Annotated in this window: 47 protein-coding genes and 2 pseudogenes; all 49 read left to right on the forward strand. The window is 67.8% G+C overall.

Annotated elements, in window-relative coordinates; genetic code table 11:
• Positions 1-108: 108 nt before the first annotated feature.
• The 49 genes and pseudogenes from SA87_RS09525 (at position 109) to SA87_RS09770 (ending at position 57,544) form a co-directional block, all read left to right on the forward strand.
• On the forward strand, positions 109-2,466 hold the full coding sequence (locus SA87_RS09525; RefSeq protein WP_082910526.1) for an SbcC/MukB-like Walker B domain-containing protein: 2,358 nt from the start codon (positions 109-111) through the stop codon (positions 2,464-2,466).
• Positions 2,459-3,886 (forward strand): Wadjet anti-phage system protein JetD domain-containing protein, encoded by a 1,428-nt coding sequence (locus SA87_RS09530; protein WP_169816953.1) that lies wholly within the window; start codon positions 2,459-2,461, stop codon positions 3,884-3,886. The genes SA87_RS09525 and SA87_RS09530 overlap by 8 nt, the downstream gene beginning before the upstream one ends.
• A gap of 224 nt (positions 3,887-4,110) precedes the next feature.
• Positions 4,111-4,842: a hypothetical protein gene (locus SA87_RS09535; protein WP_156516531.1), complete on the forward strand. Its 732-nt coding sequence runs from the start codon at positions 4,111-4,113 to the stop codon at positions 4,840-4,842.
• A 264-nt stretch (positions 4,843-5,106) separates the two neighbouring features.
• The gene (cysK, locus tag SA87_RS09545; protein ID WP_066202393.1) at positions 5,107-6,057 is read left to right on the forward strand and encodes a cysteine synthase A; all 951 of its coding nucleotides are present in this window, start codon (positions 5,107-5,109) and stop codon (positions 6,055-6,057) included.
• 137 nt (positions 6,058-6,194) lie between these two features.
• Positions 6,195-7,592, forward strand: coding sequence for an MFS transporter (locus SA87_RS09550; RefSeq protein ID WP_066202395.1), 1,398 nt, complete (start codon positions 6,195-6,197; stop codon positions 7,590-7,592).
• Positions 7,593-7,677: 85 nt separating this feature from the next.
• Positions 7,678-8,136 (forward strand): ribosome maturation factor RimP, encoded by a 459-nt coding sequence (locus SA87_RS09555; RefSeq protein ID WP_245637707.1) that lies wholly within the window; start codon positions 7,678-7,680, stop codon positions 8,134-8,136.
• Between the two features lie 72 nt (positions 8,137-8,208).
• A pseudogene (gene nusA / locus SA87_RS09560) lies at positions 8,209-9,279 on the forward strand (transcription termination factor NusA); the annotation flags it as partial.
• 264 nt (positions 9,280-9,543) lie between these two features.
• Complete coding sequence (gene rnpM / locus SA87_RS09565) at positions 9,544-9,822, forward strand: RNase P modulator RnpM (protein ID WP_066202399.1); 279 nt, start codon at positions 9,544-9,546, stop codon at positions 9,820-9,822.
• On the forward strand, positions 9,812-10,144 hold the full coding sequence (locus tag SA87_RS09570) for a L7Ae/L30e/S12e/Gadd45 family ribosomal protein (protein WP_066202401.1): 333 nt from the start codon (positions 9,812-9,814) through the stop codon (positions 10,142-10,144). The genes rnpM and SA87_RS09570 overlap by 11 nt, the downstream gene beginning before the upstream one ends.
• A gap of 13 nt (positions 10,145-10,157) precedes the next feature.
• Positions 10,158-12,953, forward strand: a complete 2,796-nt coding sequence (gene infB / locus SA87_RS09575) for a translation initiation factor IF-2 (protein ID WP_066202403.1) — start codon at positions 10,158-10,160, stop codon at positions 12,951-12,953.
• 24 nt (positions 12,954-12,977) lie between these two features.
• Positions 12,978-13,448 (forward strand): 30S ribosome-binding factor RbfA, encoded by a 471-nt coding sequence (gene rbfA / locus SA87_RS09580; RefSeq protein ID WP_066202405.1) that lies wholly within the window; start codon positions 12,978-12,980, stop codon positions 13,446-13,448.
• On the forward strand, positions 13,445-14,446 hold the full coding sequence (locus SA87_RS09585) for a DHH family phosphoesterase (RefSeq protein WP_066441292.1): 1,002 nt from the start codon (positions 13,445-13,447) through the stop codon (positions 14,444-14,446). Before rbfA ends, SA87_RS09585 begins: the two co-directional genes overlap by 4 nt.
• A 155-nt stretch (positions 14,447-14,601) precedes the next feature.
• Positions 14,602-15,534: a tRNA pseudouridine(55) synthase TruB gene (gene truB, locus SA87_RS09590; protein WP_156423484.1), complete on the forward strand. Its 933-nt coding sequence runs from the start codon at positions 14,602-14,604 to the stop codon at positions 15,532-15,534.
• Positions 15,535-15,568: 34 nt separating this feature from the next.
• Positions 15,569-16,528: a bifunctional riboflavin kinase/FAD synthetase gene (locus SA87_RS09595; protein ID WP_066202407.1), complete on the forward strand. Its 960-nt coding sequence runs from the start codon at positions 15,569-15,571 to the stop codon at positions 16,526-16,528.
• 100 nt (positions 16,529-16,628) lie between these two features.
• Positions 16,629-16,898, forward strand: a complete 270-nt coding sequence (rpsO, locus tag SA87_RS09600) for a 30S ribosomal protein S15 (RefSeq protein ID WP_066202409.1) — start codon at positions 16,629-16,631, stop codon at positions 16,896-16,898.
• Positions 16,899-16,973: 75 nt separating this feature from the next.
• Positions 16,974-19,187, forward strand: a complete 2,214-nt coding sequence (locus SA87_RS09605; protein WP_066202410.1) for a polyribonucleotide nucleotidyltransferase — start codon at positions 16,974-16,976, stop codon at positions 19,185-19,187.
• A gap of 104 nt (positions 19,188-19,291) precedes the next feature.
• The gene (locus SA87_RS09610; RefSeq protein ID WP_272999808.1) at positions 19,292-20,713 is read left to right on the forward strand and encodes a M16 family metallopeptidase; all 1,422 of its coding nucleotides are present in this window, start codon (positions 19,292-19,294) and stop codon (positions 20,711-20,713) included.
• A gap of 255 nt (positions 20,714-20,968) precedes the next feature.
• On the forward strand, positions 20,969-21,466 hold the full coding sequence (dut, locus tag SA87_RS09615; protein ID WP_082718091.1) for a dUTP diphosphatase: 498 nt from the start codon (positions 20,969-20,971) through the stop codon (positions 21,464-21,466).
• Between the two features lie 131 nt (positions 21,467-21,597).
• Positions 21,598-21,852, forward strand: coding sequence for a YlmC/YmxH family sporulation protein (locus tag SA87_RS09620; RefSeq protein WP_066202594.1), 255 nt, complete (start codon positions 21,598-21,600; stop codon positions 21,850-21,852).
• A gap of 180 nt (positions 21,853-22,032) precedes the next feature.
• Positions 22,033-22,911 carry a dipicolinate synthase subunit DpsA gene (gene dpsA / locus SA87_RS09625; protein ID WP_066202595.1) on the forward strand — a complete coding sequence of 293 codons (879 nt, stop codon included), beginning with the start codon at positions 22,033-22,035 and terminating at the stop codon, positions 22,909-22,911.
• A gap of 14 nt (positions 22,912-22,925) precedes the next feature.
• Entirely contained in the window at positions 22,926-23,591 is a 666-nt protein-coding gene (locus tag SA87_RS09630; protein WP_066202413.1) for a dipicolinate synthase subunit B, read from the forward strand.
• A 145-nt stretch (positions 23,592-23,736) separates the two neighbouring features.
• Complete coding sequence (locus tag SA87_RS09635) at positions 23,737-24,798, forward strand: aspartate-semialdehyde dehydrogenase (RefSeq protein WP_066202415.1); 1,062 nt, start codon at positions 23,737-23,739, stop codon at positions 24,796-24,798.
• An 89-nt stretch (positions 24,799-24,887) separates the two neighbouring features.
• On the forward strand, positions 24,888-26,294 hold the full coding sequence (dapG, locus tag SA87_RS09640) for an aspartate kinase (protein WP_066202418.1): 1,407 nt from the start codon (positions 24,888-24,890) through the stop codon (positions 26,292-26,294).
• Entirely contained in the window at positions 26,251-27,144 is an 894-nt protein-coding gene (gene dapA, locus SA87_RS09645) for a 4-hydroxy-tetrahydrodipicolinate synthase (RefSeq protein WP_066202420.1), read from the forward strand. Before dapG ends, dapA begins: the two co-directional genes overlap by 44 nt.
• Before the next feature lie 290 nt (positions 27,145-27,434).
• Positions 27,435-29,108, forward strand: a complete 1,674-nt coding sequence (locus SA87_RS09650) for a ribonuclease J (RefSeq protein WP_066202422.1) — start codon at positions 27,435-27,437, stop codon at positions 29,106-29,108.
• 213 nt (positions 29,109-29,321) lie between these two features.
• On the forward strand, positions 29,322-30,191 hold the full coding sequence (locus SA87_RS09655; protein ID WP_082910534.1) for a ClpP family protease: 870 nt from the start codon (positions 29,322-29,324) through the stop codon (positions 30,189-30,191).
• Positions 30,192-30,214: 23 nt separating this feature from the next.
• Positions 30,215-30,454 (forward strand): YlzJ-like family protein, encoded by a 240-nt coding sequence (locus SA87_RS09660; protein ID WP_066202424.1) that lies wholly within the window; start codon positions 30,215-30,217, stop codon positions 30,452-30,454.
• A 74-nt stretch (positions 30,455-30,528) separates the two neighbouring features.
• A complete protein-coding gene (locus SA87_RS14270; RefSeq protein ID WP_066202430.1) occupies positions 30,529-32,991 on the forward strand; it encodes an FtsK/SpoIIIE family DNA translocase in 2,463 nt (820 codons plus the stop codon).
• 142 nt (positions 32,992-33,133) lie between these two features.
• A pseudogene (locus SA87_RS09670) lies at positions 33,134-33,571 on the forward strand (BMP family lipoprotein); the annotation flags it as partial.
• A gap of 4 nt (positions 33,572-33,575) precedes the next feature.
• Positions 33,576-35,243, forward strand: coding sequence for an ABC transporter ATP-binding protein (locus tag SA87_RS09675; RefSeq protein ID WP_066202434.1), 1,668 nt, complete (start codon positions 33,576-33,578; stop codon positions 35,241-35,243).
• Positions 35,240-36,346 carry an ABC transporter permease gene (locus tag SA87_RS09680; RefSeq protein WP_066202435.1) on the forward strand — a complete coding sequence of 369 codons (1,107 nt, stop codon included), beginning with the start codon at positions 35,240-35,242 and terminating at the stop codon, positions 36,344-36,346. Before SA87_RS09675 ends, SA87_RS09680 begins: the two co-directional genes overlap by 4 nt.
• Positions 36,343-37,296: an ABC transporter permease gene (locus SA87_RS09685; RefSeq protein WP_066202437.1), complete on the forward strand. Its 954-nt coding sequence runs from the start codon at positions 36,343-36,345 to the stop codon at positions 37,294-37,296. The genes SA87_RS09680 and SA87_RS09685 overlap by 4 nt, the downstream gene beginning before the upstream one ends.
• On the forward strand, positions 37,293-38,018 hold the full coding sequence (locus SA87_RS09690; RefSeq protein ID WP_066202439.1) for an SDR family NAD(P)-dependent oxidoreductase: 726 nt from the start codon (positions 37,293-37,295) through the stop codon (positions 38,016-38,018). The genes SA87_RS09685 and SA87_RS09690 overlap by 4 nt, the downstream gene beginning before the upstream one ends.
• A gap of 138 nt (positions 38,019-38,156) precedes the next feature.
• Positions 38,157-38,405, forward strand: coding sequence for a DUF3243 domain-containing protein (locus tag SA87_RS09695; RefSeq protein WP_066202441.1), 249 nt, complete (start codon positions 38,157-38,159; stop codon positions 38,403-38,405).
• A 143-nt stretch (positions 38,406-38,548) separates the two neighbouring features.
• Complete coding sequence (locus SA87_RS09700) at positions 38,549-39,322, forward strand: DUF3388 domain-containing protein (protein WP_066202597.1); 774 nt, start codon at positions 38,549-38,551, stop codon at positions 39,320-39,322.
• A gap of 69 nt (positions 39,323-39,391) precedes the next feature.
• On the forward strand, positions 39,392-40,393 hold the full coding sequence (locus SA87_RS09705; RefSeq protein ID WP_066202445.1) for a helix-turn-helix domain-containing protein: 1,002 nt from the start codon (positions 39,392-39,394) through the stop codon (positions 40,391-40,393).
• 208 nt (positions 40,394-40,601) lie between these two features.
• Positions 40,602-41,966 (forward strand): 30S ribosomal protein S12 methylthiotransferase RimO, encoded by a 1,365-nt coding sequence (rimO, locus tag SA87_RS09710; protein WP_066202447.1) that lies wholly within the window; start codon positions 40,602-40,604, stop codon positions 41,964-41,966.
• Positions 41,963-42,523, forward strand: coding sequence for a CDP-diacylglycerol--glycerol-3-phosphate 3-phosphatidyltransferase (pgsA, locus tag SA87_RS13570; RefSeq protein WP_211258071.1), 561 nt, complete (start codon positions 41,963-41,965; stop codon positions 42,521-42,523). The genes rimO and pgsA overlap by 4 nt, the downstream gene beginning before the upstream one ends.
• A gap of 2 nt (positions 42,524-42,525) precedes the next feature.
• Positions 42,526-43,863, forward strand: a complete 1,338-nt coding sequence (locus tag SA87_RS09720; protein WP_066441813.1) for a competence/damage-inducible protein A — start codon at positions 42,526-42,528, stop codon at positions 43,861-43,863.
• On the forward strand, positions 43,860-45,443 hold the full coding sequence (locus tag SA87_RS09725) for a DEAD/DEAH box helicase (RefSeq protein WP_066202451.1): 1,584 nt from the start codon (positions 43,860-43,862) through the stop codon (positions 45,441-45,443). The genes SA87_RS09720 and SA87_RS09725 overlap by 4 nt, the downstream gene beginning before the upstream one ends.
• 241 nt (positions 45,444-45,684) lie before the next feature.
• A complete protein-coding gene (recA, locus tag SA87_RS09730; RefSeq protein WP_066202602.1) occupies positions 45,685-46,734 on the forward strand; it encodes a recombinase RecA in 1,050 nt (349 codons plus the stop codon).
• A 126-nt stretch (positions 46,735-46,860) separates the two neighbouring features.
• The gene (locus tag SA87_RS09735) at positions 46,861-47,559 is read left to right on the forward strand and encodes a regulatory protein RecX (protein WP_066202453.1); all 699 of its coding nucleotides are present in this window, start codon (positions 46,861-46,863) and stop codon (positions 47,557-47,559) included.
• 241 nt (positions 47,560-47,800) lie between these two features.
• Positions 47,801-49,342 carry a ribonuclease Y gene (gene rny, locus SA87_RS09740; RefSeq protein ID WP_066202456.1) on the forward strand — a complete coding sequence of 514 codons (1,542 nt, stop codon included), beginning with the start codon at positions 47,801-47,803 and terminating at the stop codon, positions 49,340-49,342.
• A gap of 40 nt (positions 49,343-49,382) precedes the next feature.
• A complete protein-coding gene (locus tag SA87_RS09745; RefSeq protein WP_082718342.1) occupies positions 49,383-50,285 on the forward strand; it encodes a TIGR00282 family metallophosphoesterase in 903 nt (300 codons plus the stop codon).
• Between the two features lie 202 nt (positions 50,286-50,487).
• The gene (locus SA87_RS09750) at positions 50,488-50,748 is read left to right on the forward strand and encodes a stage V sporulation protein S (RefSeq protein WP_066202459.1); all 261 of its coding nucleotides are present in this window, start codon (positions 50,488-50,490) and stop codon (positions 50,746-50,748) included.
• A 141-nt stretch (positions 50,749-50,889) separates the two neighbouring features.
• Positions 50,890-51,963 carry a dipeptidase gene (locus tag SA87_RS09755; protein ID WP_066202460.1) on the forward strand — a complete coding sequence of 358 codons (1,074 nt, stop codon included), beginning with the start codon at positions 50,890-50,892 and terminating at the stop codon, positions 51,961-51,963.
• Positions 51,964-52,157: 194 nt separating this feature from the next.
• The gene (locus SA87_RS09760; protein WP_066202462.1) at positions 52,158-53,918 is read left to right on the forward strand and encodes a 2-oxoacid:acceptor oxidoreductase subunit alpha; all 1,761 of its coding nucleotides are present in this window, start codon (positions 52,158-52,160) and stop codon (positions 53,916-53,918) included.
• A gap of 1 nt (position 53,919) precedes the next feature.
• Positions 53,920-54,795 (forward strand): 2-oxoacid:ferredoxin oxidoreductase subunit beta, encoded by an 876-nt coding sequence (locus SA87_RS09765; RefSeq protein ID WP_245637708.1) that lies wholly within the window; start codon positions 53,920-53,922, stop codon positions 54,793-54,795.
• Between the two features lie 295 nt (positions 54,796-55,090).
• Entirely contained in the window at positions 55,091-57,544 is a 2,454-nt protein-coding gene (locus tag SA87_RS09770) for a Lon protease family protein (protein ID WP_066202464.1), read from the forward strand.
• Positions 57,545-57,671 lie beyond the last annotated feature (127 nt).

Below are 57,671 nucleotides of genomic sequence, written 5' to 3' on the forward strand. Positions count from 1 at the left end.
GAGCCATCCGGTATCCCTCCTGGTGAAGTGGTTTCTTCTCCGTCTCACATTCTACCAAAGAGGGCCGGATGGCTCATTTTATGTTACCTGGACCATCCGTTTTTACACATGATACCGGACACGACTGACGATCTTGCTGCCGTCCTCACGGATTTCGCCGAATGGCCCGGGGCGGGAGGATGGGTGTGGAGCGACGCGGATCGGGAGCGGACCCGGCGCTTCATCGAAGGGGTCGGTGCCCTGAGGCATCGGATCGCCGCCGGGACGCCTCTTGATGCCGCATCTCAGTCTGCTTTTCTGGAAGCGGGGACGGCGCTCGCCGACTGGCAGCGCCGGCTCGTCGAAGAACGCACGCGATTGGGCGATCGACTCCGGCAGCTGGATGAAGAGATCAAGCGGACCCGGGAGGAACTCGACCGCCTCCACCGGCGGCAGGTCACCTACCCGATCGAGGTGGAGCGGCTGAAGGCCCTGCTCGAAGAGCGTCTGGCGGGGCGTTCTCCGGTCATCATCTTCTGCGAACGGATGGAAGTGCGCGATGAGGAATGGCGGAACGCCATCGAAGGGTATTTGAATACCCGGCGTTTCGATCTCCTCGTCGCGCCGGAAGTCTTCGGCGAAGCGCTCCGCCTTTATGAGCGGGAAAAGAAGGCCCGGGGCATCGAGGGCGTCGGGCTCGTCGATACGGAAAAAGAACGGCGTTATCTGGGGACGGCGCGGCGCGGGTCGCTGGCGGAAGAGCTGGAGACGCACGATCCGCTCGTCCAGGCGCACATCGATCACCTGCTCGGACAGGTGATGAAGGCCGACGATGAAGCGGCGCTTCGCGCGCACCGCACGGCGGTGACGCGGACGGGCATGGTCTATCACAACTTCGTCGCCCGTCAGTTGCGCAAAAAGACGTACGAAGAGCCGTTCATCGGCGAGAAGGCGATCCCCAGGCAGATCGAACGCCGCAAAGAAGCGTTGATTCGCCTTCGTGCGGACCGCGAGGGGCTGAGGGCGGCGTCGGCGGAGGTCGAATGGTGGGAAAAGCGTCTGAGCGAAAAGGTCGAGAAGTTCAGGTGGATGAAGGAACACCTCACGATCGCGGAAACGATCGGCGAACTCCGTACTCACCTCGCCGAAGCGGAAGGTGAGCGCGCGGTGCTCCTGAGTTCCGACCTGTACAAGGAACTCGAGCGGCTTGAAGCGGATTACCGCGGCTGGCGCAAAGAAGAACAGAAACTCAAGGAAGAAAATGCCGAATGGACGAAAAAAGCGTCGGAGCTTAAAGTCTTACGGGATCATGCGGAAGCGGACGTTCGCACGGCGAAAGAGGCTCTGGAGCAAGCGACCGCCGTCGTTTCGGAGTGGCTTTCGGCGTACGGCGCGTACGTCGATACGGCGCGGGAGCGCCTGAAGGAGGCGTGGGGGGAAGAGGCCCCGTCCCCGTTCCAGGCGCCTGAGCCGTCGCCGGCATCGGCACGACGGCCGGAGACGGCCACACCGGCGCTGCAAGAAACGCTGGCCCGGAAGATCGACAACTGGGAGAACAACCGCAGGGGCAATTTGACGCGGAGCGTTCAGGCCTTTCAGGAGCTGGTCCGACAGCGGACGGAGTACAACCTGACCTATGGGTTTGTCGCTCCGGCGGACGCGCCGGACAACGCGGCTTTCGACCGACTGTTCGAGCAGCTCGAGCAGGTCGATCTGCCGGCCTACCGGGAGAAAGCGGAGGCGGCGCGCCGGCAGTCGGAAGAGGAGTTCAAAGCGAGTTTCGTCTTTCAGCTGAGGGAAGCGCTGCAGGCGGCGAAGAGCGAGTTCGAGGAACTCAACTACGCGCTTCGGCATTTCCCCTTTTCCGATGACCGGTATGCCTTTGAAGTCAAGGCGCACCCGCGAATGAAAGCCTTCTATGACGCGGTCATGGACCCCTTTTTGCTCGAGCGCGACGAAGTGCCGTCGCTGTTCGCTCCGTCGGAAGACGAGCGCGCGCAGGTGCTCGCGGGACTGTTTGAAAGGCTCGTCCGCGGAGAGGAAGGGGACCTCGAAACGTTCACGAACTACCAAAATTACCTGGATTTTGATCTGGTCATCTCGAATTCGGCCGGGAGCTACCGATTCTCCAAATACCTGCGTGAAAAATCGGGCGGGGAGACGCAGACGCCGTTTTACATCGCCATTCTCGCTTCGTTTTATCACCTGTACCGTTCCCGAAAGACGCTGCGCCTCGTCGTCTTTGACGAAGCGTTCAACAAGATGGACGAAGCGCGCATCGAGGCCAGCCTGAAGCTGATCAAACAGCTCGAACTCCAGCTCATCGCCGTCGCGCCGGATGAAAAAATGCAGCATATGTTTCCGCACATGACGACGACGCTCGTCGTCAGCCGGGTGGGATATCGTTCGTTTGTCGATCCGCTTTTCTATGTCCCGGCCGGCGAAGCCGCCGGAGACGATCGCGGAGAGGTCGATGCCGATGAATGAAGCAACCTTTAAGCGTGCGTTCCAGGAACGGCTGCTCGGGGAGCTGTTGGACCGCTATGAACGGAGCGTGCGGCGCCGCCCGGACCACCGGCCGGAGGGGCATCGGCCGGGGGCCCGTCGCCCGCAGCTGGTTTTGCGGAAGAGTGCTTTTTGGACGGATTATACGGACGAAATGGACTACAAAAAGCGGGTTTGGATGAATGACGTCTGCCGGGCGCTCGCCGCCGCCGGCGTTCTTTCGCTCAAATGGGAGCGCTTTCGAGAGGGTGACATGCTCGAACGGGTGCAGCTGGAATGGGGCGGGATCGACGCCGCCTATCGTCTGATCGGGCGCGATCCGTATGACGCCGTGCTCGAGCGCCTGCGGTCGGTGCTGAGCCCCCTTCAGGATCATCCGTGGACATGGGTGCGCGACCTGTGGGTGGAGATCGACGGACGGCTTGCGGAACACCGTCGGCCTTCGGCCCCGTTTGACGATCCGGAGGCGGCCGCTCCCTTCGTCCGGGTGCTTTTGACATTGCCGCATGTCGACGAAGACGGCGAACTGAAGCGCCTGTTCAGCCAGCGGCTGTTTGGCGACAGCAAATATTTTGAGCGCCACGTCGAGCGACGCTTGTTGATGCTTTTAAAACGGCATGCGCCAACGGACTTCCTGGCGTGGGATCCCGACCATGAAGCGTCAGACGACGGTCCTCAAAGTCGTGAAGTGCTCCTCGACAGCGTGGGCATCCTCGACAATCCGGGCTCCCTCTGGTTGAACGGACCGATCGTTCTTAAAACCCGGCGGCAGGGAAATGGGCAGGCGGCGGAAGGCCCGCCCGCCCATCGCGTTTCTGCCTCAGAAAAGCGGCCGAACCTCGAAGAACGGTTGAACTTCGAGGCCCTATCCGGCGGCGTCGGCCTGTCCTCATCGTTCCTTCGCCGGTCGGAGATCGTCGGCCTGGACGCCGAACGCGTCGTTTTGATCGAAAACTGGACCAGCTTTCATCAATGGGTGCATGAACGCGCCGGAGCACCGGAGCTTGTCATCTATACCGGCGGCTTTCCGCGCCGGATCGTGCAGCGGTTTTTGGCGCAACTGGCGTCCTATCGGGCAGAGAGCGCATCGGCGCGGGGCATTCCCGTCTATCACTGGGGAGACATCGACATCGGCGGGATCCGGATCGTTTCGTTTTTGAAAACGCGTTTTTTCCCGGATCTCATTCCGCTGCTCATGGACGTCGAGACGCTGGAGGCGTACCGGGATCGGGCCATGGCCGTCGATGAAGGGTATGCACGAACGGCGGCGGCGCTCCATGACGATCCGCGCTATGAGGCATGGCGTCCGGTCTTGCGGTGGATCGCCGACCGCCGCCTCCGGCTGGAGCAGGAAAGCATCGATTCGGTCAAAGATGCGCTCGAACGCAGGGGTCGGATGTAGCGTCCGGTTGAATGGCTCGGTCTTGTTCGTCGGCATGAAGCGGCGGCTTGACCACGCGCGAGCGTTCGTGGAGCGGGCGGAGTGACGATGCTTCTTGCGAGCCCCATTCGGGAGGACATCGAGGCGCTGAGCGACCTCTCTTGAAGGAACGGCAAAAAACCGGCCAAATCGGCGATCCGCCCAAAAAAACGGCGATCTGCCAAAAGGAGCAAAGGGGGTCCGGCATGTTCGAGCGCCGCGGAGGGGTGCGCCCGCTTTTGATCGGGCTGGTCGGAGCGATGGCGGTGGCGCTTTTCGGGATGCTGATTCGATGGGGCCCGTTTTTTAAGGAGCCTTCCCCCCCGACCGTGGAACCGGAACCGCTTTTTGCGCTTTCGAGCGACAAGAAGCCTTCCCTGTCCGGTCCCCCCGCCAATGACTTTTCCACGTATCCCGGTCGTCCGAACGTCCGCATTGTCACCGTTTCGATCGACCTTGATCCGTCGATGCATCGATGGAGCCATCCGCTTGAACGGCCGACCCTGGACGAACTGAACCGGAAGCTCGATCATCCGGCATCTTCCCTCGATGTCTCGGCGGCTTGCGGGATCAAAGGCGAACCGCCGATCTCGAAAGCGTCGGCGACCGCTGTTTCGGGTGGATCGGATGCGGAGGGAGAAAAAGCCGCACAGACGCACGCTCTAGGCACGACCTTTCGAGAAGCCGTTCCTTATCGTTTCGGGAGCTCCGAAGGCATTTCGATCTCGAAGGTGCTGCAGGCGTTTTCCGTTCCGAATCCGCCGGAAATCCGCCTCGACGGGACCCAAACCCTCAGCTTCGCGGCCGAGCCGGGGAAAGTCTGGGAGATGGAAGTGCTGCCGTATTATACCGTCTATCATATAAGCTTCCAAAAACCGGCGGGACGCGCCTGGCTTTGGGTGCCCGCCGGGGTGTGTGCGATCGGTTATGGGATGTGACTTCTTCGAAGTCGCGGACCGGGCCGGCCATCTCCTCGAAGGCTTCGACGATGAAGCGGTCGGGAGCCCGAGGTTCCGCGCTGCCGCGCCTCCGTGATTTGGTGGAGCTCCTCGGCAACACGGAGGTCGAAATCGCGCTCCGAAAAAACGTCTCGGCGTCACGGCCGGAGGGGCCCGGGTTTTTTCCACCGCGGGAAAAAAGCGGTATAATAAGGCGGTAACCCGAAGCGACAAAACGAAAGCCGCTGAAAGCGAGGGAGCGCCATGCGGGCCGCGCACCCGGCGGTCGTCGACCATATTTACGAGCTCATCGGCGGGACGCCGCTTGTCAAGCTGAACCGCCTCATCACCGAGCGGCACGCCGACATTTACGTCAAGCTCGAGTACTTCAACCCGAGCGGCAGCGTCAAAGACCGGGCCGCTTACTATATGATCAAGACGGCGGAAGAAGAAGGTCGGATCGCCCCCGGCAAGACGACGATCATCGAGCCGACGTCCGGCAACACCGGCATCGGGCTGGCGATGGTGGCGGCGGCGAAAGGCTACCGCTGCATCCTCGTCATGCCGGAGGGGAGCACCGTCGAGCGGATCAAGTTGCTTCAGGCCTACGGGGCGGAGGTCGTGCTCACGCCGAAAGAGAAAAAAATGCCCGGCGCGGTGGAGAAGGCCCGGGAACTTGCGGCCCAGATCCCCGACAGCTTTATCCCGATGCAGTTCGAAAATCCCGCCAATCCCCAGGCGCACCGGGAGACGACGGCCCGGGAGATCCTGGCGCAGGTGGCGGCCCTTGGCCGTCGTCTCGACGGGTTCGTCGCCACCGCCGGCACCGGCGGGACGATCACGGGGACCGGGGAGGTGCTGAAGCGGGTTTTCCCCGACCTCGTCATCGCCGTCGTCGAGCCGAAGACGTCGCCGGTCCTCTCCGGCGGCTCCCCCGGCCCCCACAAGCTCGTCGGGACAAGCCCCGGCTTCATCCCCCCGATTTTGAACCGCTCGGTCTACGACCACATCTTCCTCGTCGAAGACGACGAGGCGTACGCCATCACCCGGCGTCTCGCCCGGGAGGAGGGCATTCTCGTCGGCCCGTCGTCGGGGGCGGCGGTCTTTGCCGCCCTGAAGCTCGCCGAGATGCTCGGGCCGGGAAAGCTCGTCGTGAGCATGACCGCCGATACCGGGGAACGATACTTGTCGAGCGACGTTTTTCCGGCCGACTGAGGTCCGAGCGGCTCCTTTCGGCCGCCGTTTGGCCGCCGCCCTTCCGGTCGCGGACGTCCCGCCGCTTCCCGGCCGGTCGCCGGACCTTTCAATCTTCGGAAGCTAAGACGCTAAGCGGAAGCGAAGAAGCTAAGAAGGTGTTGCGGTTGCGGGCCTGGCTCATCTTCGCCATCGTGACGACGGGGACGTTCATGATCAACGTCGACATGAGCGTCCTGAACGTCGCGCTGCCGACGCTGCAGGCGGAATTTCATACGCGGCTCGAGACGCTTTCGTGGGTCATCGTCGCCTATCTCATGATCATCACCGGGACGCTTCCCTTGATCGGCAAGCTTTCCGACCTCTACGGTCGAAAGCCCTTTTTTATCGCCGGAGTGACGCTCTTCGGCGGCTTTGCGGCCCTGGCGGCGCTGGCGAAAAGCCTCCCCGCCCTCATCGTCTATCGCCTCGGCATGGGCATCGGAAGCGCCCTCATCCAGGCCAACGTCATGTCGATCGTCGCCGATACGTTCCCGCCGGGGGAGCGGGGCCGGCCGATGGGGATGATCGGGAGCGTCGTCGCCGTCGGCACGATCGTCGGGCCGGCGATGGGCGGATTTCTTTTGCACTACTTCGGCTGGCCGGCGATCTTTTGGATCAACGTCCCGTTCAGCCTTTTAGCGGCCGCCGGGGCCTGGGTGTTTTTGGAAAATCGGCGACCGGCTTCCCCGTCCGTCGTCCGGGAACAGATCGACGTCCTCGGCGCGACGTATTTTTTGATCGCCGTTTCGGCCTTGATGCAGGGGCTGAACGGCTTAAGCCGCCTTTCCTTCTTCAGCGCCCCGTCTTTGGCCGCCTTTGGCACGTCGGCCCTCTTCTGGGTCCTCTACATCGTCCGGAGCCTCCGGGTTCCCGAGCCGCTCATCCACCTCGGCCTGTTCCGCATCCCGACGTTTGCCGTCGGCAACGCGACGGGGCTTTTGTCGTACGTCCTCATCGGCTTTCCCCAGATCGTGCTCCCGTACTATCTGCACCTCGTCCGCGGCTACACCTCCGACCGGATCGGCCTCGTCATCACCGCCCAGGCGGTGGCCATGATCGTCGCCTCAACCGTCGCCGGCGGGTTGGCGGATCGCCGGGGCACGCGGCTGCCGTCGCTCATCGGGCTTGCCGTATCGGCCGCCGCCTTCGGCATCCTCGCCCTTCTCGGGCCGCGGACGCCGGTCGGTTTCGTCGTCGCCGGGCTTGCCCTCTTCGGCGTCGGCATGGGCTTTTTCCAGCCGCCCAACAACGTCGCCGTCCTCGAGAGCGTCCCGAAAGAGGCGACGGGGCTCACCGGCGGCATCATCGCCACCGTCCGCAACCTCGGCCGGGTGCTCGGGGTCGCGGTGGCGACGTTTCTCTTCGACCGGGTCGGCGGGCCCGACGGAGCGGCGGAAGCGGTGGTGGGGGTGCGGGTCGTCATGCTCGTCGGCCTCGCCCTTTCGCTGTTCGCCTGGGGGCTTACGTTTGTCGGACAGGGGCAAAGGCATCTTGCACCGGCGCGGAAGTTGTGATACAGTGAAAGCGGGAGATGTTATAAGTGACCGCGTTAAGAGTGGGCGCGCCCACTCTTCGTTTTTTGTATGAGGAGGTGTCGCTTTGGACCGCCGGGCCGTCGAGGCCAAAGTGGAGTCGCTGGCGCTCCCGCTCCTTCAGCGGATGGGGCTGGAGCTCGTCCATCTGGAGTTCGTCAAAGAACACGGCGTCCGCTACCTCAGGATTTTCGTCGACAAGCCGGGCGGCATCGGCGTCGACGAGCTCGCCCGGGTGAACGAAGCCTTAAGCCGGCGTCTGGACGACGAAGATCCGATTTCGGAAAGTTACATCCTCGAAGTTTCGTCTCCCGGGGCGGAGCGGGTCCTCAAGACCGATCGGGAGTTCGCCTGGGCGGAGGGCAAATTCGTCCGCATCGAAACGCGGGAGCCGGTCGACGGGGCCACCGTCTTCGAGGGGACGCTTCGGTCGGGGGCCGATCCGCTCGTCGTCGAGGTGGACGGCCGGCCGGTGGCCATCCCCCGGGCTCAGGTCAAGCTGGCCCGCCGGGCGATGATCGGCTGAGCGGTGCACGAAGCCCGGAAGAGACCGGCAGCGCCGCGCGACGGCGGCTACGGGAGGTAAGGAGGGGGCGCGATGCGCGTCGATTTCTTGAGCGCGATCGAGGATCTCGAACGAGAAAAAGGCATCGACAAGGCCGTTCTGATCGAAGCGATCAAGCAGGCCCTCATCGCCGCTTACAAAAAAAATTACAACACGGCGCAAAACGTCCGGGTCGAGATCGACGAGGCGACCGGCCGCATCCGGGTGCTTGCGCAAAAGACGGTCGTGGAAGCGGTCGAAGATCCGCGGCTCGAGATCGATCTCGATTCGGCCCGGCGGATCCACCCGGCCGCCGGCGTCGGCGACGTCATCGAGGAAGAGGTGACGCCGAAAGACTTCGGCCGGGTCGCCGCCCAGACGGCGAAAAACGTCGTCACCCAGCGCATCCGGGAAGTCGAACGGGGGCTCATCTACCAGGAGTACGCCGAACGGGAAACCGAACTGATCATCGGCCTCGTCCAGCGGATCGACGGAAAAAACGTCTACGTCGAGCTCGGCAAAACCGAAGGCATCCTCCCCTTTTCGGACCTCCTGCCCGGCGATGTGATCACGCCCGGCGAGCGGGTCAAGGCGGTGATCGTCCGGGTCGAGCGAGGGACAAAGGGCCCGCAAATTTTTCTCTCTCGGACGGATCCCCAGTTTTTGCGGCGGCTTTTTGAACGGGAAGTGCCCGAGATCTACGACGGCACGGTGGAGATCAAGGCGATCGCCCGCGAGCCGGGCGACCGGTCGAAGGTCGCCGTCTTTGCCCGGGACCCGAACGTCGATCCGATCGGCGCTTGCGTCGGCCCCCGTGGAAGCCGCGTGCAGGCGATCGTCGACGAGCTCGGCGGCGAGAAGATCGACATCGTCCGCTGGTCCAAGGACCCGGCGGAGTTCGTCAAAAACGCCCTCTCCCCGGCGAAGGTGAGCGCCGTCACCGTTCAGGCGGGGGACCGGACGGCCCGGGTCGTCGTCCCGGACAACCAGCTTTCCCTCGCCATCGGGAAAAAAGGCCAGAACGCCCGTCTGGCGGCCAAGCTCACCGGCCTGCGGATCGACATCAAGAGCGAAACCCAGATGCGGGAGCTGGCGGAGTCCGCTTCGACGGACGGATCTTCGGCGAAAACGGCTTCGCCGGCCGGGGCGCCGGTGGACGAAGCGCCGGCGGAAGGGACGGCGGCAGGCGGATTGCCGAACGAAGCGCCGGCGTCCGCCTCGGTTCCGGCGGGCGACCGGACGGATGCCCCCGGGCGGACGGACGATCGGGCCGGGATGGGCGAGGCGGGCGCATTTCCGCCTGAAGGATCGGCAGCGGGGTCGGAAGCCGAGGCGGCGCTTCCCGCGACGCTGGCCGGCGGCGAAGGGCGGGCGAAGGAGGGGTGAGGCGTGGCGCCGAAGAAAATTCCCATCCGAAAGTGCGTCGCCTGCGGCGCTCAGCGCCCGAAGCGGGAGCTCGTGCGCATCGTCCGGACGCCGGACGGCGACGTCCGCCTCGATCCGACCGGCCGCCAGGGCGGGCGGGGCGCTTACGTCTGCCCGAACGCGGCGTGCTTTGAGACGGCAATCAAGAAGAAACTGTTCCAGCGGGCGCTCGGGGTCGAGCTGACGCCGGAGATCGTCGAGCGGCTGAGAGAAGCATGGGGGGCGCTCAGACTTGAAGGCTGATCCGTTTTTGACCACGCTCGGTCTCGCGGTCCGGGCGCGAAAGGTGGTGAGCGGCGAAGAGGCCGTCCTGCGCGCGATCCGGACCGGCCAGGCGAAGCTCGTCATCCTCGCCCGGGATGCCGGGCCGAACACCGGCAAAGCGGTGCGCGACAAGTGCCGATCGTACGGGGTGACGTTGATCGAAGGTCCGGATCGGTATGCCCTGGGAACGGCCATCGGCAAAGCATCGCGCGTCGCCTTGGCGGTCGTGGAGACGGGGTTTGCGCGCCTTTTGCTCGAACATCTCGCGCGCGCCCGCGAAGCGGAACGGGAGGCACCCTGAAGGAGGTGGGCCGATGGCCAAGTACCGCGTCTACGAATACGCCCGGGAACTGAATATGTCCAGCAAAGAAATCATCACCATCCTGAAGCGGCTGAACATCCCGGTGCAAAACCACATGAGCATCGTCGACGAAGAGGCGCAGGCGAAGATCGATCAGTTTTTCCGGGAGATTCGCCAGCGGGCGGCGGCGGAAAAAGCCCGCCGCGAGGCGGAAGAGCGCCGCAAGGCGGAAGAACTGAAAAAGGCCGAAGAACGCCGGAAAGCAAGCGAAGCCCAGCAAGCCCAAGCCACGACAAGGACAGGTGACACGGTGAGCGACACGAAAACCTCTTCGGTCGGAACGACCGGAACCGAGACGCAGGAGAAAACGAAAAAGGAAGAGAAAGCCGGGGTCGCCGCCGGCAGTGCCGGGGGCGAGGCCGACGGCGCGCCGACGGCCGGGGGCGCCCCGAGCGGCCGAAGCGGCGATAAGCGGCGCCGCCGTCGCCGGGGCGGCCGCGGGGGTGGCGACCGCCGGGGCGGCGACGGACGTCGGGAGCCGGCGGAAGAGCGGCGGGAGCCCGCCGCGGCCGGCGGGGGCGGCCAGGCCGACCGCGATCGGCGGTCCCAAGACGGCCGCGGCGAGCGCGATCGGCGGCCCCAGGACGGCCGCGGCGAGCGGCGGGAGGCGACGGGACGCGACGCCCGGCCGGAGCGGAGTGGAGATCGCCCGGCGGCGTCGGCCGGGCCCCGGGAGCGCTCCGATCGAGGACGGCCCGGCGGCGGCCGTCCGGGCCGCGGCCGGGGGCTTTACGTGCCGCCGGCACCGGTGACGGAGGAGAAGACCGAATCCCGCCGCCGCGGCGGCAAGAAAGAGAAGGACAAAGAAGAGAAAGAGCTGTTTTCGCCGAAAGCCGAGACGAAAAAGGGCGGCAAAAAGCCGGCGATCAAGGAGAAAGAGCCGCGCGTCGCCGTCTTCGACGAGGACGACGACGTCGCCCTGGCCCCGGTGCGAAGCGGCAAAAAGCGGAACAAGCAGCGGAAGCATAAAGACGTCACCTACGCCGAAGACCGCGTGACGCCGACGAAGATCGCCATCGAAGAGCGGGTGAACGTCGGCGAGTTCGCCCGGATGATCGGCCGCGAGCCGGCGGAAGTGATCAAAAAGCTCTTCATGCTCGGCATCGTCGCGACGATCAACCAGGACATCGACTTCGACGCCGCGACGCTCATCGCCTCCGAATACGGCATCGAAGTCGAGAAAAAGGTCGTCATCAACGAAGTCGAATTCGAGACGATCGAAGAGCAGGACGATCCAGCGTCGCTCGTGCCGCGGCCGCCGGTCGTCACCGTCATGGGCCACGTCGACCACGGCAAGACGACGCTCCTGGACGCGATCCGGAAGACCCGGGTGGCCGCCCAGGAAGCCGGCGGCATCACCCAGCACATTGGCGCTTACCAGGTCGAGCTCGACGGCCGGTTCATCACCTTCCTCGACACGCCGGGCCACGAGGCGTTCACCGCCATGCGGGCCCGGGGCGCCAAAGTGACCGACATCGTCGTCCTCGTCGTCGCCGCCGACGACGGCGTCATGCCGCAGACGCTCGAAGCTTTAAGCCACGCCCGGGACGCCGGCGTGCCGATCATCGTGGCGGTGAACAAAATCGACAAGCCCGACGCCAACCCCGACCGGGTCAAGCAGGAGCTTGCGGAACACGGCCTCATTCCCGAGGAATGGGGCGGCGACACGATCTTCGTCCACGTCTCGGCGCTCAGGCACCAGGGCATCGACGAACTCCTCGAGATGATCCTCCTCGTCGCCGAGATGCGAGAACTTCGGGCCAACCCGAACAAGCGGGCCCGGGGGACGGTGATCGAGGCGAAGCTCGACCGGGGTCGGGGGCCGGTGGCGACGGTCCTCGTCCAAAACGGCACGCTCAAAGTCGGCGACGCCCTCGTCGTCGGGACGATCTACGGCCGCGTCCGGTCGATGCACGACCACCTCGGCCGGCGCCTGACGGAAGCCGGCCCGTCGACGCCGGTGGAGATCACCGGCCTCGAAGACGTGCCGGAAGCCGGCGACGCCTTTATGGTCTTCGAAGACGACGCCAAGGCGAAGCAGATCGCCGAGGAGCGGGCGCTCAAGAAGCGGGAGCAAGAGCTCAAGAAAAAGCACGTCAGCCTCGACGAGCTCTTCAGCCAGATCCAGCAGGGCGACACCAAGGAGCTCGCCCTCATCCTCAAGGCCGACGTCCACGGCTCCGTCGAGGCGCTCCGGGCGGCGATCGAAAAGATCAAGGTCGAAGGCGTCCGAGTCCGCATCGTCCACGCCGGCGTCGGCGCGATCAACGAATCCGACGTCATGCTCGCCTCGGCGGCCCGAGCGGTCATCATCGGCTTCAACGTCCGGCCCGACGCCAACGCCAAGGCGATCGCCGAGCGGGAAAAGATCGACATCCGCCTCTACAACGTCATCTATAAGGCGATCGAAGAGATCGAAGCGGCGCTCAAGGGCCTCCTCGAGCCGGTCTACGAAGAAAAGGTCATCGGCATGGCCGAGGTGCGCCAGACGTTTTTCGCCTCCCGCGTCGGCACGATCGCCGGCCTGTACGTCACCGAAGGGAAGATCACCCGGGACGCGCACGTCCGGGTCATCCGGGACGGCATCGTCATCCACGACGGCAAGATCGAGTCCTTGAAGCGGTTCAAAGACGATGTGCGGGAAGTCACCCAGGGGTACGAGTGCGGGCTTAAAATCCAAGGGTACAACGACGTCAAAGAAGGCGATCTCATCGAAGCCTACGTCATGGAAGCCGTGCCCCAGGCGTGACGGCCCCCAAAGGAGAGAATCGCCGTGCGGCGGATCAGGCAGGAGCGGATCGCCGAGCAGATCAAAAAAGAGCTCGGCCGTCTCATCCAGACGGAACTGAAGGATCCCCGGGTCGGCTTTGTGACCGTCACCGACGTCGAGGTGACGCCGGATCTTCTCGAGGCGCGGGTTTTCGTCTCGGTGCTCGGGGACGATTCGACCCGGGAGGCCGCCCTCGAGGCGCTCCGGCGGGCGCATGGCTTTCTCCGGAGCGAACTCGCCCGGCGGATCGAAGTCCGGCACGTGCCGGAACTCGACTTTAGGTACGATTCCTCCCTCGACTACGGCATGCGCATCGATCGCATCCTCCGGGACCTCCGGCAGGCGGATCCCGGAAGCGGGCGGGACGCGGCCACCGGTCCGGAGGCAGCCGGAGAGCGGACGGACGCCGGGGCCGGAGAGGCCGAACGTTTTCCGGACGGCCGGGAGGGCGCCGGCGGGGAGGCGTCGCCGTGAACGCCCTTCGGTCCGCCTACGAGGCGCTTTACCGCTGGATGCTCGCCGGCGGAGGCGATCCGACGGACGAGGTGCTCGTCCTCTCCCACGTCCGGCCGGACGGCGATTCTCTGGGGGCGCAGACGGCGATCCATCATCTCCTGACCGTCCTGGGCCGTCCGGCGGCGATGGCGAACGCCGACCCGCCGCCGAAGCGGTTCGATTATCTGCCCGCCTTTCACGCCATCCTGCCCCCGGAGGCCTTTTCCGAACGCCTTGAGCGGCACGGCCGGTTTCGCCGGGCGATCTTCGTCGATTGCGCTGACCGGGAGCGGATCGGCGCGGCGGAGGCGCTCCTCGACCCGGAGGCCGAGATCGTCAACATCGACCACCACGCCACGAACGACGGTTACGGCCATATCAACGTCGTCCGGCCGGACGCCTCCTCGACGAGCGAAGTCGTCTACGACTTCGTTCGGGCCGTCGGCCTTCCCCTCGATCAGGACCTGGCGACGGCGCTCTACACCGGCATCCTCACCGATACCGGCGGTTTCCGCTACCAGAACACGTCGCCCAAGGTGCTGCACGATGCGGCGGAACTCGTCGAGCGAGGGGCGGAACCGTACTTCATCGCCGAACATGCCCTGGAGACGATGAGTCTCTCCCAGGTCCGCCTGCTCGCCCGTGCGCTTTCCGACATCCGCCTCGTCTTGGGCGGCCGGGTGGCGCTCGTCGAAGTCACCGAAGCGCTCCTTCGGGAAACCGACGCCGACCTGGACGCTTCCGAAGGGCTCGTCCACTACGCCCGAAACATCGAAGGCGTAGAGGTGGCCGTTCTCCTCCGGGAGCAGTCGGACGGGATCAAGGTGAGCTTTCGTTCCCGGCGGACGGTCGACGTCGCGGCGCTCGCCCGGCAGTTTGGCGGCGGCGGCCACGTGCGGGCGGCCGGGGCGCTCCTTCCCCCGCCCCTTTCGGCCGCCCGCGAGGCGGTCATCCGGGCCCTCGAGGCGGTGCTCTGACGGGCGGAGCGCCGGCGTCGGGCTGAGCCCTGGCGCCCCGGCGATCGTTCGACCCCCATCGTCGCCGGGTATCGTCGAAAGCTCCCGACGGCCCAGGCGCCGTGGCGTTTCGCCGGCCGCCGGGGCCGACGGATTCAGGGGCGGGAGGGTGCGCCGTGGACGGATTTTTCATCGTCGACAAACCACCCGGGATGACGTCCCACGACGTTGTCGAGCGCCTGCGGCGCCTCCTTCGGCCGTGGGGCCGGCCGAAGGTCGGCCACGGCGGGACGCTTGACCCGGAGGCGACCGGAGTGCTCCCGATCGGCGTCGGCCGGGCGACGCGGCTTTTGGATTATCTCCATCTTTTGCCGAAGCGGTATACCGCCGAATGGATCGGCGGCGCGGCGACGGACACCGAAGACTGGACCGGCCGCGTCATCGAAGAAAAGGCGGCGGCCGGCCTCGATCCGGCGGCGGTCCGGGCGGCCTTTCGGCGGTTCGTCGGGACGTACGACCAGACTCCGCCGATGGTCTCGGCGGTCAAGGTGGGCGGCGTGCCGCTTTATGAGCGGGCCCGCCGCGGCGAGACGGTGGCGCGGCCCCCCCGGCGGGTGGTCATCGAGGCGCTCGAGATCCTCGCGATGGACCTCGACCGGCCGGATCCCCGGGTCGTATTCGACCTTCGGGCCTCGAGCGGGACGTACGTCCGGACGCTCTGCGTCGACGTCGGTCGGGCCCTCGGCCTTCCGGCGCACATGGGGTGGCTCGTGCGGACGGAAAGCGGCGGGTTTTCCCTGTCCGAGGCCCGGACGCTGGAAGAGCTGGAGGCGGCTTCAGGCTGCGGGACGCTCGAGCGGCACCTCGTGCCGATGGAGCACGCCCTTTCGTTTCTTCCGACGGTGGTCGTCGCCCGGGAGGGACGGGAACGGGTGAGGGCCGGTTCGGCCCTTCCGCCGCCGGCCGACCCGGCGCTCCGTGCCCTGGCTCCGGGGTCGCGGGTGGCGGTCCGGGACGAGGGCGGTCGCCTCCTCGCCGTCTACCGGGTGGCCGATGCCGGAAAACGCCGAGGGGAGGCGTGGGCGGTGGCGGAGCGGGTGCTCGTCTGACGAGGCCCGGAGCCTTGCTGAAGGAGGGAAGGCCATGCACATCGAACGCATCGAACCGCCGTATTCCTTAGGCGGCGACCGGCCGCCGGCGGTGGCGGCCGTCGGGACGTTTGACGGCCTCCACCGGGGGCATCAGGCCGTCCTTCGCCGCGCGGTCGAGCGGGCGGAAGAGCGGGGCGCCGAGCCGGCGTTGGTGACCTTTCACCCGCATCCCCGGACCGTCCTCGGCCAGGACCTCGTCGCCACTTATCTCACGCCCCTCGAGGAGAAGGTGCGCCAGCTCGAGCGTCTGGGAATGCGGCGCCTCTATCTCGTTCGCTTCACGCCGGAGCTGGCGGCGATGACGCCGGAGGAATTCCGCCGGAAGATTCTGGATCCGCTTCGCATCGTCCACTTCGTCGTCGGAGAAGATTTTCGCTTCGGACGGGGCGCCGTCGGTCGGCCGGCCGATCTGGCGCCGGAGGCGCCGGATCGGGTCGAGGTCGTCCCGGCGATCTCAGAAGACGGGGAGAAGATCGGCTCCCGGCGCATCCGCGCCGCTCTGGCCGCCGGCGATATCCGGACGGTGCGCCGCCTCCTCGGCCGGCCGTACGCCCTCGCCGGCACGGTCGTCCGCGGCGACGGGCGGGGGCGGACGATCGGCTTTCCGACCGCGAACCTCGCCTTAAGCGCTCCCTATGCCCTGCCGCGGTACGGCGTCTACGGCGTGAGCGTGGAGCTTGAGGGCCGACGTCGCCCCGCGGTGATGAACGTCGGCGTGCGGCCGACGGTCGGCAAAGACGCCGTGCCGAACGTCGAGGTGCATCTCCTCGACTTCGACGGCGATCTCTACGGCCGGACGATCCGGCTGGAGCTTCTCTTTTTCATTCGGCCGGAGCAGAAGTTTGCCGACCTCGAAGCCTTGAAGGCGCAGATCGCCCGGGATGTGGCGTTTGCGAAGTCGGAGTTCGTATGGTATACTTCAACCGATTCTCCGCCGCCGGCCGGCCGGTAGCGCGGCCGACGGATGGAAAGCCCGGACAGAAAACCCGAAGCTCGGCGGGTCGGCATCCGCCCGCGGGGCTTTTGGGGGTTAGAACGGAGGAGGACGTCCGATGGCGCTCACGCAAGAGCGGAAGCAGGAGATCATCAAAGCGTTTCAGACGCATCCGGAGGACACCGGTTCGCCGGAAGTGCAGATCGCGATCCTCACGGAGCGGATCAAGGAGCTGAGCGAGCACCTCAAGGTGCATCGGAAGGATCATCATTCCCGGCGGGGGCTCTTGAAGATGGTCGGCCATCGCCGGAAGCTTTTAAATTATTTGCGCCGTCTTGATCCGGCGCGCTACCGCGCGCTGATCGAAAAGCTCGAGTTGCGTCGGTAATCGGCGGGGGCGACCCCGCCTTTTCTCCGTCGACCGCCGGCCGGTGCCGGCGGTCGGATCGAAAGGGGGCTGCCGATGGCCGTCTACGAAGTCGACATCGCCGGAAAAATGATGTCGTTCGACATCGGCACATACGCCAAACAGGCGAGCGGTGCCGTCTTCGTCCGCTTCGGCGATACCGCCGTCCTCTGCACGGCCACGGTGTCGAAGGAGCCGAAGGACGTCGACTTCTTTCCGCTCACGGTCAACTACGAAGAACGGCTGTACGCGGTCGGAAAGATCCCCGGCGGATTCATCAAACGGGAAGGCCGGCCGAGCGACAAGGCGATCCTGACGAGCCGGCTCATCGACCGTCCGATCCGACCGCTCTTCCCGGACGGCTTCCGGCATGAGGTGCAGGTGGTCGATCTCGTCCTTTCGGTCGATCAGAACTTTTCGCCGGAGATCGCGGCGATGAACGGGACGTCGCTTGCGCTCATGATCTCCGAAATCCCCTTCCAGGGGCCGATCGGGGCCGTCATCGTCGGCCGGGTGGACGGCCGCTTCGTCATCAACCCGTCGGTGGAAGAGCAGGAAAAAAGCGACCTTCACCTCGTTGTGGCCGGGACGAAGGACGCCATCACGATGGTGGAGGCCGGCGCCCGTTTCGTGAAGGAAGAGGAGATCGTCGAAGCGATCGCCTTTGCCCACCGGTACATCCGGGAGCTCTGCCTCTTTCAGGAGCGGGTGGCGGCGGAGGTCGCCAAGCCGAAGCTTACCGTCGAAGCCCAGGCCCTCGATCCGGCCCTCGTCGACGATGTGCGGAACGTCGCCCGGGAGCGGCTCCTCGAGGCGATCCGGACGCCGGACAAAAGCGGACGGGAGGCGGCGATCGAAGCCGTCTTTCAGGACGTTCTGGCGTTTTACGACGAGCTGTGGGCCGAGGAGGTCCCGGATGCGGCCGAGCGGGAGCTTCGCCTCAAAGACGTGCGGGCGGCCCTGGAGACGATCCTGAAGGAAGAAGTGCGGCGGATGATCGTCCACGACGGCGTCCGCCCCGACGGTCGGGGCCTCGACGAGATTCGGCCGATCACGACGGCGGTCGGCGTCCTCGCCCGCACCCACGGTTCGGCGGTGTTCACCCGCGGCCAGACGCAGGTGCTGTCGGTCTGCACCCTGGGGCCGCTGTCGGACGCTCAGATCCTGGACGACCTCGGTCTGGAAGATGAGAAGCGCTTTATGCACCACTACAACTTTCCGCCGTTCAGCACGGGGGAGGCCCGGCCGCTTCGGGCGCCGAGCCGGCGGGAAATCGGCCACGGGGCCCTCGGTGAGCGGGCGCTGGAGCCGGTCATCCCGAGCGAAAAAGAATTCCCGTACACGATCCGTTTGACGTCGGAAGTGCTCGAATCGAACGGTTCGACCTCCCAGGCGAGCATCTGCGCTTCGTCGATGGCCCTCATGGACGCGGGCGTGCCGATCAGGGCGCCGGTCGCCGGCATCGCGATGGGGCTCATCATGGAAGGCGACCGCTACGCGGTGCTCACCGACATCCAGGGGATGGAAGATCACCTCGGCGACATGGACTTCAAGGTTGCCGGGACGGCCGAAGGCGTGACGGCGCTCCAGATGGACATCAAGATCGCCGGCATCACCGTCGACATCATGCGCGAGGCGCTCCTTCAGGCCCGGCGGGCGCGCCTTTTCATCCTCGAAAAGATGCGGGAGGCGATCGCCGAGCCGCGGCCGACGCTGTCGCCGTACGCGCCGAAGATCCTCACGATGAAGATCGATCCGGAGAAGATCCGGGAAGTCATCGGCCCCGGCGGACGGGTGATCAACCGGATCATCGAGGAGACGGGGACCGAGATCGACATCGAGCAGGACGGGACGATCTACATCGCCTCGCCGGATCCGGAGAAAAACGCCCGGGCGAAGGAGCTCATCGAAAACATCGTCCGGGAGGTCGTCGTCGGCGAGACGTACCTCGGCACCGTCAAGCGCATTGAAAAGTTCGGTGCCTTCGTCGAAGTGCTCCCCGGCAAGGAAGGCCTCGTCCACATCTCACAGCTCGCTCCGACGCGGGTGAACCGCGTCGAGGACGTCGTCAAAGTGGGCGATACGATTCTCGTCAAGGTGATCGAGATCGACGAGTACGGGCGGGTCAACCTCTCCCGCAAGGCGGTGATCATGGACCAAGGGGGCTCCGGAGCGGGGGACGCCGCTTCGGGCGGCTCCGACGGGGCCGGCGGGAGGCCCCCGGGCCCGGCGCCGCGCCCGACGCCAAAGCCGAAGTACAAAGCGAAATGACGCCCCTGTCCGGCGCCCCGCGACGGGGGGTTTTGTTTTATTGAGAAAGGAGGCGGGCGGCGCTGGTCGAACGGCGCATTCTCCCGAACGGCGTTCGGCTGATCATCGACCGTGAGGCGGCGGCCCGCTCCGTCTCGGCGGGCCTGTTTATCGTCGCCGGCTCGCGGGACGAAGCGGACGACGAGGCAGGCTTGATGCATCTCATCGAGCACATGGTTTTTAAGGGGACGTCATCCCGCACGGCCCGAGAGATCGCGCTCACCTTCGACCGCCTGGGTGCCGAGGTCGATGCGTACACGACGAAGGAATACACCGCCTACACCGTGAAAGCGCTGCCGGAGGTGCTCCTCGACGCGTTCGATCTCCTGGTGGAGATGGTCACCCGACCGGCCTTTCCGGAAACCGAGCTGATCAAGGAAAAAAACGTCATCCTCGAAGAGATCCGCGCCGCCGAAGACGCCCCCGACGATCTCGTCCACGAGCTGGCGGCGGCCGCGGCCTACGGAACGCATCCTCTCGGTCGGCCGGTCCTCGGCCGTCGGTCGGTCGTCCGGGCGGCGGACCGGGCGTGCCTCGTCCGGCTGCATCGGCGGTTTTACCGTCCCGAGCGGACGGTGGCCGTCCTGGCCGGCGCCGTTTCGGCGGCGGCGATCGAAAAAGCGGCGGCGCGCCTTGCGGCTTTCGGTGAGGCGGGCGCGGGGAGGGCCCCGGCCGGCGAAATTCAGGGGCCGGACGGCGAGACGGGCCCTCCGGCCCCCGAGACGGGGTCGGCGGCTTCCGGCAGGGCGAATGGGCCGGCGTTTGAGGTGGCGCCGACGGCCGACGGCGCGGGCGCGCCGGCCCCGGAGGAGGAGCCGAAGGAGCCGCCCTTTGCCGGCGGGCGGCGGCACCGGACGAGGCGGGAACTGGAGCAGGGGCACCTCGTCCTCGTCTATCCGGGCCTTCGAGCCGGCCATCCCGACGGTCCGTCCTGGGCGGTGCTGAACCGGCTCCTCGGCGGATCGATGGCGGCGCGGTTGTTTCAGCGGATCCGCGAGGATGAAGGCCTTGTCTACGACATCTACTCGTATACGGCGGCGTTTCGAGACAGCGGCTATCTCGCCGTTTATGCCGCCATGCATCCGGAACGGGCGGCGCGGGTGGAGGCGCTCATTGCGGAGGAGATCCGCGCTCTGATCGAGCGGGGCCCGGGGGAGGAGGAACTCGAGGCGGCCAAGCGGACCCTCATCGCCGGCTACGCCTTCGACCTCGAGTCGACGGAGGCCCGCCTCGAGCGCCTCGCCCGAGAGGCGATCTACCTCGGCCGGCACCCGGACCCGGAGACGGTCATGGCCCGGTACCGGGCCGTGTCGACGGACGCCGTCCGCAAGCTCGCGCACCGGCTCCTTCGCCCCGTCGGCCGAGCCTGGGTCGGGCCGGCCGTCGCCGGCGCCGAGCGCGGCGGCGCCTCTTGGGCCGCGAGACGGCACGCCCGCCGCGTTCGGGACGGATCGGCGGCGGGGGGGTCGGTCCACGGTTGGGTCTGACCGACGGCGGAGGCGCCAGCCGGCCGCGGTCGGGTCTGACCGGGGGGAGGGCTCCGCCGGCATCCGAGGCTTCGGGCTTACGTCGGCGTCGATTTCTCTTTCGAGGCCGAAGCTTCGGTGGATGACGTCGCCCTGGGTCGCCTTACGGTCGGAAACGAACCTGATCATCGGGGCAACGGATCGGACGTTGGGAGAAGACCGGCGCCGGGATCTTCGAAGTGAAACGGGTTCTTCTGGGCGAAAGGAGCGACCACCGTGGAAACCGATCGGCAAACGACGCCGCTTTCCGTCGGCGTCCGGTGGCTCAGGCCGGATCGGCCGCGAGAAGGACGGTTGCCGTTTTACGCGACGGACGGCGCCGCCGGCCTCGATCTCATGGCCGTCCTGGACGAGCCCCTCGTGATCCGCCCGTTTGAGCGGGTGCGGGTGCCGACGGGCATCGCCCTCGACATCCCCCGGCCGGACGTCGTCGCCCTCATCTTCCCGCGGAGCGGGCAGGCGTATCGTCGGGGGCTGACGATGGCGAACGCCGTCGGCGTCATCGACAGCGATTATACGGGCGAGATCCAGGTGCTCATGACGAACATCAATCCGCAGGAAGCCGTCGTCGTCGAAGACGGCGAGCGGATCGCCCAGCTTCTTTTTATGCCGGTGTACCGGGCGGCCCTTTTCTGGACGGAAGCCCGGAAGGAGACCGCCCGGGGCGAAGGGGGGTTCGGCTCGACCGGCTTTCGGACGGACGAGCGGCGGTAACGCCGCACCGGCGATCGCCGCCTTCCTCGCATAGGGCCGGCTTCGTGGGCATATGCCTAGGGAAGGAAGCGCCCAGAAAAAACCGCCGTAAACGGGACGGAACCGGAATGCCGGCGGGCGGGGGTGGGGGCATGCGGATGAGCGAACTCGGCGGCAAGGAACTCATCGATCTTTCGACCGGCGAGCGCCTCGGGATGATCCACGAGGCGGATCTCGTCGTCGATCCGGAGGATGGCGCCATCGCCGCCATCCTGCTTCCGGAACGGCGGGGGTTTTGGCGGAAAGCCCGGGGCGAGATCGCCATCCCGTGGGCGGCGATCCGGACGATCGGGCCGGAGATGGTCATCGTCGAACTGGGGCCGGCCCGGGCGCGGGCGTACGGCTGATCGGGTCGCCCGGGTCGCCCGCTCGGTTCGTCCGGGGCGGCCCCGCCGGCGTCGGGGCGGAGGCGAGGCGGGCGGCGCCTTTTCGGCCGGGCACCGATTGGGCGGCTTCATCATACGGTAAGGGTGCAGCGTCACGCTGCACCCTTTTTTCGTCGGGACCAAAGGAAGGGGACGGCGATGTTGTTGACCGGAAAACGCGTGCTCATCGTCGGCGGCGACGCCCGGCAGCTGACGATCGCCCGAACGCTGGTCGAACGGGACGCCGCGGTGTGCCTTGCCGGCTACGAAAACCTTCACGCGCCGCTTCCGGGCACGCGGCTTGTCGATTTGGCGCCGGAGACGCTTGCCGGCTTCGACGCCGTCATCTTCCCCGCCAAGGGGATCGGCGAAGACGGCGCCGTCGAGTCGCTCTTCAGCCCGAAGCCGCTCCTTTTGCGAGAAGCGCACTTTCGCGCCCTCCGGGGGGCGGTGCTCTACACCGGCATCGCCGGGCCGTACCTCCGGGAGCAGGCGATGAAATTCGGCCTCCCTCTCGTCGTCCTGTTCGATCGAGACGACGTGGCCATCCTGAACGCCGTGCCGACCGCCGAAGGGGCGATCATGTTCGCCATCCAGCATACCGACATCACCCTGCACGGGAGCGACGCCGCCGTCATCGGCTTCGGCCGCGTCGGGATGACGCTGGCGCCCCGCCTCCGGGCCCTCGGGGCTCGGGTTCGGGTCTTTGCCCGGCAGCCGGAGGCGCTCGCCCGGGCGTACGAGATGGGCTTGGAGCCGTTGGACCTCGGCGCCCTTCGGTCGGAAATACGCCCCGTCGATCTCGTCTTCAACACCGTGCCGGCGCCGATCCTCACGGCGGACGTGCTGGCGGAGATGAAGCCGTCGGCGTTCATCCTCGACCTCGCCTCGGCGCCCGGCGGAACGGATTTTCTCTTTGCCGAAAAGCGGGGCATCCGGGCGCTTCTGGCCCCGTCTCTTCCGGGGCTCGTCGCGCCGAAGACCGCCGGCAAGATCCTCGCGGACGTGCTCACCCGCCTCATCGCCGCCCAAAAGCCCTGAAAGGAGCGACGACGATGACCGCCGACCCCGCCATGCTCCACGGCAAGACGATCGGTTTCGGCATCACCGGTTCCCACTGCACGTATGCGGAAGTCCTCGGCCCGATGGAAGCGCTCGTTCGGCTCGGCGCCCGGGTGATCCCGGTGGCGACGCATACGGTCCTCACGACGGACACCCGCTTCGGCAAGGCGGACGACTGGGTCGCCCGGCTTGAGGCGATCACCGGCGAGCGCATCCGAGGCTCGATCCCAGAGGTCGAGCCGTTCGGGCCGAAAAGAACGCTCGACGCGTTCGTCATCTCGCCGATGACCGGAAACACCCTCGCCCGCTTCGCGAACGCCATCACCGATTCTCCGGTGCTCATGGCCGCCAAGGCGACGCTCCGGAACGGTCGACCGGTCATCCTCGCCGTCTCGACCAACGACGGCCTCGGCCTGAACGCTCAGAACATCGCCAAGCTCCTCGTCGCCCGGAACGTCTACTTCGTCCCCTTCGGCCAGGACGATCCGCTCGGCAAGCCGACGTCTCTCGTCGCCCGAATGGACCTCCTCGTCCCGGCGGTGGCAGCGGCCCTCGAAGGGCGGCAGCTGCAACCGCTTCTCGTGCTTCATCCGAAAGCGATGGAAGCGATCGCTCACGCGGAAGGCGGTCGAACCGGCACCGCAGCGGAAAGCGGTTGAAGCGTTCCTGCCGCAAAAGGCGGTCGAAGCCTCCCTTTAGCGGGAGGCGGCTCAGGCGTCTTTCAGGCGTCTCTGCAGCCGAAGGCGGTTGAAGCGGCGGCAGCCCTCGCGGTAGAATGAAAAGAAAACGAGGGGAGAGAAACCGATGGCCTATCGCGTAGCCGTCGTTGGCGCGACCGGCGCCGTCGGCGAAGCGATGATCGCCGAGCTGGAACGCTCAACCCTGCCGATTGCCGAACTGGTGCCGATGGCGTCCGCCCGCTCGGCGGGGAAAACGGTCGCCTTTCGCGGGGCGGAGGTGCCCGTCGTCGAGGCGACGCCGGAGGCGTTTTCCGGCGTCGATCTCGCTCTTTTCAGCGCCGGCGGCCAGACGAGCCGGGCCCTCGCCCCGGAAGCCGTCCGGCGGGGGGCGGTTGTCGTCGACAACTCGAGCGCTTTTCGTCTCGAAGACCGCGTCCCGCTCGTCGTTCCGGAGGTGAACGCCGAGGCGTTGGCGGATCACCGGGGGCTCATCGCCAACCCGAACTGCTCGACGATTCAGATGGTCGTCGCCCTGGCCCCCCTTCGGGAGCGCTACGGTCTTCGGCGAATCGTCGTGAGCACCTACCAGGCCGTCTCGGGGGCCGGCCGGCGGGCGGTCGACGCCCTGCGCTTCGAAAGCGGCCGGTGGCTCGAAGGGGAAGGGTTCGTCCCGGAGGTGCTTCCGGTCGCCTCGCTTCCGGTCAAATACCCGATCGCCGACAACGTCATCCCGCAGATCGACCGTTTTGAACCGAACGGCTTTACGTTTGAAGAGATGAAGATGGTGCGGGAGACGCAGAAGATTTTCGGCGATCCGGCGCTGGAAGTCGCCGCCACGTGCGTACGGGTGCCGGTCACCGTCGGCCACAGCGAGGCGGTGACGGTCGAACTCGAGGAAGCACCGGCCTCCATGGAAGACGTCGTCGAGGCGCTCCGGGCGGCGCCGGGCGTCGTCGTCTGGGATGACCCGACGGCGCAGCGGTATCCGACGCCGATGCTCGTCCGAGGCGAGCGGGACGTTTACGTCGGCCGCATCCGGCGGGACCTCTTCCGGCCCAACGTCGTCCACCTGTGGGTGGTCGCCGACAACCTCGTCAAAGGCGCCGCCTGGAACGCGGTCCAGATCGCCGAGACGCTCGAGGAAAAGGGGCTTCTCCGCGTTCCGGCGGCGGAAGGCGACCGGTAGGCGCATCCGCCGGTCGATCGCCGCCGCGCTTGGGGATCGTCCTTCGTTCCCGGTCGCCCGGCCGGAATCGGGGAGGAAGGAGACCGGAGATGGACATCATTGTGCAAAAGTTTGGTGGAACGTCCGTCGCCGACGAAAAGCGGCGCCGGCGGGTGATCGAGCACATTCGGCGGGCCCTCGGCGAAGGGTTCCGCGTCGTCGCCGTCGTCTCGGCCATGGGGCGCCGGGGCGATCCGTATGCGACGGACACGCTCCTAGACCTCGTCGGCGGCGAACGGACGCTTCTTCCTCCGCGGGAGCGGGATCTCCTCCTTTCCACCGGCGAGATCATCTCGGCCGCCGTCCTCGCGCAGGCCCTGTGGGAGGCGGGCATCCCGAACACCGTCCTCACCGGCGGCCAGGCCGGGATCGTGACGACCGATCACTTTACCCGGGCCGAAATCGTCGGCCTGAGGCCCGAGCGGGTCCGGGACGTTCTTGCCCTCGGCCACGTCGCCGTCGTCGCCGGCTTTCAGGGGCAGTCGGCCGACGGCGAGATCACGACCCTCGGGCGCGGCGGTTCCGACACGACGGCCGCCGCCCTCGGGGTCGCCCTCGAAGCCCGGGCGATCGAAATCTTCACCGACGTCGACGGCGTCATGACGGCCGATCCGCGGATTGCGCCGGAAGCCCGGCCGATCCGGACGATGACGTACGTCGAGGTGGCCAACTTTGCCTACCTCGGCGCCAAGGTCATCCACCCCCGGGCGGTCGAGCTGGCGATGCAGAAGAACATCCCGATCCGCGTCCGGGGGACGATGTCCGCCGATGCCGGCACCTTGATCGCCGCCCCGGCCCTCTCCGGCGCCGCGGCGGTGCGGGAGCGGGTCGTCACCGGCATCGCCCAGACGCCGGGGGTGACGCAGATCCGGGTCGAGGTGGACGGCGTCGATCCGATGCTGCCGATGGCCGTATTCGGAGCGATGGCCGAAAACGGCATCAGCGTCGATCTCATCAACGTCTTTCCCCGGGGCGTCGTCTACACCGTCCGGGCCGCCGACGCGCCGCGGGCCCAGGCCCTGCTGGAGGCGAAAGGGTTTCGGCCGGCGGTCACGCCGGGCTGCGCCAAGGTGAGCGTCATCGGTGCCGGCATGGCCGGCCGGCCGGGCGTCATGGCGACGATCGTGTCGGCCCTCACCGCGGCCGGCATCGAGATCCTCCAGTCCGCCGACTCCCACACGACGATCTGGGTGCTCGTGCGGGAAGACAAGATGGCCGAGGCGGTCCGGGTGCTGCACCGGGCGTTTCGCTTAGGCGAGGGGGACGAAGCGGGCGGCGGCCCCTCCGGCGCGGAAGGCGTCCGAAGTTCCGGCCGGCCTGCGGCCGAGCGCGCCGCTTTCGCCGATCTTTCCGGCGCCCGGCCGGGCGCCGGTGCTCAGGCCGCAATCGATACCGGGAAGGCGGGGGTTCACCATGCCGTTTCCAAGGCTCATCACGGCGATGGTCACGCCGTTTGACGATGCCGGCGCCATCGACTGGCCGACCGTCGACCGGCTCGTCGACCATCTGATCGCCCACGGCTCGGAAGGGATCGTCGTCGCCGGGACGACCGGCGAGTCGCCGACGCTTACCGAGGCGGAAAAGCTCGCCCTGTTCGAGCGGGTCAAGGCCCGGGCCGCCGGCCGGGCGCAGGTCATCGCCGGCACCGGCACGAACGACACCGCGGCCTCCATCCGGCTGACGCGGGAGGCGGAAGCCCTCGGCGTCGACGGCGTCATGCTCGTCGTGCCGTACTACAACCGGCCGTCCCAGCGGGGGCTGTACGAACACTTCCGCGCCGTTGCCGAGGCCACCTCGCTTCCGATCATGCTCTACAACGTCCCGGGGAGAACCGGGGCCAATCTCGCCGCCGACACCGTCATCGCCCTGAGCCGGATCGACAACATCGTCGCGGTGAAGGAGGCGAGCGGGGACCTCACCCAGATGGCCCGCATCCTCGAGGAAGCGCGGCCAGGCTTTCAGGTCTTGAGCGGCGACGACAAGATGCTTCTTCCGCTGCTTGCCATCGGCGGCCATGGCGTCGTGAGCGTCGCCGCCCATATCGTCGGCGACGCGCTGAAGGAGCTCATTGAGGCGTTTTTGGCCGGCGAGGTCGCCCGGGCGGCGGCGCTTCACCGGCGGTATCTGCCGATTTTTGAAGGGCTATTTTTCACCGCGAGCCCGGCGCCGGTCAAGGCCGCCCTGGCGATGACGGGGCTCCCGGTCGGGGGGCTCCGGCTGCCCCTCGTCCCGCTGAACGCGGAGGAGAGGAATCATCTCCGGACCCTCCTCGTTCGGGTGCTCGGCGAAGCCGCCCTCGTCGCCTGAGCGTCGGCGGCGTCCGACCGGATGCGCGGGCCGCCAGCCCCCGTCGTCCGGGCGCCGCCGTCGATCCGTGGGGGCGCCGGAGGCCGGAGCCCGGAGCGTTCCGGCTTCCGGCGCGTCCCGGTACATAACCGTTCGCCGGTCTCGCCCGGCCTCGGTCGCGCCGTTTTGCACGGGCCCGGCGCTTTACTTTTGCGCCGCTGCCGCCTATAATGAATCTCAAGTGTGGATGGTGCGGCTTCCCTTTTTGCTGAGCCTGGTGACGGCAACCGCAACGAACAGGAGGCGTTGCGGTGGCCAGAAGCGGCCAGAAGCTCCAGATTTTTGCTTTGGGCGGCCTCGGGGAAATCGGGAAGAACATGTACGTCGTCCGCTACGGGGACGACATCGTCGTCATCGACGCCGGCCTTAAGTTCCCCGAGGATGAGATGCTAGGCGTGGACGTCGTCATCCCGGACATCTCGTACCTGGTGGAAAACCGGGATAAGGTGCGCGGGATCGTCCTGACCCACGGGCATGAGGATCACATTGGCGCCGTCCCGTACGTGCTTCGGCAGCTCAATGTTCCGGTCTTCGGCACGCGGCTTACGCTCGGGCTCGTCGGGATCAAGCTGAAGGAAGCGGGGCTCGCGTCGCAGGCGCGGCTCCAACCGGTGACGACGGAGTCGGTCGTTCGGCTGGGATCGATCCTCGTCACCTTTTTCCGGGTGAACCACAGCATCCCGGATGCCGTCGGCGTGGCGCTCACGACGCCGGAGGGCGTCGTCGTCCATACCGGCGACTTCAAGTTCGATCAGACGCCGGTTGACGGTCTGCACGCCGATTACCAGAAAATGGCAGACCTCGGACGGTCGGGCGTGCTGGCGCTCCTTTCCGACAGCACGAACGCCGAGCGGCCGGGCTACACCGGATCGGAACGCCGGGTCGGGGAAAACTTAAAGCGCATCTTCAAGCAAACCCGCTCCCGCATCATCGTGGCGACGTTCGCTTCCAATGTGAATCGCATTCAGCAAATTTTCTCCGCTGCAGAGCTGACCGGCCGGAAGGTCGCCATCGTCGGGCGGAGCATGGTCAACGTCGTCGGCATCGCCCGGGAGCTCGGCTATCTCAAGCTCGACGAGGCGAGGCTCATCGAGCCGGAAGAGGCGACGAAGCTCCCGCCGGAGCAGGTCGTCGTCCTGTCGACGGGAAGCCAGGGGGAGCCCCTTTCGGCCCTCGCCCGGATGGCCCGGGGCGCCCACAAGACGCTTTCGATCCTGCCCGGCGACGTCGTCATCCTGTCGGCGACGCCGATCCCCGGGAATGAGCGGTTCGTCGCCCGGGTGATCGATGCCTTGTTCCGCCTCGGCGCCGAAGTGATCTACGGTCCGGCGTCGGAGACCGGCGTGCACGTCTCGGGCCACGGCAGCCAGGAAGAATTGAAGCTCATGCTCAACCTCATCCGCCCGAAGTATTTTATCCCCATCCACGGCGAATACCGCATGCAGCGGCGACATGCCCTGCTGGCGGAAGAAGTCGGCATCCCGAAAAACCACATCTTCGTCCTCGACCTCGGGGATGTGGTGGAGATTCAAAACGGCGTTGCCCGCCTCGGACCGCGGGTGAACGCCGGGCAGGTCCTCATCGACGGCCTCGGCGTCGGCGACGTCGGGAACATCGTGCTGCGCGATCGAAAGCTTCTATCCCAGGACGGAATCCTCGTGGTTGTCGTCACGCTCAGCAAGCAAAAAGGGACGATTCTCTCCGGCCCGGACATCATCTCCCGCGGCTTCGTCTACGTCCGGGAGTCCGAGCCGCTGATGGAAGAAGCCACCCGCATCGTCACCAACACACTGAACCGGTTGATGACGGAAAACGTCAGCGACTGGTCGTCGTTGAAAAACAACGTGAAAGATGCCCTCAGCCGTTTTCTGTACGAACAGACCCGCCGCCGGCCGATGATTCTTCCGATCATCATGGAAGTGTAAAATCTGCACATATGGTTTGCCGGCGTCGGTCCGAGGAAAGCCCCGGGTGCGCCCGGGGCGTTTTTTGTGACGCCGGTCGACGGCGTTTCGGGCATACGAAGGGCATTTCGGGCATGCTAAGAAGGAGGGGGTGAGGACGTGGCGCATGGAGGGCCGCCGGTGTGGGCGTACGGCTTTGCCGATCCGGCTCAGGAAAACGGGCCCGGAACGTCGGTGGAAGCGCCGGGGCCGGCCGAAGCGCCGGCCGCGCCGTCGCCGCCGGAAAACCCGCCGCACCGGACGCAGGGGGCCGAGGACATCTTAAGCGCCCTCCGGGCGCTCGGGACGCCGGCGGTGCCGAAGGCCGGCGGCCGGATTTTCACCCTGCCGATCATCGGGCAGATCGAGGGGCACATCGCCCTTCCACCTCAGAACAAAACGACGAAGTACGAACACCTCATTCCACAGCTCGTCGCCGCCGAGGAAAGCCCCGACGTCGACGGCGTGCTCATCATCCTGAACACCGTCGGCGGCGACGTCGAGGCGGGGCTCGCCATCGCCGAGATGATCGCTTCCCTCACCAAGCCGACGGTCGCCCTCGTGCTGGGCGGCGGGCACTCCATCGGCGTTCCGATCGCCGTCGCCGCCCGCTACAGCTTCATCGCCGAGACGGCGACGATGACGATCCACCCGATCCGCTTAAACGGTCTCGTCATCGGCGTGCCGCAGACGTTCGAGTACATCGACAAGATGCAGGAGCGGATCATCCGCTTCGTCGTCAAACACTCCCGGATCGATGAAGGGACGCTCCGGAGCCTCATGTTCAAAACCGGGGAGCTCACCCGGGACGTCGGCACGAACGTCGTCGGCGAAGACGCCGTCCGTTACGGTCTCATCGACGCCCTCGGCGGTCTCGGCGACGCGCTCGGGAAGCTCAAGGCGCTGATCGCCGAAGCCCGGGAGGGGGCCGCTTGGATGCCGGAGGCGGAGGCCGGCCGGCGTTCGCCGCCGTCCTCCCGGCCGGGCGTGCCGGCGCGCGCCCGGTCGGCCGGCCCGGACCGCGCGCCGGGAGACGGACCGCCGGCCGGACCGTACGTTCAGTAGCGCTGGGGAAGGGAGGGGCACCGGTGCTGTACGATGCCCTCTATCCGCCCGAGATCGTCTGGGCCGGGTTTTCCACGATGAAACACGACGCCGTCCGTCTGTCGGACGGCCTCCGGCAGCTCGAACTTCGCCCGCTCGGCTCCGGCCGCTTTGAGGTCGTCCGGTACACGAGCCCGGTGGCGCTCGAATATCTGAACCCCCATCTCCGGCCGGGGACCGTCCTCCGCCTGAGCGCGGCCCTCGACGGCGCTTGGGCGCCGTAGGTCGCCCGGCCGATTTCGCCCCGCTCCGTGATCTGCTATAATGGAAAGCAAAGTTTGGTCATGGAGCGAAGGCGATGGGCAAAAAAGCCAGACGAAACGAGCGGCGGCTCCTTCGGGAGCTGCGCCTCGACTTCGGGGCGCTTCTGATCATTGGTCTTTCGGTGCTGGCCCTGAGCGAATCGTGGGGGGTTGTCGGGCGCGCGCTGCGCCTTTTTTTGCGCTTTCTGTTCGGCAACTGGTCGTTCGTCGTGCCGCCGGTCCTTATCGTCGGGGCGCTGTATGCCCTCATCCGCCGGCGTCCGCCGCGCCTCGACCACCCGCGGACGGCGGGATTTTTGCTCCTGTATGCCGACCTGCTCCTTTTTTCCCATCTGGAGCTGTTCACGCGGCTTTCGGCCGACGGCGCTTTTCAGCCGTCGATCGTCCGGGAGACGTTTCACCGGCTTGCCCTCGAGGCGGCCGGCGGGGTGCCTTCGGCCGCCGGCGGCGGGATCATCGGCGCCCTATTGTTTACGGCGTTTTATTACCTTTTCGGCTACTACGGCACGGTCATCTTCGGCGGGCTGATCGCCGTCTCCGGCCTGCTCCTTTTCTCCGGGACTTCGGTCAAGGCCGTCGTCATCCCGTTCAAACGGCGCCTGAGCCTCGGGCTTCGGCGTCTTAAGGCGGCGCGGCGGAAGCGGCGGCCGGCCCTCGCCCGGGGCGGGCCGGCCCCCTCGGCGCCTCAGGCGGGGCCCGAGGCGGACGGTGCGCTTTCGGTCGAAGCGGGCGGCCCTTCGGCGGAGGGGGAGGCGGCCGTTTGGTGGCCGGAGGCGGGCGGTCAGGGGATGCTTCGGATCAGCGATTTCGTCGACCGGGTGGCGGAAGAGGCGGCCGGCGCCGGTGGCGCGGTCGACGCGCCGGCCGGCGGGGAAGCGCCCGGCGCCGGGGATGCCCAAAACAAAGCGGCGCCCGGCGGCCGTGCGGCGAAGGCCGGTCTTGCGGCCGGCTCTGGCGAAGCCGGCCGGCCGGGGCCTGGCGACCGGGGCGGGCCCGCCGCCCGGCCGGACGGAGGGAGCCGGTCTCCGTCGGCCGATGACGCCGGCGCGGGCGAGGCGTCCGCCGGCGAAGGGGCGCCCGCCGCCGGGGAGGGGCCGCTGTCCCGGCCGTACGCCCTCCCGCCCGTCGAGCTCCTCGACCGGCCCCGACGGGCGACGGCAAAAGAGAGCCGGAGCATCGCCGAAAACGCAAAGAAGCTTGAGCAGACGCTCCGGACGTTCGGCGTCGGCGCCCGGGTCGTGCACGTGCATCGGGGACCGGCGGTGACGCGCTTTGAAGTGCAGCCGGACGCCGGCGTCAAGGTGAGCCGCATCGTCGGCCTCGCCGACGACATCGCCCTCGCCCTCGCCGCCCGGGGGATCCGCATTGAGGCGCCGATCCCCGGCAAATCCGCCGTCGGCATTGAGGTGCCGAACGATGACATCGCCGTCGTCACCCTCCGGGAGGTGCTGGAAAGCCCGGCCTTCCAGCGCTCCCGCTCGAAGCTCACCCTCGCGCTCGGTCGGGACATCACCGGCGAGCCGATCGTCGCCGACCTCGGCCGGATGCCGCACCTTCTTGTCGCCGGTGCCACCGGGAGCGGCAAAAGCGTGAGCTTAAACGCCATGATCGCCTCGATCCTCTACAAGGCGACGCCGGACGACGTCAAGTTCGTCATGATCGACCCGAAGATGGTGGAGCTCACCGTCTACAACCCGATTCCCCACATGCTGACGCCGGTCGTCTCGGACGCCAAAAAAGCCGCCGTCGTCCTCCGGCGGATCGTCCAGGAGATGGAGCTTCGCTACGAGCGGTTTGCCGCCGCCGGCGTCCGGGACATCGAGCGGTTCAACGCCGTCTCCGGGGAGCCGCTTTCGTACATCGTCGTCATCGTCGACGAGCTCGCCGACCTCATGATGGTCGCCGCTCAGGACGTCGAGGCATCGATCGCCCGGTTGGCCCAGAAAGCCCGGGCGGCGGGCATCCACCTCATTCTCGCGACGCAGCGGCCGTCGGTCGACGTCATCACCGGCGTCATCAAGGCGAACATCCCCTCCCGCATCGCCTTCGGCGTTTCGTCGCAGGTCGACTCCCGGACGATCCTCGACATGGCCGGCGCGGAAAAGCTCCTCGGCCGGGGGGACATGCTGTATCTGCCGATGGGGGCGGCGAAGGCGATCCGGGTGCAGGGCTGCTTCGTCAGCGATCGGGAGATCGAAGCCCTCGTCCGGTACGTCGCCGAGCAGGGACGGCCGGCGTACGCGGAGCACCTGACGGAAGACGAACCCGACGACGCGGGCGAGGCGGTGGACGACGAGCTCTTTCCCCGGGCCGTCGCCCTCGTCGTCGAGACGAAGTCGGCCTCCGTCTCGCTCCTGCAGCGGCGGTTTGCCATCGGCTACGCCCGGGCGGCCCGCCTCATCGACCTCATGGAACGGCACGGCATCGTCGGCCCCTACGAAGGGGCCAAGCCCCGAAAAGTGCTCGTCGACCGAATCCCGGACCGGTTCATCTCGTGACCGCCGGCCGCCGCGCCGGCGTTTTCGTCCGGCGGCGCTCCGTCGTCGGACGGGATGGGGGCGGCGGTGCGGGCGGGCCGCGCGGGCGGCGGGCCGAGTCGCGTTTGGCGACGGCGGGTCGCTCGGGTATAATGCTTTCGTTGAGATCGGCCGAACCTACACCGGCGCCTTCAACAAGCCGGATGAGGGGAAGGCGGCGGCCGCGTTGCTCTATGACCAAGGGGCCGACATCGTCTTTCACGCCGCCGGCCAGACCGGCGACGGCGTCTTCAGCGAGGCGAAGGAGCGGCGGAAGCGGGGCGAGGCGGTCTGGGTCATCGGCGTCGACCGGGACCAGCGGGACCTCGGCCCGGAGGTGACGCTCACCTCGATGTTGAAGCGGGTCGACGTCGCCGTCTACACCGTCTCCAAGCAGGCGATGGAAGGGACGTTTACCCCCGGCGTGACGGTGCTCGGGCTCAAAGAAGACGGCGTCGGCCTTCCGGCGGACAACCCGCACCTTCCGCCGGAGGTGCTGCGGGACGTCGAGGCGTTCAAGGCGAAGATTCTAAACGGCGAGATCACCGTGCCGAAGGAGTAAGCCGATGGCCGAACCGATCGTCTCGCTCCGGGGCATCACCAAACGGTTCGGCGACTTCGTCGCCAACGAGGCCGTGAGCCTCGACCTCTATCCGGGGGAGATCCACGCCCTTCTGGGGGAAAACGGGGCCGGCAAGACGACGCTCATGAACGTCCTCACCGGCCTCCTTCGTCCGGACGGCGGCGAGATCCGCTTTCGCGGTCGGCCCGTCCGGATCGATTCTCCCGAGGTTGCCTATCGCCTCGGCATCGGCATGGTGCACCAGCATTTTAAATTGATCCCGCCGTTTACGGTGGCGGAAAACGTCGTCCTCGGCGCGGAGCCGCGCCGAGGGCTCCTTTTTGATCGTCGGGCCGCCCGGGAGGCCGTCCGGGCCCTCACCGAGGCGTACGGCCTCGCCGTCAACCCCGACGCCCGGGTCGGCGCGCTGTCCGTCGGGATGCAGCAGCGGGTGGAAATTTTAAAAATCCTTTACCGGGGCGCGGACGTGCTCATCTTCGACGAGCCGACGGCGGTGCTCACGCCGCAGGAGGTGCGGGAGTTTCTCGCCATCCTGAAGCGGCTCGCCGGTCAGGGCAAGGCGATCGTCTTCATCACCCATAAGCTCAAAGAAGTGCTCGCCGTCGCCGACCGGGTGACGATCCTCCGCCACGGCCGCGTCGTCGACACGCTCCCCGCCGCCGGCGCCGACGAGGGACTCCTTGCGGAAAAGATGATTGGCCGTCGGGTGCGCCTCGCGCCGGAGAAGGCGCCGGCCCGGCCGGGCCCGGTCGTGCTCGAGCTTCGGGCCGTGCGGGAGCGGCGGACGGGACAGGACGCCCTCGCCGGCGTCGATCTCGCCCTCCGGGCGGGGGAGATCTACGGCCTGGCCGGCGTCGACGGGAACGGCCAGCGCCCCCTCGTCGAGGTCCTCTTCGGCCGCCGGTCGGCGGAAGGGGACGTCCGCCTTTTCGGCGAGCCGATCCTCGGCCTTCCGACGAAGGCCCTTCTCGAGCGGGGGATGGCCCTCATCCCGGAGGATCGCCATCGGGAGGGGCTCGTGCTCGCGATGTCCGTCGCGGAAAACGCGATCCTCACCCGCTACGACCGGCCGCCGTTCGTCCGGCGGGGGATCCTTCGGCCCGCGGCGATCCGGAGGGCGGCGGCGGAGATCGTCGAACGGTTCGATGTTCGGACGCCGTCTCTTGCCGTGCCGGTTGCGGCTTTGTCCGGCGGCAACCAGCAAAAGCTCATCATCGGCCGGGAGGTCGCCCGCCGGCCGGCGGTCGTCGTCGCCTTCCAGCCGACCCGCGGCCTCGACATCGGCGCCCAGGCCCACGTCTACCGGACGCTCGTCGCGCTTCGGGACGCCGGTGCGGCGGTGCTCCTCATCTCGTTTGAGCTCGACGAAATCCTCGCCCTTGCCGACCGGATCGGCGTCCTCTCCGGCGGCCGGATCGTGGCGGAACTGGCCCCGGAAGCGGCCGATGAAGAAACGATCGGTCTGTACATGACCGGCCGGGGCGACGTCCGGCACGGCGATGCCGGCCGAGGCGACTCCGGGGGCGATGCGGTCCGGCGAGGGGGCGCCGGCCGCGGCGAGGTCGGGTCCGGAGACGATGCCGGACAGGAGGTCGCCGGCCACGGCGGCGCCGACCGGACCGATGAAGAGAAAGCGGGGGACGGACGATGAGGCGGGGGACGCGGCCTTCGGTCGCGGCGCTCTTTTCCGCGTCGGCCGCCGATGCGGGGCTCGCGATCGTCTTCGGGCTCATCGTCGGGGCGGGGCTCATGCTCCTCGGCGGCTTCGATCCGCTTGCCGCCTACCGGGCGCTGGCGATGAAGGCCTTCGGGAGCCCGTACAACGCCGGGGAGACCTTCCGCCAGGCGACGACGCTCATGCTGACCGGCCTGTCGGTGGCGCTTGCGTACCGGGCGGGGCTTCTTTCGATCGCCGCGCCGGGGCAGATGGCCCTCGGGGCCCTCGCCGCGGCGGCGGCGGGCATCGGGCTTCCGCCGGTGCCGGTCGTGCAGCCGGTGATCGGGCTTCTTCTCGGCGCCGCCGCCGGTGCCCTCTGGGGCGCCCTCATCGGCACCCTCCGGGCGTACCGGGGCGTCAACGAAGTGATCGCCGCCATCATGCTGAACTGGGTGGCCCTCTACGGCGTCAACCTCCTCATCCGCTTCGGCCTGGCCGATCCGGCCAACCGGCAGCGGACGCGCACCGTCGCCGAAACGGCCCGGATCGACGCGCCGTGGCTGTCGGATCTTTTCGCACACGCCCGGCTTTCGTACGGCTTTTTTCTGGCGGTGGCGCTCCTTGGGGGGTATGCCTTTTTCCTGCACCGGACCCGCCTCGGTTTTGAACTCCGGGCCGTCGGCCAGAACCCGGTGGCCGCCGCCCTGGCCGGAATGAAGGACCGGCGGCTCGTCGTCGCCGCGATGGCCCTCGCCGGGGGGCCGGCGGGCCTCGCCGGGGCGATCGAGGTGCTCGGCGTCTACGGCTACTGGACGGTTTCGCCGACGCTTCCCGCCGCCGGCTTTGACGGCATCGCGGTGGCGCTTTTGGGGGGCGCCGGCGCCCTCGGGACGGCGCTGGCGGCGCTTTTGTTTGCCGCCCTTTCCGGCGGGGCGGCCGGAATGCAGTTTGAAGTCGGCGTGCCGCCGGAGCTCGCCCGGGTGGTGATGGCGGCGATCCTCTTTTTCATCGCCGCCCAAAACCTCACGCGGGGGCTCCGGGAACGCCTGGGGCGGGTCGAACGGCGGAACGCTCGGGGCGAGGAGGCGGGACGATGAGCGCGGCGTTCGGGCAGCTTCTCGACATCACCCTCGTTTTTTCCACCGCTCTCGTCTTCGGCGCGGTCGGCGGGCTTCTTTCCGAGCGGGCGGGGGTGATCGCCCTCGCCCTCGAAGGGTACATGACCGGCGGCGCTTTTCTGGCCGCGGCCTCGGCGTACGCTCTGGAGCGGCTCGGGTTTGGACCGGCGAGCGCCTACGGGGCCCTTTTCCTTTCGATGTTCGCGGGGGCGCTTTTGGCCCTCGTCCACGCCGCCGCGACGGTAACGTACCGGGCCGATCACGTCGTAAGCGGCGTCGTGGTGAATTTCTTCGCCGCCGGGCTGTCCCTGTTTCTCGTCAAGCTCTTTTTCGCCGGCGCCGGCCAGACGCCGACGCTTCGGGAAGGGATGCTTTCCCGGGTGGCGATCCCGGGGCTCGCCGACCTTCCGGTGGTGGGGTCGGCGCTTTTCCGGCAGTATCCGACGACGTACCTGGCCGCCTTGGCGGTGGGGGGCGCGTACGGGCTTTTGTACCACACGCCGCTCGGGCTCAGACTCCGGGCGGTGGGGGAGCACCCGGAGGCGGCGGAGACCCTCGGCGTCCGGGTGCGGCGCCTCCGGTACGGGGCGGTCGTCGCCAGCGGCGCCATCGCCGCCCTCGGCGGGGCGACGGTGGCGCTCACGACGACCGGGAATTTTTCCCATGCGACGATCGCCGGGCAGGGGTTTATCGCCCTCGCGGCGATGATTTTCGGCCGCTGGCACCCGTTCGGCGCTGCGGCGGCGGCCCTCTTTTTCGGCATGGCGACGGGGCTTAAGAACGTCGTCCAGCTTTCGCCGTGGGCCCGGGCGATCCCGACGGAAGTGATCTACATGCTGCCGTATGCGCTGACCCTTCTCGTTCTGGCCGGGTTGGCCTTTCGCTCGACGCCGCCGGCGGCCCTCGGCCGGACGGACGAGGCGAGATGAGGCCGGTGCGGCACCTCATCCTCCTAACGGGGGCGAGCGGCGCCGTCGGCCGGGCCGTCGCCCGGGCCCTCGCCGAGGCCGGCGACTTCATCCTGCAGGGGCGGGATCTGGGCCGCCTCCGGGCGCTTCAGGCGGAGCTCGCCGCCCGGGGCGCCCGTGCCGACGTCTGGCCGATCGATCTCGCCGACCGGGCGGCGCTCCTTTCGGCCGTCGAGGCCCTTCCGCCGGCGGACGTGTTCATTCACGCCGCCGGCTTTCCCCATTACGGCCTCATCACGGAGACGCCGCCGGACGTCTGGGACGCCCTGTTCGACGTCCACGTCCGGAGCGCCTACCTCATCGTCCGGAGGCTCGTGCCGCCGATGCGCCGGCGGGGGTTCGGCCGCATCGTCTTCGTCTCGTCGATCTGGGGCGTCGTCGGCGCCGCGGGGGAGGCGGCCTACGCCGCCGCCAAAGGGGCCCAAATTGCCCTCGTCCGCTCCCTCGGCAAGGAGCTCGCCCGAAGCGGCATCAGCGTCAATGCCGTCGCCCCCGGAGCGCTGGCGACGCCGATGGTGCAGGGAGTCTTCAGCGCCGAGGAGGAGGCGGCCCTCGTCGAGGCGATCCCGGCGCACCGCCTCGGCGCGCCGGAAGACGTCGCCGCCCTCGTCCGCTTTCTCGTCCTCGACGCCGGCGATTACCTCACCGCTCAGGTGATCGGCGTAAGCGGCGGCTGGCCGTAAGGGGCGAGGGCGCGGCCGAACCGATGCGGGGCCCGCCGCAGGGGGCGGCCGCTTCGCATCTCGTGCGGCCGGTTCTGCATGCCGGCGCCCGGCCGGGGCATACTGAGGGATGACGCCGGCCGGGAAAGGGGTGAAACGATGGGGTTGATGAATGATTTCGGCCAGTGGACCTCTTTCTTGCGGGATCGGATCGAGCAGGCCGAGGCGGCGGGCGTGCCCGATCAGGCGATTCAGAACATCGCCCACCAGATCGGCGATTTTCTCGCCCAGTCCGTCGACCCGAAGAATCCGGAACAGCGCCTGCTCGCCGAGCTGTGGAAAGTCGGCACCGACGCGGAGCAGCAGGCGCTGGCGAACCTGATCGTCAAGTACGTCAAGCGTCACTGAGCGGCCGGACAAAGCGGAACGCTTCGGTGAAGGCCCCTCCGGTTGGGAGGGGCTTCCGTCTGTTCGACGGTTTTCGTCTTTACACCGTCTCGCCGCGTCGTGTAGAATGTAGAATTAAAGAAAAGAAATGCGGAGCGATGTCGATGCCCGACGAGGCGATCTGGTATCTCGAGTATCACATCGCCGTCGACCGGCCGGGGCTTTTGGGCGATGTCGCGTCGCTCATCGGGATGCTGTCGATCAACATTCATACGATCAGCGGCGTCGACGCCCGGCGTCGGGGGCTCCTCATCGAGTGCGCCGATGAGGAGAAGCTGGAACTGCTTGCGCGTTTTTTGCATGTTATGCCCAACATCACCGTGACAGCCCTCCGCCGGCCGACGCTCCTCGATCGGCTCGCGATCCGGCATGGCCGCTATGTCGAGCAAGACGCCCGGGATCGGAAGACGTTTCGCTTTTTGCGGGACGACCTTGGGCTTCTGGTCGATTTTCTAGGGGAAATTTTAAAGCATGAACCGGCGCCGCTCATCGGCGTTCGCGGGTCGCCGCGGGTCGGGAAGACCGAGGCGGCGGTGGCGGCGTCGGTCTACGCCGGAAAGCGATGGATCGTCGTCTCATCGACGCTCCTTCGGCAGACGATGCGGACGAGTCTCCTTCCGATGGAGCGGGACGCCGACGCGGTCTACCTGATCGACGCGATGGTGACGTTTTACCGCGGGACGGAAGAGCACCAGGCGTTCGTTCGAGAGCTTCTGCGCTCGCCGCGACCGAAGATTGTGGAACATCCCGACGTGCTCGTGCACGAAACCGAATGGACGTGGAACGACTTCGACTACGTGATCGAGATCCGCACCCACCCCGGCGAGGCGATTGCGACGAGCCTGCACGAACTCCGGGAGCGAAGCGGCGATTTTTAGGCGATCGGCGGGCGATGGACGGGCCGAACAGGACGGCCAGCGGAACGACGAGACGAAGGCGGTGATGGCGTGTCGGGGCTCGGCGAGCGTTTGAGGCGGGCGCGGGAAGCGCAGGGGCTCGACCTGGAGGCGCTGCAGGAACGGACGAAGATTCAAAAGCGCTATCTCGCCTACATGGAGGCCGGGGAATGGGATAAGCTTCCGGGAGCGTTTTACGCCCGGGCGTTCGTCCGGCGGGTCGCCGAAGCGCTCGGCCTGGAGGCAGAGGCGCTTCTCCGGGAACACGCCGACGAGCTCCCGCCGGTGGAAGAGGCGCCGCCGGAGGTGCCGCTCCGGCGGAGCGAGCCGGTGCCGAGGCGGCCCCTATTCGGACCGTGGGTCGCGCGGCTCCTCATGGCGGTGTTTCTCTTTTTCGTCCTCCTCATCATCTACCGGTTCTTGAGCGAAGCCGGCCGGCCGCCGCTCGGCGGCACCGCGCCGGACGTCCAGCCCGAGCCGAAGGTCGAAAGCCGCCTGCCCGCCGACGAAAACGCCGCCTCTTCGGGGGCGGGCGGCCCGGCCGACCGGGGCGCGCCGGCTGGCGGAGCGGGTTCGGGCGCCGGCTCCGGCGGCGCGGGGGGCTCCGGCGGGAGCGGACCGGCGCCGGTCGAAGCCCCGCCGTCGACGGGCCTCCCCCCGAGCGGCGGCCCCGGCGCCTCCTCGGAAGGCGGAGGGGAGAAACCTTCGGCGCCGGTTCTGGAGTTTCGAGAGGAGGTCGGAAAGACGTCCCGCTACGTCCTCCGGGCGCCGGCCTTCAACGCCGTCGTCGTCGCCGCCCGCGGCGACGTGTGGGTGGAGGTGCGCGCCGGCGGGAAGGATGGCCGGGTGGTCTTCACCGGGACGCTGAAAGGCGGCAAGGAGCAGCCGATCGACGCCGGCTCGGCGACGCGACTTTACTTTTTCCTCGGGCGGACGCAAAACGCTGACCTCCGTTTTGGCGAGACGACGCTTTCCCTGGCCGGGAAGCCGGACGCCTATCGCGTCGACGTCACCCTGGTTCCGCCGGGGACGGAGGCCGGCGGGACGCCGTAGGGAAGCGGCTTGCCGAAGACGCGGAGCGCTTATCCCTGGCCGCCGACCGCTTGGGTTTCGGGAAGATCGCGGGCGCCGGCGGCCGGCTCGATCGCGAAGGGCGCATGCCGATCCGGTGCCCGTGCCGGACGGGGCATGCGTCTTTTTTGACAGCGGAAGAACGGATTCGTTATACTGAATCATAGACCCTCAGGCTGGAGGCCTCGGGATGCGCGAAAAAGTGGCCATCGTCACCCTCGGCTGTGAGAAGAATCGGATCGATTCCGAGATCATGGCCGATCTTCTCGAGCGGCGGGGATACGTGCTCGTCGACGACGTCCGGGAGGCGACGGTCGCCGTCGTCAACACGTGCGGCTTCATCGACCTCGCCAAGGAAGAGTCGATCCAAACGATTCTCGAGGCGGCGGAGCTCAAGCGGGACCGCTTGAAGTCGCTCATCGTCACCGGCTGCCTCGTTCAGCGGTATCAGGAAGTCCTCCTCGAAGAGATGCCGGAGATCGACGGGCTCGTCGGGACCGGCGACTTCGACCGCATCGTCGAGGCGGTGGAGGCGGCTCTGGCCGGGAAGCGGCCGGTCCTCGTCGGCCATCCGGCGATCAGCTACGAAGCCTTAAGCCGCCGGGTGACCCCGGGGCCGAGCGCTTACGTGAAAATCGCCGAGGGGTGCAACCATCGCTGTACGTTCTGTGCCATTCCCCTCATGCGGGGCCGGCTCCGGTCCCGGAGCATCCCGTCGATCGTCCGGGAGGTCGAGGCGCTCGTCGCCCGGGGCGTGAAGGAAGTGTCCCTCATCGCCCAGGACCTCTCCAGCTACGGCCTCGATACGGAGCGGCGGTTCATGCTCCCGGCCCTCCTTCGGGCCCTCGACCGGATCGAGGGGCTGGAGTGGGTCCGCCTTCACTACGTCTACCCGGGCGCCCTCACGGAAGCGCTGCTCCGGACGATGGCGGAGAGCCGCACGGTGGTGCCGTACCTCGACATGCCGCTCCAGCACAGCGTCGACCGGCTGCTTCGGGCGATGAAGCGGCCCCACGGCGGCGCCGACGTCCGGCGGCTCATCGAGCGGGTGCGGGCGGTCCTGCCGGACGTCGCCATCCGCTCGTCGTTCATCGTCGGCTTCCCCGGCGAGACGGAGGACGACTTCGAGGCGCTTCTTCGCTTTTTGAGCGACGTCGAGCTCGACCGGGTCGGCGTCTTTACGTACTCGCCGGAGGACGGGACGCCGGCGGCGGCGTACCCGGACCCGGTGCCGGATGCGGTCAAGGAAGCCCGGGCGCTTCGGCTGATCGAACATCAGCGGCCGATCACGCAGAAGAAAAATGCCGCCCGCATCGGTCGGGTCGTCCCGGTCCTCATCGAGCGGTTGGATGCCGAGGCGGGCGTCGCCTACGGCCGGACGCCGTACGACGCCCCGGAAGTCGACGGGGAGATCAGCGTGAGCGGCTATGCGGGCCCGACGGGCGTCATCGTCCCGGTGCGGGTGACCCACGCCTTCGATTACGACCTCGCCGGCGTCTACGTTCCGGAAGCGACGGGCGACCGATCGCCGGCGGACCGGGCGGTGGGCGGGTGACGGTGCAAAACCCTTGGCCGAACCGGATCACCCTCCTTCGCCTCGGGCTGGCGGTCGTCGTCGTCGCCCTCCTGGCCGCCCCCCCGCCGCCTTCCGGCGGCGGTCGGGGGGCCGTGGCCGGCGTCTTTCTCGCCGCCGCCGCCACCGACTGGCTCGACGGCTGGCTCGCCCGGCGGACGGGATCGATCACCGCCTTCGGGCAGTTTCTCGACCCGCTGGTGGACAAAATGCTCGTCCTCGGTCCCCTCGTGCTCCTCGTCGCCGACGGCCGGGCGCCGGCCGTCGGCGTCGTGCTCATCCTGTTTCGGGAGTTGGCCGTCTCCGGCCTCCGGATGCTCGCCGCCGTCCGGGGTCGGGTGATTGCCGCCGCCGGCGGCGGCAAGCTGAAGACGGCGGTGCAGATCGCCGCCGTCGGGCTCCTCATCGCGGCGCCGGAGGGGGCGTTTCTTTTCGCCGGCCTTGTCCTGTTCTGGCTGTCGGTGGCGCTCGCCCTCTGGAGCGGCTGGATCTACCTGCGGGGGCACTGGGATCTGTTCGGGACGAAGGAGGAGGCATAGCCGTGTCGGGGCACGGGACGTCGGGACCGATCGGTCGCCCCCGCGGCGAGATCATCGCCGTCGGAACGGAGCTCCTTACCGGCCAGACGCTGAACACGAACGCCGCCTGGCTCTCCCGCCGCCTGGCGGAAGCGGGCGTCGACGTTTTGTTTCATACGGCCGTCGGCGACAACCTCGAGCGGCTGCAGGCGACCTTTTCCCTCGCCGCCGGCCGGAGCGATGTCGTCGTCGTCACCGGCGGTCTCGGGCCGACGGAGGATGACGTCACCCGGGAGGCGCTGGCCCTCTTTGCCGGCCGGCCCCTCGTCAAAGATCGGGCGGCGCTGGAAAACGTCCGGCGGTTTTTTGCGCGGACCGGCCGGCCGCTCCTTCCGATCAACGTCCGGCAGGCAGAGGTCCTCCTCGAGAGCCGCGTCCTCCCGAACGACGTCGGCCTCGCGGCGGGGTTTGCTTTTGACGTCGGCGGGACGCATTTTATCGTCCTTCCCGGCCCGCCGCGGGAGATGCAGGTGATGTTCGAACGGTACGCCCGCTCCGAGCTCCTGGCATGGCTTGCCGGCCGCGGCTGGACGATTCAGCCTTTGTTTCACCGTTTTTTGCATTTTGCCGGCATCGGCGAAAGCGCCGTCGCCGACCGCCTCGCCGACCTCATCCGCCACCAGACGGATCCGACGATCGCCGTCTATGCCGAGCCGGGGCACGTCCTCGTTCGGCTTTCGACCCGTCGGCCGGACGAGCGGCAGGCGGCGGAGGCGCTTGAGCCGCTCATGGATGCGATCGTCGCCCGGCTTAAAGGGCACTACTTCGGCGAAGGGGAAGCGCTCACCCTCGCCGAAGCGGTCATCGGCCGCCTGAAGGGGCAGGGGCTCACCCTCGCCGTTGCCGAAAGCTGCACCGGCGGCCGGATTCTGGATGCCCTCATCGCCGTCCCCGGCGCGTCGGCGGTCGTCCGCCTGGGCGTCCTCCCGTACCAGACGCCGATGAAGGCCGCCGTCCTCGGCCTCGACGCCGACGGCCTGGCCGAGCACGGCGCCGTCTCCGCCTGGGCGGCGGAGGCGATGGCCCGGGCCGTCCGGCGGCTTTCGGCCGCCGAGGTGGGGCTTGCGACGACGTGCGTCGCCGGCCCGGAGCCGCAGGAGGGCCGGCCGGTGGGCGAAGGATACATCGGCCTCGCCGTCGCCGACCGGGTGTGGAGCCTCGCCGTCCGGGCCGACGGCGATCGCAACCTCATCCGGCAGCGCATCGCCGATCAGGCGCTTTTTGCTTTGTTTCGCGCCGTCGCTCCGTCGTCCGAACCGGACGGAGAGAACCCTGACCGGAAAGGTGAAGAAAGAGAATGAACGGATTTCAGCCGTTTGGCGTAAGCCCCGAGATCCTCAAAGCCATTGCCGACATGGGCTTTGAGGAACCGTCTCCGATTCAAAAAGAAGCGATTCCGAAGATCCTCGCCGGCCTCGACGTCATCGGCCAGGCTCAGACCGGGACCGGCAAGACGGCCGCCTTCGGCATCCCGATCGTGGAAAGGGTCGATCCCGACCGGTCGGAGGTGCAGGCGCTCGTCCTCACGCCGACCCGGGAGCTTGCCATCCAGGTCTCCGGCGAGATCCGGCGGATCGCCAAATATAAGAAAGTCAAGGCCCTTCCCGTCTACGGCGGCCAGTCGATCGGCCACCAGATCCGGGCGCTCCGGCTCGGCGTCCACGTCGTCATCGGCACGCCGGGGCGGCTCATCGACCACATCGAGCGGGGGACGCTCAGGCTGGACGGTGTCCGCATCCTCGTCCTCGACGAGGCCGATGAGATGCTGGACATGGGCTTCATCGAGGACATCGAGCGAATCTTAAAGGCGCTCCCGACGGAGCGGCAGACGCTCCTCTTTTCGGCGACGATGCCGGAGGAGATCCGCCGTCTCGCCGCCCGGTACATGAAGCATCCGGAGACGGTCAAGGTGACCCGGGAGACGGTCACCGCGCCGTCGATCGAGCAGGTCTACTATAAAGTGCTGGAAAAAAACAAAGTCGACGCCCTCTGCCGCATTCTCGACACGGAAGAGACGGAGCTCGGCATCATCTTCTGCCGGACGAAAAAAGGCGTCGATGAGCTCACCGAGCAGCTTCAGGCCCGGGGGTACCTCGTCGACGCCCTCCACGGCGATCTTTCCCAGGCCCAGCGGGACAAAGTCATGGCCGACTTCCGAAGCGGCCGCATCGAATACCTCATCGCCACCGACGTCGCCGCCCGCGGTCTCGACATCTCCAACGTCTCCCACGTCATCAACTTCGACATCCCGCAGGATCCGGAGTCTTACGTCCACCGCATCGGTCGGACCGGCCGGGCCGGGAAAAAAGGCATCGCCATCACCCTCGTGACGCCTCGAGAGATGAAGCAGCTTCGCGTCATCGAGCAGGTGGCGAAGACGAAAATCCAGCCCCGGTCCCTTCCGACGGCGGAGGAGACGAACGAACGGCGCCTTGCGGCCTTCCTCGCCGAAGTGCGGGAGGCGATGGAAGGGGCGGTCCATCCCCTCGCCGAGCGGGCGGCGGCGACCCTCCTCGACGAGTACGACACGGAGAAGCTCGTCCGGGGGCTCGTCCACCTCGCCTTGAAGGACGACCTTCTCCTGGAGCTCGACCCCGGCTACGACTTCGGCGAGACGGGCGCCGAGGCCGGAATGGTCCGCTTTTTCCTCAACGTCGGCAAAAACATCAACATCACCCCGAAGCGCCTCGTCGACGAGCTGAGCCAGCTGGCCGGCATCACGCCGGAAGAGATCGGTCGAATCGACATCTTCGACCGCTTCACCTTCGTCGAAGTGAGCGAATCGGCGGCGCCGTTCGTCTACGAGGCGCTGAAGCAGGGGCGGCTTTTCGGCACCCGTGTCTTCGTCGAGCCGGCTAAGCCCAAAGCCCGCCGGAGCTGACCCGGAGCCTGCCCCTTCCGGGCCCCGGCGGACGGAGCGTCGGTATTTTTTTCACCCGGCAAAGGCGGACCCCGCCGGCCGCCGCCGCCGGAGTCCGCGCCGCCGTGTCCGTCCGGCGGCGCTTGTCATCGGCTTCGGCCGGCAGTACAATGCGGATAAGAGGAGACGGCCCGTCCGCCCGTCCGCCGGCCGCCGCCGGGGGCGCCTCCCGGGCGGGCGGCGGTCAGAAGGGGAGATGGACGTGTCGGACCGGAAGGCGGCTTTGGAGCGCGCCATCAAAGACATTGAACGGCAGCACGGCAAGGGGGCGATCATGCGCCTCGGCGAGCGGGCCGAGATCAAGCTCGAGGTCGTCCCGAGCGGCTCCCTCGCCCTCGACATCGCCCTCGGCGTCGGCGGCTTTCCCCGGGGGCGGATCATCGAGATCTTCGGACCGGAGTCGTCCGGGAAGACGACGGTGGCGCTCCACGCCATCGCCGAAGTGCAGAAGATGGGCGGGACGGCGGCGTTCATCGACGCCGAGCATGCCCTCGACCCGGTGTACGCCGAGCGCCTCGGCGTGAACATCGACGACCTCTACGTCTCCCAGCCGGACACCGGCGAGCAGGCCCTCGACATCGCCGAGGCCCTCGTCCGGAGCGGCGCCGTCGACATCGTCGTCATCGACTCCGTCGCCGCCCTCGTACCGAAGGCGGAGATCGACGGCGACATGGGCGACAGCCACGTCGGCCTTCAGGCCCGTCTCATGTCCCAGGCGCTCCGGAAGCTCGCCGGCGTCGTTTCGAAGTCCCGGACGATCGCCATCTTCATCAATCAGCTCCGGGAAAAGGTCGGCGTCATGTTCGGCAACCCCGAGACGACGCCCGGCGGCCGGGCGCTCAAGTTCTACGCCAGCATCCGCCTCGACGTCCGGCGGGCCGAGACGATCAAGCAAGGGACGGAGATGATCGGCGCCCGGACGCGGATCAAGGTCGTGAAGAACAAAGTCGCGCCCCCCTTCCGCACCGCCGACGTCGACATCATCTTCGGCGAGGGCATTTCCCGGGAAGGAGACATCCTCGACCTCGCCGTCGCCCTCGACCTCGTGACGAAAAGCGGCGCTTGGTACACCTACGGCGACACCCGGATCGGTCAGGGGCGGGAGAACGCCAAGCAATACCTGAAGGAACACCCGGAGCTTGCCGAAGAGCTGGAGAAGCTCATCCGGGAGCGGCATCAGATCGGCGGCGGTGTCCGCCTGAGCGCCGCCTCGGACGAGATCGACGCCGGCGCCGTCGACGAATTCGTCTGAGCCCGAAGCGGTTTCGGGAGGCGCCGGAGCCGATCGGCCGCCTTCCGCGCCGACCGGGGGGTTCGCGGCCGGGAGGCCGACGGCGCCGGAAGCCGGCCGAACGAAAGGCCGAACGGAGGGTTGCCGATGTCGGACGAGCGGTCGGAACACCGGGAGGCGTCCGACCGGGCGGAAGGCGTCCGGCGGATCGTCGCCCTGACCGAGCGGCGCCGGGCGGTCGAGATCGCCCTGGACGACGAAAGCCGGTTCGTCGTCGACGTCGAGACGGCGGTGCGGCTCGGCCTTCGCGTCGGACGGGCCCTCGGCCCGAACGATTTTGCGGCCCTCGCCGAGGAAGAGCGCCGTTCGGCGGCCTACCGCCGGGCGCTCTTTTTTTTGGCCTACCGGTCGCGAAGCGCGGCGGAAGTGCGGGCGGCCCTCGCCCGGAGCGGTTACGGCGACGTCGCCGACGCGATCGTCGCCCGGCTTCAGGCGGAGGGTTACCTCGACGACCGCCGCTTTGCCCGGGAGTGGGTGCTGGGCCGTCTCGCCGGGCGGCCCCGTTCCCGGGCGGCGCTTCGGGCGGAGCTCCGCCGTCTCGGCGTGCCGGAGGACGCCGTCCGGGAAGCGCTCGAGGACGTCGACGACGACGCCGAGCTCGCGGCGGCCATCCGCGTCGCCCGGGCCGCGTGGGAAAAAAGCCGGAAGGATCCGCCCCTTCGCCGGAGGCAACGGGTGATGGCCAAGCTCTACCGGCACGGCTTTTCGCCGGACGTGGCCGCCCTGGCCCTTCGACAGGCGATGGCCGACGCCGGCGAAGAAGACGAAGCGGCGCCGGAGGACTGATCGATTTCGGGGAGGCGGGCGCTTTTCGGGCGTGATCGTTTGTTGACACCGCCCGGCCGAACGGTTAGAATGCATGATGTAGCCGCCCCGGACGTGGCGCGGCCACACCAGATTTGCCTCCGGGATATGGTTTTTCCTTAGTGCAAACATGTTTCCCCTTCGTTCGTCGGGCCGGCGCCGCGGGAAAGAGAGAACCGCGTCACCTGCGGTCCGGCCGCCATGCGAACGGAGGTGACGCGGCGTGGAGTGGCTCATCGGTGCGCTGGTGGCCGCCCTCGCCCTCGGGTTGGGGGGGATCGGCGGCTACCGGCTGAGGCAGCGGCTGGAGGAGAAGGCCCTCGGCTCTGCCGAGGCGCGGGCGCGGGTCATCCTGGAGGAGGCCGCCGAGCAGGCGGAGACGCTCAAGAAAGAAAAGCTGCTTGAAGCGAAGGAAGAGATTCACCGGCTGCGGCAGGCGGCGGAGGAAGAGCTGAAAAACCGCCGCCAGGAGATCGACCGCATTGAAGCGCGCATTTTGCAAAAAGAAGAGGCGCTGGAGCGAAAGCTCGAGGCGCTGGACGCCAAGGAAAAGGCGCTGAAGAACGCCGAAGCGGACCTCGAGCGCCGCCGAGCGGAGGTGGACGCCCTCGCCGCCGAGCGGCAGGCGCTCTTGGAGCGGACGGCCGGCCTCACCCAGGAGGAAGCCCGAGAGCTCATCCTGAAGGCGGCCCGGGAGGAGGCCGAGGCCGAGGCGACGCAGATCATGCGCGGCATCGAAGAACGGGCCCGGGCGGAAGCGGAGAAGCGGGCCCGGGAAATCATCGCCACGGCCATCCAGCGGTATGCGGCGGACGTCGTCACCGAGACGACGGTGAGCGTCGTCCAACTGCCGAACGACGAGATGAAAGGGCGCATCATCGGACGCGAAGGGCGAAACATCCGCACTCTGGAAACACTGACCGGGATCGACATCATCATCGACGATACGCCGGAGGCGGTGGTGCTCTCGGGGTTTGATCCGATTCGCCGGGAGATCGCCCGCGTCGCCCTCGAGCGGCTCGTTGCCGACGGCCGGATCCACCCGGCTCGCATCGAAGAGATGGTCGAGCGGGCCCGGCGGGAAGTCGACGAGCGCATCCGGGAATACGGGGAACAGGCCGTCTTTGAGCTCGGCATCTACGGCATGCATCCGGATCTCATCAAGATCGTCGGCCGGCTTCACTTCCGGACGAGCTACGGCCAGAACGCCCTCGCCCACGCGAAGGAAGTGGCCTATCTCGCCGGCCTCATGGCGGCGGAGCTCGGCGAAGACGTGCAGCTCGCCCGCCGGGCGGGGCTCCTTCACGACATCGGGAAGGCGATCGACCATGAAGTGGACGGTTCCCATGTGCAGGTCGGCATCGAGCTGGCGAAAAAATATAAGGAGCATCCGGTGGTCATCAACAGCATCGCCTCCCACCACGGCGATGAGCCGCCGAATTCCGTCATCTCGATGATCGTCACGGCGGCGGACGCCCTCTCGGCGGCCCGTCCCGGCGCCCGGCGGGAGACGCTCGAAGCGTACCTCCGTCGGCTCCGGCGGCTGGAGGAGATCGCCCAGTCGTTTGACGGCGTGGAGAAGGCGTTTGCCATTCAGGCCGGTCGGGAAGTCCGGATCATGGTCAAACCGGATGCGGTGGACGATGCCGGCGCCTGGCGCCTGGCGCGGGAGATCACCAAGCGGATCGAACAGGAGCTCGATTACCCCGGGCATATCAAGGTGACGGTGATCCGCGAGACGCGGGCGGTGGAATACGCCAGATGATGAGGCGGCCTTGGGCCGCCTTTTTTGCGGGGGTGAACCGATGCGCGTCCTGTTCGTCGGCGACGTCGTCGGCCGCCCGGGCCGGAAGATGCTCGCCCTCCACCTTCCCCGGCTGATCGACGCCGAGCGGCCGGACTTCGTCGTCATCAACGGCGAAAACGCCGCCCACGGCCGGGGCATCACCCGCAAGATCGCGGCGGATTTTTTTGCCCTCGGCGCCGACGTGATCACCCTCGGCAACCACGCCTGGGACAACAAGGAAGCCTTCGATCTCCTGGCGGAAGAACCGCGGGTGCTCCGGCCGCTCAACTATCCGCCGGGAACCGCCGGCCGGGGCGTCGCCGTGGTGGAAAAAGGCGCCTGGCGCCTCGGCGTCGTGAGCGTCCTCGGCCGGTCGTTCATGTCCCCCCTCGACGATCCCTTTCGGACCCTCGATGCGGCGCTCGAGGAGCTCGCCGCATCCGGCGTGCGGCACGTCGTCGTCGACGTGCACGCCGAGGCGACGGCGGAAAAAGAAGCGATCGGCTGGTACGTCGACGGCCGGGCCTCGGCCGTCATCGGCACCCACACCCACGTCCAGACGGCCGATGCCCGCCTCCTCCCCGGCGGGACGGCGTACCTCACCGACGTCGGGATGACCGGCCCGATGGACGGCGTCCTCGGCATGCGCCGGGACGAGGTGCTGGCGCGGTTTCTCACCGGCCTTCCGCAGCGGTTTGACGTGCTGACCGAAGGGCCTCGGGAACTGTCGTACGCCGTCGTCGATCTTCGGCCCGACGGCCGGGCGGCGGCGATCCGGCGGGGCCGGATCGTCGAAACGCCTCAGGCGGAAGGGACGTATGTTCCGCCGGAGGCCCAAGCGGCCTCGGCGTCGCCGGCAAAGGGCTCAACCGGTTCGCCGGCGTCCGGGGCTTCGGCACCGGAGGCGGGCGCCGGCCGCTGAGCCCTGCGCTTCAACGGCGGGCGGGGGCATCTTCCGGCTGTTGTCGGCGCTTCTTTCCGACCGGAGCCCGATCCGGCGCTCGGCGGAGCGGACGACGTTTCGGCCCCTCCCGGCGGGATGACGGGCGACGGAGATGGAATGCTTTTCCCGGCCGGCGAATATGGTGTCCAGCAAAAGGAGTTGCGGGAAGAGAGGGACGCGGATGGACGTCTTGAAAGTGTCGGCCAGATCGAATCCGAACGCCGTCGCCGGGGCCCTCGCCGGCGTCATCCGGGAAAAAGGCCGGGCCGAGCTGCAGGCGATCGGCGCCGGCGCGATCAATCAGGCGGTGAAGGCGGTGGCCATCGCTCGGGGGTTGATCGCCCCGAGCGGCCTCGACCTCGTCTGCATCCCGGCGTTTACCGACCTCGTCATCGCCGGCGAGCCGCGGACGGCGATCCGCCTCATCGTCGAACCCCGCTGACGGCGATCTGCCTTACCGCCGGCCTCCGCCGACGGTCCCCCCCGCCCCGTCGCCTTCGTTCATGTCGAGAACCGCCTCATCGCCGGCGGCTTGAGCCGGCGCCAAAGCCGGCGGCCGCTTCGGTCCGCAGGGAGGGGGACCATGCGCATTGCCGACGCCCACGTCGACGTCCTCTACCGCCTGGATCAGGCGGAGACGCTCTCTGAGCTCCTCGACGAGCCGCCGCCGGATCTTCGCCGCTGGTTTGACGGAAACGGTTCGGCCGCCGATGCGGCGGAAGCGACCCCGCCGGCGTTCTCCGGCGGCCGCCCCGCGCCGCCGCCCGGCCGGCTGCACGTGACCCGGCGGGCCCTTCGCCAAAGCGGCGTCCGGCTCCTCTTTGCCGCCGTCTACGTCTCGCCGGCGGCCTACGAGCGGGCGTTCGAGGCGGCCCTCCGGATGATCGACCGGTTCTACACGATCGTCGCCGGCGGCGACCTCGTCCCCGTCTGGACCGCCGCCGACCTCGAGCGGGCACTTACCGAGGAAAAGACGGCCCTTCTTCTGACGCTGGAAGGCGCGGAGCCGATCGGGACGGCGCTTTACCGGCTCCGGATCCTCGGCCGGCTCGGCGTACGGGTATTTGCGCCGACGCACAACCCGGCGAACGCCGTCGCCGACGGCGTCGGCGAGGCCCGCGGCGGGGGGCTTTCGGCCTTCGGCCGGGCGTGGGTTTTTGAGCTCGCCCGGCTCGGCTACGGCCTCGACGTCTCGCACCTCGGCGAGCGGGCGTTCTGGGACGCCCTTTCCCTGTATCCGCACCCGGTGATCGCCACCCACTCTGGCGCCCGGGCCGTTCGGGACCACCGGCGCAACCTCACCGACGACCAGATCCGGGCGATCGCCCGAAGCGGCGGTGTCGTCGGCGTCCCGCTCGTCCCGGCGTTTCTCACCGACCGGCCGGACGCGACGATCGACGACTGGCTTCGGCACGTCGATCACATGCTCGGCCTTGTCGGGCCGACGCACGTGGCCATCGGCAGCGACTTCGACGGCATCGACCGGACGCCGCTCGGCCTCGAAGACATCGGCGATCTTCCGAAGCTCGCCCAAGCGCTCGAGCGCCGGTACGGGTCCGCGGTGGCGCAGGCGGTCGCCTTCGACAACCTCGTTCGCTACGCCCGCGGCGTGCTCGAGGCGTCCGACCGGGCAGCGGAAAAAGCCGATCGCCCTTGAGGCGGCGCCCGCTCCGGCGGGCGATTTTTTTGAACCGCTGCATTATGAAACGAAATTTTGTCAGGCGGAAAGAAAACCCTTTCCGTTCGCCGACAAAAGTGGTACACTAAAGGCGAGGAAAACGTCCGCGGGTGCGGGCGCCCCGCGGAGCGCGGCCGCGCTTCTCGGGGCCAACATCAAAGGAGTGAAGGCGGATGGTCGACCAACTCTCGTGGAAAGTCGGCGGCCAGCAAGGGGAAGGCATCGAAAAGCCGGGCGATCTCTTCGCCACGGCGTTAAACCGCCTCGGGTATTATCTGTACGGTTATCGCCATTTTTCGTCGCGCATCAAGGGGGGGCACACGAACAACAAGATCCGCGTCAGCACCCGGCCCGTTCGGGCGCTTTCGGACGACCTCGACATCCTCGTCGCCTTCGACCAGGAGACGATCGACCTGAATGCCAAGGAGCTCCGGAAAGGCGGCGTCATCCTCGCCGACGCCCGCTGGAATCCGCGGCTCCCGGACGGCATCGAGAACGTCCGCCTCATCGCCGTGCCCTTTACCGCCATCGCCCAGGAAATCGGCTCGGCGCTCATGAAAAACATGGTCGCCGTCGGCGCGACGGTCGGCCTCATGGACCTGCCGGTCGAACCGTTCCAGGAGGTCGTGACGGAGCTCTGGGGCCGAAAGGGCACCGCCGTCGTCGAAAAAAACATGCAAGCGATCGCCCGCGGGGCGGAATTCGTCCGCCAGGAGCTCGGCGGGCCGCTCGAGGAATTTAAACTCGCCCCGGCCGACGGGAAAAAGCGCCTCTTTATGATCGGAAACGAAGCGATCGCGTTAGGCGCCCTCACGGCCGGCGCCCGCTTCATGGCCGCCTACCCGATCACGCCGGCGTCGGAGATCATGGAGTACCTCATCAAGGTGCTGCCGAAGTTCGGCGGCACGGTCATTCAGACGGAAGACGAGATCGCCGCGGTGACGATGGCGATCGGAGCGAACTACGGCGGCGTCCGGGCGTTTACCGCCTCGGCCGGGCCGGGGATTTCGCTCATGACGGAGGCGATCGGCCTCGCCGGCATGACCGAGACGCCGGTCGTCATCGTCGACACCCAGCGGGGCGGACCGAGCACGGGCCTCCCGACGAAGCAGGAGCACAGCGACTTAAACGCCGCCATCTACAGCACCCACGGCGAGATCCCGAAGATCGTCCTCGCCCCGTCGACGGTGGAAGAATGCTTCTACGACATGGTCGAGGCGTTCAACCTCGCCGAAGAATACCAGGTCCCGGTGATCGTCCTCACCGACCTCGCCCTCGCCCTCGGCAAGCAGACGGTCGAGCCCCTCGACTACGATCGGGTCGAAATCCGCCGCGGCAAATACCTCGGCGACACGGAGCTTCCGCCGCGGGAGCGGCTTGACCTCTTCAAGCGCTACGAGCTCACCCCGGACGGCATCTCGCCCCGGCCGATCCCCGGGCAAAAATACGGCATCCATCACGTCACCGGCGTCGAGCACAACGAGGTCGGCCGGCCGAGCGAAGGGGCGGCGAACCGGAAGGCGCAGATGGACAAACGCCTGCGGAAGCTCGCCCACTTCCGGATGAAGGAACCGCTTCGGGTGTATGCCCCCCACGCGCAACCGGACGTCCTCTTCGTCGGCATCAACTCGACCGAAGGCGTCATCCGGGAGGCGATCGAGCGCCTCGAGCGGGAGGGGGTCAAAGCGAACCACATCCAGATCCGGCAGCTCCACCCGTTCCCGGCGGACGACGTCCGGCCGTACGTCGACGCCGCCGAACAGGTGATCGTCGTCGAACAAAACGCTACCGCCCAGCTGGCGCACCTCATCCGGCTCCACGTCGGCGCTCGGGAAAAAATTCACAGCATCCTCAAGTACGACGGCAACCCCTTCCTGCCGAAGGAGATCACCGAGCAGGCGAAGGGCCTGCTCAAGGCGAAGGAGCTGATCTGACGTGGACGTGAAGGTCTCCTTCAAGGACTTCCGGAACGACGTCCCGCCGAACTGGTGCCCGGGCTGCGGCGATTTTGCGGTGCTCGCGGCGATGCAGCGGGCCTTTGCCAACCTGGGGCTTCGGCCGGAGCAGGTGGCCGTCGTCTCCGGCATCGGCTGCTCCGGGCGCATCTCGGGTTACATCCACACGTACGGCTTCCACGGCACCCACGGCCGGGCGCTGGCGCTCGCGCAGGGGCTTAAGATCGCCAACCGCGACCTCGTCGTCGTCGCCGCCGGCGGCGACGGCGATGGCTACGCCATCGGCCTCAATCACACGATCCACGCCATCCGCCGGAACATGGACATCACCTACCTCGTCATGGACAACCAGATCTACGGCCTCACGAAAGGGCAGACGTCTCCCCGGAGCGCCATGGGCTTCCAGACGAAAAGCACGCCGAAGGGCTCCATCGAAGCGCCCCTTTCGCCCCTCATGATGGCCCTCGCCGCCGGCGGGACCTTCGTCGCCCAGGGCTTTTCGAGCGACGTCAACCAGCTCGTCTCCATCATCGAGGCGGGGATCAAGCACCGGGGCTTTGCCTTCATCAACGTCTTCTCGCCGTGCGTCACCTTCAACAAGGTGAACACGTACGACTGGTTCCGGGAGCGGGTCGTTCCGGTCGAGACGATCGAGGGGTACGATCCCCACGACCGGAAGCTCGCCATGCAGAAGCTCATGGAGACCGACGGGATGCTCACCGGGATCATCTACCAGGATCCGGACTCGGTCGCCTACGAAGACCGGATCCCCGGCTTCCGGAAGGAACCGCTCGTCAGGCAGCCGCTCAAGCCGTCTCGGGAAGATTTCGAGGCGCTCGTGGCGGAGTTTGTCTGAGAGGATCTCCCCTCCCCGGGGCAGCCCGGGTCGTCGACAATGGAAGCGGCATCGTCCGTAACGGCCACGTTCGACGCGTGGCCGTTTTCTTGATCCATTGATCGTCGAGCGCATCCCGCCAAGGGGGCGGGGAACGCTCCGGCGATGCCGCGCCTTTGTCCTCGTCGCGTTTGTCCGATAAAATGAAAGCATCGATCCGGCCTGACGACTGAACCGGTGCCGGTGGCGGTGCCTGAGACGCGGAGCCCGGGTGGTTCAGGCCCGGGCAGAACAGAGAGGCGGCAGGAGGGAGAGGATGGCGCGGCGGATCACAGCCCGGGAGGCCCGGGCGCGGGCGGATGCGGCGACGTTCGGCCATGTGGGAAGCGATGCGCTGGAGCCGCTCGAGGGCATTCTCGGACAGGAGCGGGCGGTGGAGGCGCTCGCCTTCGGGCTGGAGGTGAAGGCGGAAGGGTTCAACATCTTCGTCGTCGGGCAGCCGGGGACGGGCCGGACGACGGCGGTGCAGACGTTTCTCGAACGGATCGCCCGGACGCGGCCGACGCCGCCGGACGTCTGCTATGTCCACCATTTTCGCGATCCGTCGTCGCCGACGGCGCTCTTTCTTCCGGCCGGTCGGGGGCGGGAGCTCAAGCGGCTCATGGAGGAGTTCGTCGAGACGCTGGAACGGGAGCTTCCCCGGGCGTTCGAGCACGAGGCGTATCAGGCCGAACGGCAGCGGGTCATCGAGCGGTTCGAGGCAGAACGGCGGGAGCTCATGCAGGCGCTCACCCGGGAGGCGGAGGGGCAGGGCTTTTATGTGGAGATGATCCCGCAGGGGGTCTTCCTCGTCCCGGTGCGGGACGGACGGCCCCTTCGGGACGAAGAGTTCGCCCGCCTGCCGGAAGAGGAGCAGCGGGCGATCCGGGCCCGGCGGCAGGCGCTTGAGGCGCGGGTCGGCCAGGCGATGCGGGAATTTCGCCACATCGAGCGGCGGGCGCAGGAGGCGCTTAAGGACCTCGACCGCCGGCACGCGGCGACCGTGCTCGACGTGTGGCTGGCGCCGGTCGCCGAGGCCTTTCAGGCGCATCCGGAGGTGCTCCGGTACCTCGAGGCGGCCAAGGCGGACGTGCTCGACAACCTTGCGCTCTTTCTCGGCGGGAAAAACGCTCCCGGCGCCGGCGGCCGGAGCGGCGTCCGGGACGACCCCCGGCGGCGGTACGCGGTGAACGTCCTCGTCGACCGAAGCGGTGAAGTCGGGGCGCCGGTCGTCGTCGAGCGGCACCCGACGTTTCCGAATCTCATCGGCCGCATCGAGCGGGAGGCGCTTTTCGGCGCCCTCGTCACGGACTTTACGCTGCTTCGGGCGGGGTCGCTCCTTCGGGCGAACGGCGGGTTTTTGATCGTGCCGGTGCCGGAAGTGCTCCGGGCGCCGTTTGCCTGGGACGGGCTCAAACGGGCGCTTCGGGCGATGCGCCTCGTGATCGAGGACGTCGGCGACGCTTACGGCGCCCTCATCACCCGGGCGCTCCGGCCGGAGCCGATCCCCCTCGACCTCAAGGTGATCTTGATCGGCGACCCGGTGAGCTACTATCTCCTCTACCACTACGATCCGGACGTCCGGGAGCTGTTTAAGGTCAAGGCGGAATTTGCCACGACGATGCCCCGGACGCCGGAGGGGGAGCGGCGGTACGGGTCGTTTTTCCGGACGCTGGCGGAAAAAGAGGGGCTTTTGCACCTCGAAGCGTCGGCGATGGCCAAGCTCGTCGAATACGGCGCCCGCCTGGCGGAAGATCAGGAGAAGCTGTCGACGCGGTTTGCGGAGATCGCCGACGTCGTCCGAGAGGCGGACCACTACGCCCGGAAGGAGGGGGCCGGTTACATCGCCGACCGACACGTCGTCGCGGCGCTCGAGGCCAGGAGGCGCCGGGCGGAGCTTTTGAAGGAGCGGATGCTGGAGCTTTACGCCGGCGGCGTCCTTCTGGTCGACGTCGCCGGGACGGCGATCGGCCAGGTGAACGCTCTTGCCGTCGTGCAGGCGGGCGAGATGGCCTTCGGCCTGGTGAAGCGGGTGACGGCGTCGGTCGCCGCGGGCCGCGAGGGGATCGTCGACATCGAGCGGGAGGCCCGCCTGGGCGGCCGCATCCACACGAAGGGCGTCCTCATCCTGAGCGGGTACCTTCGCGGGCAGTACGCCCGGGAGGCGCCGTTTCCGCTGGCGGCGCACCTCGTCTTCGAGCAGAGTTACGAAGGGGTCGAGGGCGACAGCGCCTCGCTGGCGGAGCTTCTTTCGCTCCTTTCGGCGATCGGCGAGGTGCCCCTTCGGCAGGATCTCGCCGTCACCGGGGCGGTGAACCAGAAGGGGACGGTGCAGGCGATCGGCGGCGTGAACGAGAAGATCGAAGGCTTTTTTGACGTTTGCCGGGAAAAAGGCCTCACCGGCACGCAAGGCGTCGTCATTCCGGCGGCGAACGTCCGGCACCTCATGCTTCGGGAGGACGTCGTGCAGGCGATCGAGGAGGGGCGGTTTCACCTCTACGCCGTCGAGACGGTCGACGAGGCGCTGGAACTTTTCACCGGCCTTCCGGCCGGCGTCCGGGGGCCGGACGGGGCATATCCGCCCGAATCGGTCCACGGCCGGGTGGCAGCGCGGCTTCGGGCGTTTCAGGAGCAGCTTCAGGGGCACTTCGTCCCGGGGAGCGCCCGCGGCGGGAACGGGGCGCCGGAGGGATCGCCGCCGGCGCCGCCGGAGCCGGGGCCGCGACCGTAGCATCGGGCCCCTGAGGCGGGGCTCCGGTCGGAACGGCCGACGTCCGGTGCCGGGCCCCGACGGAAGTTCGGCGTCTGATGCAGAAAGGAAAAGGCAGGCTCGACGGATCGGGGCCCGGGCGGCCGGG

Source organism: Hydrogenibacillus schlegelii, from assembly GCF_001653195.1.
In the GTDB taxonomy this organism is placed as follows: domain Bacteria; phylum Bacillota; class Bacilli; order Thermicanales; family DSM-22653; genus Hydrogenibacillus; species Hydrogenibacillus schlegelii.

Coding starts and splice junctions, on each gene's coding strand:
- SA87_RS09525 (WP_082910526.1), top strand. CDS start 109: ATGATACCGGACACGACTGACGATCTTGCTGCCGTCCTCACGGATTTC.
- SA87_RS09530 (WP_169816953.1), top strand. CDS start 2,459: ATGAATGAAGCAACCTTTAAGCGTGCGTTCCAGGAACGGCTGCTCGGG.
- SA87_RS09535 (WP_156516531.1), top strand. CDS start 4,111: ATGTTCGAGCGCCGCGGAGGGGTGCGCCCGCTTTTGATCGGGCTGGTC.
- cysK (WP_066202393.1), top strand. CDS start 5,107: ATGCGGGCCGCGCACCCGGCGGTCGTCGACCATATTTACGAGCTCATC.
- infB (WP_066202403.1), top strand. CDS start 10,158: ATGGCCAAGTACCGCGTCTACGAATACGCCCGGGAACTGAATATGTCC.
- SA87_RS09595 (WP_066202407.1), top strand. CDS start 15,569: ATGCACATCGAACGCATCGAACCGCCGTATTCCTTAGGCGGCGACCGG.
- rpsO (WP_066202409.1), top strand. CDS start 16,629: ATGGCGCTCACGCAAGAGCGGAAGCAGGAGATCATCAAAGCGTTTCAG.
- SA87_RS09605 (WP_066202410.1), top strand. CDS start 16,974: ATGGCCGTCTACGAAGTCGACATCGCCGGAAAAATGATGTCGTTCGAC.
- SA87_RS09620 (WP_066202594.1), top strand. CDS start 21,598: ATGCGGATGAGCGAACTCGGCGGCAAGGAACTCATCGATCTTTCGACC.
- SA87_RS09630 (WP_066202413.1), top strand. CDS start 22,926: ATGACCGCCGACCCCGCCATGCTCCACGGCAAGACGATCGGTTTCGGC.
- SA87_RS09635 (WP_066202415.1), top strand. CDS start 23,737: ATGGCCTATCGCGTAGCCGTCGTTGGCGCGACCGGCGCCGTCGGCGAA.
- dapG (WP_066202418.1), top strand. CDS start 24,888: ATGGACATCATTGTGCAAAAGTTTGGTGGAACGTCCGTCGCCGACGAA.
- dapA (WP_066202420.1), top strand. CDS start 26,251: ATGCCGTTTCCAAGGCTCATCACGGCGATGGTCACGCCGTTTGACGAT.
- SA87_RS14270 (WP_066202430.1), top strand. CDS start 30,529: ATGGGCAAAAAAGCCAGACGAAACGAGCGGCGGCTCCTTCGGGAGCTG.
- SA87_RS09675 (WP_066202434.1), top strand. CDS start 33,576: ATGGCCGAACCGATCGTCTCGCTCCGGGGCATCACCAAACGGTTCGGC.
- SA87_RS09680 (WP_066202435.1), top strand. CDS start 35,240: ATGAGGCGGGGGACGCGGCCTTCGGTCGCGGCGCTCTTTTCCGCGTCG.
- SA87_RS09685 (WP_066202437.1), top strand. CDS start 36,343: ATGAGCGCGGCGTTCGGGCAGCTTCTCGACATCACCCTCGTTTTTTCC.
- SA87_RS09690 (WP_066202439.1), top strand. CDS start 37,293: ATGAGGCCGGTGCGGCACCTCATCCTCCTAACGGGGGCGAGCGGCGCC.
- SA87_RS09695 (WP_066202441.1), top strand. CDS start 38,157: ATGGGGTTGATGAATGATTTCGGCCAGTGGACCTCTTTCTTGCGGGAT.
- SA87_RS09700 (WP_066202597.1), top strand. CDS start 38,549: ATGCCCGACGAGGCGATCTGGTATCTCGAGTATCACATCGCCGTCGAC.
- rimO (WP_066202447.1), top strand. CDS start 40,602: ATGCGCGAAAAAGTGGCCATCGTCACCCTCGGCTGTGAGAAGAATCGG.
- SA87_RS09725 (WP_066202451.1), top strand. CDS start 43,860: ATGAACGGATTTCAGCCGTTTGGCGTAAGCCCCGAGATCCTCAAAGCC.
- SA87_RS09735 (WP_066202453.1), top strand. CDS start 46,861: ATGTCGGACGAGCGGTCGGAACACCGGGAGGCGTCCGACCGGGCGGAA.
- SA87_RS09745 (WP_082718342.1), top strand. CDS start 49,383: ATGCGCGTCCTGTTCGTCGGCGACGTCGTCGGCCGCCCGGGCCGGAAG.
- SA87_RS09750 (WP_066202459.1), top strand. CDS start 50,488: ATGGACGTCTTGAAAGTGTCGGCCAGATCGAATCCGAACGCCGTCGCC.
- SA87_RS09755 (WP_066202460.1), top strand. CDS start 50,890: ATGCGCATTGCCGACGCCCACGTCGACGTCCTCTACCGCCTGGATCAG.
- SA87_RS09760 (WP_066202462.1), top strand. CDS start 52,158: ATGGTCGACCAACTCTCGTGGAAAGTCGGCGGCCAGCAAGGGGAAGGC.
- SA87_RS09770 (WP_066202464.1), top strand. CDS start 55,091: ATGGCGCGGCGGATCACAGCCCGGGAGGCCCGGGCGCGGGCGGATGCG.